This is a genomic window from Haloarchaeobius sp. FL176 (assembly GCF_024609245.1).
In the GTDB taxonomy this organism is placed as follows: Archaea; Halobacteriota; Halobacteria; order Halobacteriales; family Natrialbaceae; genus Haloarchaeobius.
In genome coordinates this window covers 163,072-219,016 of record NZ_JANJYH010000003.1, presented here as the reverse complement: position 1 = coordinate 219,016, position 55,945 = coordinate 163,072, and the positions used below count along the sequence as shown (strand labels likewise).

Below are 55,945 nucleotides of genomic sequence, written 5' to 3'. Positions count from 1 at the left end.
CGAGCGACGGCGGGGCGTCGACGCAGGACATCCAGTCGCCGATGGACGGCTACGACGACGGCGAGGTGCTCCAGTCGGGGGACAGCCGACAGGAGAAGAGCCTCGCGGACCGCTACTGCGGTAACTGCCAGCACTTCGAGTACGTCCGGACGAACCGCGGGATGCAGCCCTACTGCGGCGCGCACAGCGAGGTCATGGACGACATGGAGGCGTGCCAGCAGTGGGAACCGAACAACTAGCCGTCAACTGCCCTCTCGCCTGACGACTCTCGCACGTCCGAAAGCGTCGCCGCCATCCGGTCCCAGTGACTCCCCTTCCAGAACCGCTGGCCACAGTCCCGACAGCGCCAGACCGGTGCGACATCGTCGGGGACGTACTCGGGGCGGTCGGCCGAATCGTCGGCCTCCACCCGGGCGAGCCGACCGTTGCACCGGCCGCAGTGGACTGGTTCCGCGGCGGGAGTGAGGTCGACCCCTGCGGCAGCGAGTTCCCGGAGCTGTGGCTCTGTCTCGCGTTCCCGGAGCAGAATCGACCGTTCGGCCCGCGTGGCGAGGTATTCGTCACGGGTGACGAGGCTGCGGTGCTCCCCGGTCGCGAGCGCGAGCACGGCGTCGTCGGCCTCCACGTCCCGGTCCAGCGCGTAGAGCGTGTCGTGGCCGCAGAGCCGCAGGTACGTCGCGAGGTTGCCGAGCATCGCGTCGAGGAGGTACCGCATCAGTGCAGGAACTCACGGACGCCGTCGGCATCACGCGTGTTCAGTACGTCGGCGGCCTCGGCCCAGCCGCGCCGGGCGGTGTGGACGCCGAAGCGGACGTATCCGAACGACGGCGTGCGGTGGGCGTCGGTGTCGATGGCGATCGTCGCGCCGGCGTCGACGGCGGCCTTCACGGGGCCGCCGGAGAGGTCGAGCCGGTGCGGGTCGCTGTTGATCTCCAGTGCGACGCCCGCCCGCGCGGCGGCCTCGGCGAGCGCCTCGGCGTCGACGTCCAGGCCGGAGCGCTGGTTCAGCAGCCTGCCGGTCGGATGGCCGAGGATGTCGACGGCGGGATGCTCCATCGCGCGGACGAGTCGGTCGGTACCGTCGCCGTCGAGCGCGGCGTGCGGCGACGCGACGACCACGTCAAGCTCGGCGAGCACGTCGTCGTCGACGGAGAGGTCGCCGTCGGCGGTGATGTTCGCCTCGACGCCCGTGAACACCTCGACGTCGTAGTCGTCGGCGACGTCCCGAATCCGGTCCGCCTGCGCCAGCAGCTCCTCGTCGGGGACGCCGACGCCCCCGACGACGCCCGGACCGGTCGCGTGGTCGGTGACGGCGATGTAGTCGTGGCCGAAGGCGGCCGCCCCGTCGAGCATCGACCCGATGGACTCCGCGCCGTCTGACCAGTCGGTGTGGGTGTGGATATCTCCCTGGACGTCGTCCTCGGTCACGAGTTCGGGGAGTTCGTCGTCCGCGGCGGCAGCGATCTCCCCGCGGTCCTCCCGCATCTCGGGCGGAATCCTCGGGAGGCCGAGCGCGTCGTACATCGACGCCTCGTCGGTTCCGGCGACGCGGTCGCCGACCCGCTGGCCCGCGTCGGGGTCGGCAACCTCGCTCACGTCGAACGCGCCGTACTCGTTGAGCTTCAGGCCGCGGTCGATGGCGTAGTTGCGGAGGGCGACGTTGTGCGCCTTGCTGCCGGTGAAGTACTGGAGCGCGGAGCCGAACTCGTCGGGGACGACGACGCGGAGGTCGACGCGCATCCCGTCACTGCGCACGCTGGCCTTCTCGGTGCCGGCCTCGATGACGTCGTCGGTGCCGTCCCAGCCGAGGAAGGCGTCGATGGCGGCCGCACCGTCGTCGGTGCCGACGAGCACGTCGATGTCGCCGATGGTCGCGCGCCAGCGCCGCAGGGAACCCGCGACCTCGACGTGTGCGACCGGCGACGCGCCGGAGAGGTAGTCCACGAGGTCGTCCGCGAGCGGCCGGGCGTCCCCGAGCAGCGTCCGCTCGCCCGCCGACTTGGCGAACTCGATGTTCCCGAGGATGTTCTCCTCCGTCTTCGGCCCGAAGCCGTGCAGCTCGCGGATGCGCTCCGCGCGTGCGGCCGACTCGAGGTCTTCGAGGCTCCGGACGTCGAGCTCGTCGTACAGCGTCCCGACCGTCTTCGGCCCCACGCCCTCCACCCTGAGCAGGGCATCGAGGTCGACGGGATAGCGCTCTCGCAGCTCCTCTAGCTCGCCGATTTCGCCTGTCTCGGCATACTCCACCACCTTCGAGGAGATGGCGTCGCCGACGTGGTCGAGTTCGCTGATGGCGTCGGCACCCTCCGCGACGAGGTCGTCGAACGACCCCTGGTAGTCGCGGATGCTCTCTGCGGCGCGACGGTAGGCGTTCGGCTTGTACTCCACGTCGTCTGCTTCGAGCAGGTTCGCCATCTCCTCCAGTCGTGCGGCGACGTCGTCCTGTAGGCTCATGTTCGTGGTCCACCGCCCTCGTGGCCGAGGGCCTTCTTCAGGAAGTTCATCCAGCGTTTCTTGTCTGCGGCGTCCTTCGCGTCGGCTTCGGCCTCGATGTTCGTCGGGCCGAGGCTCTCCAACGCGTTCAGCGCGCGGTCCAGCCCGATGATGGCCTCGACAACCTCCTCGCCCTCCGTCCAGCTCATGTCGGCCCAGTCGTCCTCGAGGCGCTGCCGGCGCTGGAGCCGCTCGCGCCGCAGGTTCTTCTTCGCCTGCTGGACCCGCTCGCGCTCGCCCGCCGGGATGGTGTCCCGGCGCTTGATCTCGAAGACGAACGACTGCAGGTCGATGGGCTCGCCCTGCACGTCGATGCGCTCGGGGATGTCCGCGCCCACGGTCGCCCCCTCGCGGTCGACCCGGGCGAGCAGCTGCTTCTGTTCGTACGCTTTCACACACGGGAGTCGGGCCCGCGGGACCAAAAACTCCCACGCCGACGAGATCCGGGTACCGGTGCGCGGGGTCGTCTGTCCGCCCGGGTTTACAAATATTGCAACTCCTCGCCGGGGACATCGAGGAACCAGCCGTCGGCGCGCGGCTGGCGAGACTGCGCGAGCGCAACGAGCGGTCGAGCCGACACTCGTGGGGGATGAGCATCGTGGTTCGGGAGAGCGGAGCTCTCCCGTCCCCACTGGCAATTCCCGATTTCCGGGGACGCAGTCGGTTGGGGAGGTTCGAGGTGCGGTGCGGTCGCGGTGGGTGTCCCCGTGAGCGAGCCTGCCAGCGAACGGGGGCTCGTCGGACCGCAGGCCAGACGGTGGGACTTGCCGGGCGTTCGTGGTTCGGGCGATTCACGAGAGACAGACCGATACCCACGCTGCTTCCGCAGTTCGGCACACGAATCGAGATTCGAAACGGCACCCGAACTCGTTGACAGCTTGATATGGGTACGGTCGCATCTGCATGATAGGGGATACGAACTCCCCAGTCACGCCATGTCGACCACGAACCGAACCCGCAACCAGCCGAACCAGACCCGCCTCGACCTCTCACGGGCCGAGGAGTGGGTCGTCCACCACGTCGCGCTGTCCGCGCTGACGGACGACAGCGAGTCGCCCCACGTGCCACAGCCGTGGTGGGCACTCGAGACTGCGAAGAAACTCGAAGCTGGCGTGCGCTCGTTCACACAGTTCGAGGGCTGGCGACTTCGGGCCGAACTGCTCGCGTACGCCGCGCACCCGTCCCCCCCGGACGACGACGCGGCACACGCACGGACGGTTGGCGACCGTCTGCAACGCAGCTTCGCCCCGGCACCGCCCGCCATCGAGAACGACATGGCGGTCGATCAGGCACTTCGACCGGATCTACACTGATCCAATCCCGGAACGGTTCCAGAGACCGTTCGTCGGCCGGCGACGTCCACAGCATCGCCGGCTACGATTCACCCCCTTCCTGCGGCCCAACGTTCGACTGACAGCACCGCGTGTCACCCGCGCCGCCGAAGAATTATGTTCTGTGCTAGTCACCGTCACGTTATGGAGGTCGACTACGAGCGCGAGGTTGCGGAGTTCGAGTGGGACATCCCGGACGAGTACAACCTTCCCGACGTGGTCGCGGACCACGCCGACGAGCACGGGGACCGCGTTGCCGTGCGGTTCCGGGACGCGGACGGCGCGGAGGCAGTGCGGACGTACGCCAACATCTGGGACGATGCCCAGCGGTTCGCCAACGCGCTGTCGGACCTCGGCGTGGGCGAGGGCGACCGCGTCATGCACCTCTTTCCACGGCATCCCGACGCCTTCGCGGTACAGGTCGGTGCGCTCGCCGTCGGCGCACTCCTCGTGCCGTGTTCGGAGCTGCTGAAGCCCAAGGACATCGAGTTCCGCGCGAACGACTGCGAGGCGTCGGTGATGGTCGCCCATCACTCCCTCAGCGACATGGTCGAACCGGTCGCCGACGAGACGCCGCTCGAACACTTCGTCGCCCTCGACGGCGAGGTGGAGGGCTGGCACCGCTTCAGTGACCTGCTCGACGGGCAGGCCGCCGAGTACGACGGCCCGGAACTCGGCGCCGAGACGCCGTTGACCATCAACTACACCTCCGGGACGACCGGCCAGCCGAAGCCGGTTCAGCACCGCCACCGCTGGCTGTACTGCTTCAACCGCATCAACGGCCGCTACTGGTGGGGCATCGACGACGACACCGACCTCTCCGAGGAGTACCTCTGGGCGACGACGGGAACCGGCTGGGCGAAGTGGTTCTGGAGCCCGGTCGGCGTCGCGCTCACCGCGGGGGCGACGCAGTTCGTCTACGAGGGCGAGTTCGAGCCCGCGACGTTCCTCGACCTCCTCGCGGAGGAGGAGATCACGAAGCTCTGTGCCGTCCCGACGCAGTACCGGATGTTCGCCCAGGAGGACCTCGACGACTGGGAGCTCTCGCTCACCGACGCGCTCTCGGCGGGCGAACCGCTCAACCGCGAGCCCATCCAGGCGTTCGAGGACGCCTTCGGCATCACCCCGCGCGACGGCTACGGCCAGACGGAGACGGTCGCGGTCGCGTCGAACTACCCCGGCATCGACGTCAAGCCGGGGAGCATGGGCCGGCCCTGCCCCGGCATCGGGACGACCATCATCGACACGATGGACGAGACGGAGGTCGATGACGGCGAGATCGGCGAGATAGCCATCCCCGTTGACTCCCCCGCCATCTTCGACGGCTACTACGAGCGACCCGACTTCGACGCCGAGACCTTCTCGGGTGAGTACTACCGCACCGGCGACCTGGCCTCGCGCGACGAGGACGGCTACCTCTTCTTCGAGGGGCGCGCGGACGACATCATCATCTCCTCGGGTTACCGCATCGGCCCGTTCGAGGTCGAGGATGCCATCGTCGCGCACCCCGCCGTCGCCGAGGCCGCGGCCGTCGCCAGCCCCCACGAGGAGCGCGGGAACGTCGTCAAGGCCTACGTCGTCCTCGCCGACGGCGACGAGCCCTCGGACGAACTCGTCGGGGAGATACAGGAGTTCGTGAAGGAGGAGACGGCCCCGTACAAGTACCCCCGCCGGGTCGAGTTCGTCGACGAGCTGCCGAAGACGAGTTCGGGGAAGACCCGCCGTATCGAGCTCCGCGAGGAGGAGCACGACGACTGAGCCGCGTCCCCGAATCCCAACCCCTTTGCCGTCCGTGTTCGTACTGGCGACCAATGGCCAAGTGCGACGAGTGCGGCGACGAGACGAACATGCCGTACACCTGCAACCGGTGTGGCGGGAAGTTCTGTGGCACCCACCGGCTGCCCGAGAACCACGACTGCCCAGGGCTGCAGTGGGACGACCCGCAGGGCGTCTGGGCCGAGGAGACGACGGACACCTCCAGCAGCAGCGACGGCGGCGTGCTGAGCGGCCTCACTTCGGACCCGTTCCGGCGTGGCGGCCCGCTGGCGTACTTCCGCGGGAACATGACGTACGTGTTCCTCGGGCTGATGTGGATCACGTGGGGAATCCAGTACTTCATCCTGCCCACGTTCACGACGATCAGCCCGGAGCCGTTCGCGGAGCAACAGCAGCTCTGGTACGACATCTTCACGCTCCAGAGCGAGCACCCCGAGTACGTCTGGGCGTGGTTCACCTCCATCTTCTCGCACGCGGGTGGCCTCTATCACATCGCCGGCAACAGCATCGTGATATTCTTCTTCGGCCGGCTGGTCGAGGAGTACGTCGGCAGCCGCGACTACATCTTCCTGTTCCTCGCGAGCGGCGTCCTCGCCGGGCTCGGACAGATCGGCCTCGCGCTCGTGACGGGCGAACCGACGGCGCTGTACGGGGCCTCCGGCGCGGCCCTGGCCCTGATGGGCGTGCTGACGGTCATCCGACCGAACCTCACCGTGCTCATCTACTTCATCATCCCGACGCCCATCTGGGTGCTCACCGGGCTGTACGCCCTCGTCAGCGTCACTGGCGTCATCGGTGGCAGTGTCGCCCCCGGGGGGAACGTCGCCCACGGCGCACACCTGTTCGGTCTCATCCTTGGCCTGCTGTACGGCCAGTACGTGAAGGACAAGGTGAGCCTCCCGCGGGAGACCAGCCTCGGCGGCGGCCGTCGCGGCGGCGGTGGCGGCAGAGGCCCGTTCTGAGATGCGGACCGAGTTCGTTCCGGACCCCGGAGCCGCCAGAGACGAGATGGAAGCCCAGCAGCGAGATATCGCCGCGGCGGCGACCTTCACCGACGACTTCGAGTTCGACGGCGACGCGGTCGGCAGCGACACCGGCCCGCTCGTCGCCGGCGTCGACCAGGCGTTCCTCGACGACCGCGTGGTGAGCGCCATCGTCGTCACCCGCGGCGAGAGCGTCGTCGAGCGTGCCCACGCCGTCTCGCCGCTCTCGATTCCGTACATCCCCGGGCTGCTCTCGTTCCGCGAGGGCAACCCCATCCTCGCCGCGTTCGAGGAGCTGGAGACCGAGCCCGACTGCGTGCTGTTCGACGGCAGCGGCCACATCCACTTCCGGCAGGCCGGACTCGCCACGCACATCGGCGTCGTCCTCGACGTGCCGAGCGTCGGCGTCGCGAAGAACCTGCTCTGTGGCACGCCCGAATCGTCGACGGAGGGGCTCGCGGCTGGCGAGCGCGTCGGCATCGACGCCGACGGCGACGTGGACGCGCCCGCCGGCACCAGAATCGGGTACGCCGTACAGACGAAGCAGTACGACTCGTCGAACCGTCACGTCAACCCGCTTCTCGTCAGTCCCGGCCACCGCGTGAGCGCCGAGACCGCGGCGGACTGGACGCTCGCCACCGCGGCGGGCTACAAGCTCCCGGAACCGACCCGGCTGGCCGACGCGCACGCCGACGACGTGAAACGAACCATCGACACTTAGGTACCTCCCGGGTGAACGCCGGAGCATGACCGCAGACGAGGACGACGACTCGCCCGAGGGGGCGAGCACGACGACGGACGACGAGGTGTCGTCGGAACCGGAACCGACACTGGAGACCGTACTCATCACCGGCTGCTCCTCCGGTATCGGCCGTGCGACGGCGAAGGCGTTCCGCTCGGAGGGCTGGCTGGTGTACGCGACGGCGCGCGACCCGGACGACCTCGCGGACCTGGCCGACATCGGCTGCGAGACGGCCGAGCTCGACGTGACCGACCGCGGGCAGGTCGAGCGTGTCGTCGACCGGGTCGTCGACGAGGCCGGCCACATCGACTGCGTCGTCAACAACGCCGGCTACGCGCAGATGGGCCCCATCGAGGACGTGCCGACGGAGAAGGTCCACGAACAGTTCGACGTGAACGTCTACGGCCCCCACCGGCTCGTCCGCGCCGCCGCGCCGCACATGCGGGAGGCGGAGGACGGCACGTTCGTCAACGTCTCCAGCGTCTCGGGCAAGCTCTCCGTGGCCGGAACCGGTGTCTACTCCGCCTCGAAGTTCGCCGTCGAGGCGATGAGCGACGCGCTCCGGAGCGAGCTCCGCGATTTCGACGTCGAGGTCGTCGTCGTCGAACCCGGCCCCGTCGCCACGCAGTTCACCGACCGCGCCGACAGCGAGGTCGACGACCTCCCCCGTTCGGAGGCGTACGACGACCTCTACGAGCTCTTCGAGGACGCCAGCCTGGTCGCGGGCGACGGCCCGCTCTCCGTCTCGCCGAACCAGGTCGCAGGAGTCATCCTGAACGCCGCCAGCAGCACCGACCCCGCGACCAGATATCCCGTCGGCACCGTCGCGAAGTACGGCCTGCTCGCCCGGTACCTGCCGGACCGGATCCGCGACGTGGTCGTCGGACTCGTCCGGCGCTTCGCCACGTAGGGAGCGGACCGTGCCCATCGAGAACCGCGACGAACTGGCGACGACACCGGCCCGCGAGACGGCACTCGCCTGCGTCACGGCCGGCATCGAGGCAGCGCTACCGGAGCGCGTCGTCGCGGACGGCGTGGCGGTCACCGACACTGTTCTGACGGTCGACGACACGCGATACGACCTCGGCTCGTTCTCCGCGATACAGCTCGTCGGCGCGGGCAAGGGCGCGGGCCGGCTGGCCGCGGCGTTGGTCGACGCGCTCGACGGCCGCGTGGACGGCGGTGTCGTCATCACCGACGAGCCGGCCGATGCGGGGCCGGTCGAGGTGGTCGTCGGCGACCACCCCATCCCGACCGAGCGGAACGTCGCTGCCGCCCATCGGATTCGGGACTCCGTCGCCGATGCCCCCGAGGACGCACTCGTGCTCGTCGCACTCACCGGGGGAGCGAGCGCGCTCCTGACGCTGCCCGGCGGCGACCTCACCGTCGACGACATCGCCGGCGTGACGCGCGAACTGCTCGACGCCGGGGCCTCCATCGGCGAGCTCAACGCCCTCCGGAAGCACTGCTCGGCGGTGAAGGGCGGGTGGTTGGCCGACGCAGCGGCACCCGCTCGGCTCGTCACGCTCGCGGTCTCGGACGTCGTCGGCGACGACCCCTCCGTCATCGGCAGCGGGCCGACCGCACCCGACGCCACGACGTACGCCGACGCTGTCGCGACCCTCGACCGGTACGACGTGGCCGCGCCGTCCGTGCGGGCACACCTCCAGTGCGGTGTCGACGGGTCTGCACCGGAGACGCCGCGCGCCGACGACCGGGCGTTCGACCGCGCAGACTACCACGTGCTGGCGAACGCGGAGACGGCGCTTTCAGCGGCGGCGATGGTCGCCCGGAAACGAGGGTACGAACCGCTCGTGCTCTCGGCCAGCGTCGAAGGCGAGGCTCGCGAGGCTGGCCGGTTCCACGCGGCCGTCGCTCGCGAGGTGCGGGCGACCCGCCGGCCAGTCGACCCGCCGGCGGTGCTCCTCTCCGGCGGCGAGTGCACCGTCAGCGTCCGCGGCGATGGGGTAGGTGGGCCGAACCTGGAGTTCGGGCTCGCCGCGGCCCTTACCCTGCGGGGGACCGACGATGTGGCGGTCGCGGCCGTCGACACCGACGGTCGCGACGGTTCGACGGCCGCTGCGGGTTCACTCGTCGACGGTGAGACCGTCCCGAACCCGGAGCCGGCTCGGGACGCGCTCACAGTCAACGACAGCTGCGGCTACCTGGACGGACGGGACGCAGTGCTCAGGACGGCCCCGACGGGGACGAACGTCAACGACCTGCGGGTCGTGGTCTTGCAGTAGGGCTCGGCCAAAATTGTTGGCGAACAGACGGTACGCGACAGCGCGCGATGCTGTACCGTACGACCGCTGGACATCGCGCGTCGGCGTTCTATAGCATACCGGGGCTGGTCCCGGCTTCCTACTTCAATCCAGACACGCGGCGACGATTCTGAGCATCCGTTCCCCGCGCACCTCGTCGGCGAACAGCGGGACCCGGCGCACGTCGGTCCCGCGGAACAGCTCCTGTGCCTCCGCCAGCGCGGACTGCTGGACGTCCCAGCGGCGCTGGCAGAACTCGCAGTCGGCGAGGTCCGGCTTCACGAACTCGTCGGCGTCGACCGAATCGGTCACGTCGGCGAGGTCCTCCATGACCCGGTTGACGACGACGGTGCCGACGGGGATCTCGAAGTCGGCGAGCTGGGCGCGCAGCCGGCGTGACTCGAAGACGCTCATCTCCTCGGGCACCATGACGATGCGGAAGTCGGTCTGTGCGGGGTCGCGAAGCACGGCGTGCAGGCGCTCGATGCGGTCGGCGAGCTCGTCGAGGTCCGGCGACTGCTGGTCCGCGCCGTCGTCACCGCCGAACATGCCGGAGAGGCCGCCCATCAGGCCGCCGAGCCGTTCGCGGAGCTTCGCGATGCGGCCGACCATCGTGTCCATGACCTCGGGGAGTTCGAGCAGCCGGAGCGTGTGGCCGGTTGGTGCGGTGTCGACGACGACGCGGTCGAAGCGCGGGTCGTCGAGGTACTCGAGAAAGAGCTGCATGGCGGCCGCCTCGTCCGCACCGGGCATCGCGCCGCCGAACATCGAGCTCATCGGGTCCCCGCCCTCGCCGCCGAGCATCTCGCCGAGGCCCCCCATCGGGCCCTCCATACCGCCCTGCCCGCCCATTGGGCCGGCGTCCGCGCCGCCGGGCTCGTCGCCGAACGGGTCGGCGCCGGCCCCGTCACCGCCCCCGAACAGTGCCTCACCCTCCGCCATCGCCTGCTCGGGGTCGATCTCGGCGGCGAACAGCGGGATATCCTCCCGGATGCGCGTCGGCTCCGCCGGAATCTCCGTCTCGAACGTGTCCGACAGCGAGTGTGCCGGGTCCGTGGAGACGACGAGCGTGCGCGTGCCGTCGGCCGCGCTCGCGAGGCCCGTCGCGGCCGCCATCGTCGTCTTGCCGACGCCGCCCTTCCCGCCGTAGAGGACGTACTCGGGGGCGTCGACGCCGTCTAGCGCGTCTGTCGTCGCCTCGTCGAGGTCGTCGTCGACCGAGTCGACTTCGATGCCGTCAGCTGGATGTGTGGTGTCTTCGGCCTGGTCCGCGCTCGGGTCGTCGGCGTCCTCGACCTCGTCGACCGGGTCGACGCTGATGTCGCTCATGCGGCCGGGTATCGGCCGACGACTTGTGTACTAATCGGTCCCGCCATCGGTCGTCCTGTGGTGTCGTGGGAGGTAGTTTGGAATCTCTCCCATGGCGAACAGCCAGAGAGCCCCGGGAGTCGTTGGAATCACCGCAGCCGACAACAACCAGAAAGCCCCGGCGGGCCACGCTCCCGCGGCTCGTTGCGCTCCTCGCTCTGCTCCGGTGCTTACTTCGCCGGGGTTCGCGTGGTCCGCCGCCCCTTTCAGTCCCACCCGACCGCACCGCGACCGCCCTCGAACCTCCCCAGCCGACTGCGGTGCTCGTTCCTGCGCTCCTCGTCCCTCGCGCGGATGGCTCGACGCGCTCACTGCGCTCGCGCAGTCTCGCCAGTCCGCGCGCCAGCCGTCTGATCCGGATTCATCGCCAGAAACGGATGCACCTCGTGCGGCGCAGACCTCACCCGAACCGCTCGGCGAGTCGGTCAGCGGCCTCCTCGACCCGCGGCGTCACGAGCGCGAACCGGAACCAGTCGTCGAAGGCGTCGCCGAAGGCCTCGCCCGGCATCCCCGCGACGCCGGTGTCGTCGATGAGTTCCTTCGTGTTCTCGATGGTGCCGGGATAGCCGTCGAACCGGGCCATGACGTAGAACGCGCCGTCGGGCTCGGTGTACGCCGCGCCGGCTTCGTCGAGCGCGTCGGTGAACGTGTCGACGCGGTCGGCGAGCAGCTGTCGGTTGGCTTCGTGGTAGGCCGGGTCGGTGTGCCGGAGCGCGTGGAGCACCGCGTGCTGGCCCGGTCGCGTGGTGGCGACGTTGACGAGCATGTGGCGGGCCTTCGCGGCCTCGACGTGCTCCTCGGGGAAGACGGCGTAGCCGACGCGGAAGCCCGTGATGGCGAACGTCTTCGAGAACGAGTTCGTGACGATTCTATCCGGCGAATCGATGGACAGCGCGCTCGTGAACCGGCCCGAGCGGTCGTAGTGGTCGTACACCTCGTCGCTGACGAGGATGGCGTCGTGCTCCTCCGCGATGGCGACGAGTTCGCGGATCGTCTCCTCGGGGTACACCGCGCCGGTCGGGTTGTTCGGCGAGTTGACGACGATGCAGGCGGTGTCGTCGCTCGCGGCCTCGCGGACAGCCGCGGGGTCGAGCGTGCCGTCGTCGTCGGTCGGGACGAACCGCTGCGTGCCGCCGAGCATCGAGGTCTTCCCAGGGTAGTAGGGATAGACGGGGTCGGTCAGGATGACCTCGTCGCCGGCACCGCGTTCGAGCGCGCGGGCCATCGCCAGGTAGTTCGCCTCGCCGCCGCCGTTCGTGACGACGATCTGTGACTCGTCGACGCCCCGGCGCGCGGCGATCTCCTCGCGCAGGTCGCGCAGTCCCTCCGAGGGCGCGTACTGGAACTCCGACTGGTCGAAGTCGGCGTACTCGCGCAGGCCGTCCCGGAGCGACTGCGGGGGCTCCCAGTCGGGGTTCCCGCTGACCATGTCGACCACGTCACGGTCGGCGTGGACCGCGTACGACATGATCTCGAAGAAGAGCGGTTTCTCGTACTCCATGGTCGGGCAGTCGACGCCCGAGTGGCTATTTCTTTCGGGTCTGGACGGACGGTTCCGGTGTCGGCGGGGGGTCGGCGAGTGCACGTGCCAGGCGTTGTCGGTTCCATCAGACGTTCGGGCCGGTATCCCGGCGTTCGGCCCGCCCGGTCCCCCCGGCGGACCCGGCACGGCCCCGCCGTCGCAGTCGAGCGGAGACTGGCAACACTTGCCCGTCCAGCCGAACGTTCACTCGACACCGAGTCAGAATCGGCCGCCCGTTCCCGGAATCTTCTTTACCAGTGCCAAGGTGTCTCCGCATACGAATGGCAGTACTCTGGCTGGACGACATCCGCGCCGACGACCTGGAATCGGTCGGTGGCAAAGGGGCGTCCCTGGGCGAACTCACAGGCGCAGGGCTCCCCGTACCACCCGGGTTCGTCGTCACGGCTGAGACGTACCGGGACTTCATCGAGGCGGCTGGCATCGACGAGGAACTGTTCGAGGCGGTCGACGTCGACGTCGACGACAGCGAGGCGCTCGCCGAGGCGGAGGCGCGCGCGAGCGAACTCATCCTGGGGAGCGAGTTCCCCGACGAACTGCGCGAGGAGATCCTCGAGGCCTACAGCCACGTCGGCGACGGCGAGGCGTTCGTCGCGGTGCGCTCCTCGGCGACCGCGGAGGACCTCCCCGACGCGTCCTTCGCGGGCCAGCAGGAGACGTTCCTCAACGTCACCGAGGAGGACCTGCTCGAGCGAGTCCGCGAGTGCTGGGCGTCGCTGTTCACCCAGCGCGCCATCTACTACCGGACCCAGCAGGGCTTCGCCCACGACGACGTGAACATCGCGGTCGTCGTCCAGCAGATGGTCGACGCCGAGAAGTCCGGCGTGATGTTCACCAGCCACCCCTCGACGGGTGCGGCGACGATGATCATCGAGGCCGCGTGGGGACTCGGCGAGGCCGTCGTCTCCGGCAGCGTCTCCCCCGACAACTACCACCTCGACCGCGAGTCCGGCGACGTCGAGGAGGTGACCGTCGCCGACAAGAAGGTCAAGATGATCAAGGACCCCGAGACCGGGCAGACGGCCGAGGTCGACGTGCGGGAGGACCAGCGCGAGGCGCGGGTGCTCTCGGACGACGAACTCGCGGAGCTACGCGACCTCGGCATCACCGTCGAGGACCACTACGAGACGCCGCAGGACGTGGAGTGGGCAATCGTCGACGGCGACGTGTACATGCTCCAGTCCCGTCCCATCACCACCATTTCGGAGGGCGAGGTCGGCGAGGCCGACGACACGCGCGTCGACGCCGACATCGGCAGCGACACGCCGGGCGAGGCCAGTGCGACCGACGGCGGCGGGAGCGACGACGTGCTCGTCCGCGGCCTGGGTTCGAGCCCGGGCATCGCCTCCGGCCGGGCCCGCATCGTCAAGAAGCTCGACCAGCTCGACAAGGTCGGCGAGGGCGACATCATCGTCACCGAGATGACGACGCCGGACATGGTGCCCGCGATGCGCCGTGCCGCCGCCATCGTCACCGACGAGGGCGGGATGACGAGCCACGCCGCCATCGTCTCCCGCGAGCTCGGCGTCCCGGCCGTCGTCGGCGCGGGCGATGCCACGACGACGCTCGAGGACGGTCAGATGATAACCCTCGACGGCGACAAGGGGACCATCCGCGAGGGCAAGACCCAGACCGACGAGGAGCGCGAACCCGTCGAGGAGGTACGCCCGCAGGCCCCGGTGAAGCCGATGACCGCGACCGAGGTGAAGGTCAACGTCTCCATCCCCGAGGCCGCCGAGCGCGCCGCCGCGACGGGTGCCGACGGCGTCGGCCTGCTCCGTATGGAGCACATGATCCTCTCGACGAACAAGACGCCCGAGCGCTACATCGAGGACCACGGCGAGGAGGCGTACATCGACGAGATAATCGACGGCGTCCAGCGCGTCGCCGAGGAGTTCTACCCGCGACCGGTCCGTGTGCGCACGCTCGACGCGCCGACCGACGAGTTCCGCCAGCTCGACGGCGGTGAGGACGAGCCAGAGGAGCACAACCCGATGCTCGGCTACCGCGGCGTCCGCCGCAGCCTCGACCGGCCGGAGCTGTTCAAGCACGAACTGGAGGCGTTCCGTCGCCTGTTCTCGATGGGCTACGACAACGTCGAGATCATGATCCCGCTCGTGAACGACGCCGAGGACGTCATCCAGGTCCGCCAGCTGATGGAGGAGGCGGGTATCGACCCGACGAAGCGCCGCTGGGGCGTGATGGTCGAGACGCCGGCGGCCGCGCTCTCCGTCGGCGAGATGGCCGAGGCGGGCATCGACTTCGCGTCCTTCGGCACGAACGACCTGACGCAGTACACCCTCGCGGTGGACCGGAACAACGAGAACGTCGCCGACCGGTTCGACGAGCTCCACCCGGCCATCCTCGAACTCATCAGCCAGACCATCGAAACCTGCCGCGAGCACGACGTGAACACGAGCATCTGCGGGCAGGCCGGCTCCAAGCCACAGATGGTCCAGCACCTCGTCAACACCGGCATCTCCAGCATCTCGGCGAACATCGACGCCGTCCGTGACGTGCAACACGAGGTCAAGCGCACCGAGCAGAAGCTCATCCTCGACTCGGTCCGCTAGAGCGACGGCCCGAACAGCGCGAGCAGGACGACCGCGGCGGTCGCCACGCTCGCGCCGACCACCACCGACCGGGGCGCATCCGCCCCGTCGCCGGTCAGTTCCGCCACGGCGATTCTGAACACCTTGCCGCCGTCGAGCGGCCAGATGGGAAGCGCGTTGAACAGCGCGAGGTTCGCGTTCAGGAAGCCGACCCAGAACAGCGTGTTGACGACGACGCCGAGGCTCGCCACGTCGGCGGCCGTCGGCGGCGCGGCGGTCGTGTAGAGCCAGCCGAAGTAGACGAGGTAGGCGTCGACGATGGTGCCGAGGCCGACGACGACGAACCCGAGCAGCACGAGCAGGGTGACGGCGACGTTGTTGGCGACACCGGCGGCGAACAGCCGGAGCCTGGCGCGAGCTGGGGCGTCCTCGACCGCCGCCGTCGGCTTGACGTACGCCGCGAGGGGGAGCACCCCGAACAGGAGGGCGACGCCCATCTCGTCGATAGGGAGGTCGTCGACGCGGAGCGATATCGCGTGGCCGCCCTCGTGGACGAGCGTGGCGACGAGCAGGCCGAGGACGACGTAGCCCGCCGCCGCGAGCGGCATGAACTCGTTGACGCCTGGGATGGCGACCATGTTGTTCGGGTCGTTCGCGGCGGTGGACTCCGCGTCGGTCGTCAGCGCGACGACGGCGACCCAGCCGACAGCGCCGACCGCGCCGAGGCCGCAGGCGACGAGCACGCCGACGCCGAGGTCGTGCCAGCGCCGCCACGGGCCGCGTTCGGCGACCCGGTCGACGAGTGGTTCGCCGCGCGTCGTGAACGCGTACAGCGTGAGGAACCCGACTTTCAGTGACCGCGGCAGTCGCTGGTTGCAGGCTGCCTCGACGGCCTCGAAGCGGCGCAGGACGCTGTCGAAGGGACCCATCGTTTCTGTCCGGTCTTTCCCTGTGCTGTCATTGAATCTATCGGACGACCGACGCGGCCCCAGAAACCACCCGGGAACGCAACCCCTAAATTCCACAACCCGAAGGTATGGGCATGCGCGGCCAGCCACAGGACTTCGACCGGGTCCTCTCCTCGATGTGTACGGAACCACACCCGGTCGCACGCGAGGCCGCAGAACGCTTCCTCGCGACGAACCCCGGGGACCCCGCGACGTACCAGACCGTCGCCGAACTGGAGGACGAGGCCATCGCCGGACTCGGCGAGGTCGTCGGCCTCGACGACCCCGCGGGCTACATCGCGAGCGGCGGAACCGAGGCAAACATCCAGGCGGTGCGCATCGCCAGGAATCGCGCGGTGTCGAGCACTCCGAACGTCGTCGTCCCGGAGAGCGCGCACTTCTCCTTCCAGAAGGCCGCGGACGTGCTCTCGGTGGAGCTCCGGGTCGCCCCGCTCACGGACGACTGGACCGCCGACGTGGGTGCGATGCGTCGGTTCTGCGACGAGGACACCGCACTCGTCGTCGGCGTGGCCGGGACGACGGAGTACGGCCGGGTCGACCCCATCCCCGAACTCGCCGACCTCGCGAACGACGTCGGCGCGCTGTGTCACGTCGACGCGGCCTGGGGCGGGTTCGTCCTCCCGTTCACCGACCACGAGTGGCACTTCGCACACGCCGACATCGACACGATGACCATCGATCCACACAAGATGGGCGCGGCGGCCATTCCGGCGGGCGGGCTGGTCGCCCGCGACGCCGAGCTGTTCGACGCGCTCGCCGTCGACACGCCGTATCTCGAGTCCGCGAAGCAGGCGACGCTCACGGGGACTCGCTCCGGCGCGGGCGTCGCAAGCGCGGCGGCGGTGATGGACGAGCTCTGGCCCGACGGCTACCGCGAGCAGTACGAGCGTGCACAGGCCAACGCCGAGTGGGTCGCCGACGCCCTCGCGGAGCGCGGGTTCGACGTGGTCGAGCCCGACCTCCCGCTGGTCGTCGTTCCGATGTCGGAGGGACTGTTCGAGTCGCTCCGCGAGGCGGACTGGCGGGTCTCCCGCACCGCGGACGGCAAGCTCCGCATCGTCTGCATGCCCCACGTCACCCGCGACGTGCTCGAGACGTTCGTCGCGGACGTCGACCGGCTGCGGCCCAGTGTGAACATTAACACTTAGGTCCGCGGCCCCTCGAAGCGCACGTAGTGTCCCCTGTCCCGTCCCCGTCGCTCGCCCTCCTCGACGTGCTCGCGTCGGTCGAGCCGGTCTCCGGGCTCGTGTTCTCGTCGCTCCTCCCAGACTTCGCCGGGCTCGCGGACGCGGTCCGCAACGCGTCGGGACTCATCGGGCTCGCCATCATCGGCCTCTACTCCTTCCTCATCGCCTTCATCCTCCCGCTGCCGAGCGAAGTCGTCCTCGCGCCGGTCCGCGCGGGGACGCTCGCGCTCGGGCTCCCGAGCTACCTCGAGTACGCCATCGTCATCGTCGTCAGTGGCGTCGGGAAGGCCGCCGGGAGCGTGTTCGCGTTCCACATCGGCCAGGAGGCCAAGGAGGCCGGCCCGATCGTGCGGTTCCTGCGTCGCTCGCGGTTCGACATCATCGAGTGGTCCGAGAAGAAGTCCGTCGAGCTCGCCCGCAAGTACGGCTACGTCGGGCTGGCGATGGCGCTGTCGGTGCCCTTCTTCCCGGACACCATCTCCATCTACGCCTTCGCGGTGCTCGAACGCGACTACAAGAAGTTCGCGCTGGCGACGTTCGCGGGCAGCGTCGGCCGTCTGCTCGTGACGATGGGCGCGTTCGGCGTCGCGTTCGTCTTCCTCTAGAGCGCGAGGCCGACGGCCCACCCGACGGAAACCGCCACGAGACAGGCCGCGAGCGTCCCGAACGCGTTGAGCGCCGCCGCGAGCCAGCGCCCGCGTTCGAGCCGGTCGACGGTCGCGACGCCGAACGACGAGAACGTCGTGAACGCGCCGCAGGAACCGGTCCCGACGAGCAGCGCCACGTCGCCGCCCGGGCTCGCCGCGGTGAGCACGGCGAGGACGAAGCTCCCGACGACGTTCACCACGAACGTACCGCGCGGCACCGCCGCCTCGCGTCGGGTGAGGGTGCTCGACACGAGCTGGCGGCCGACCGCGCCGACCGCGCCGCCGAGACCGACGAGTAGCGGTGCCGGGAGGGTCACGTCGACGCCCTCCGTGCATCGACCCGACTCGCCGCCAGTCCGCCGACGGCGACGCCCGCGAACCCGAACGCGTACGTCGCCAGGACGGAAGCGACAGCGACGGTCGGCACGCTGGTCGCGGCCCCGACGACGAACGTGCTGTACGTGGTAAACGAGGAGAGGAACCCGGTCCCGACGGCGAGGCGGACCCGACGCGGGACCCGGTCGCGGTCGAGCGAGACGAGGAAGCCGAGCAGTACACAGCCGACGACGTTTGCCACGAAGGTACCGGCGAGTCCCGTCGGGAGACCGGCAAGCGCGACGTCGACCCCCCACCGGGCGTTTGCTCCGGCGAACCCACCAGTCGCTACGAGGGCGAGTGTGCGTGCACGAGCCCCGTCGGTCATCGAGACGGAGTGTCGAGGCACGGCCTAAAAGTCCGCCGACTTCCGGCGAGCGCGGTCGCTCGGGGTGACTGTCGAACAACGACCCCCCGTTCAACACACCCGCGGCTCGGTCAGAAGACGTACTCGTCTTCGTGGCCCATCATCCCGTCGTCCTCGTAGCCGCCGCCACCACCGGGCTCGTCGTCGTCGATCGGCCCACTGGTCTTGTAGGCCTTGATCCCGGTCGAGATGAGATCCTCGATGGCCTCCTCGCGGTTCACGAACTCCCCGCGCTCTACCATCTGGGTAATCTGCATCTCGAGGTGTTCGGGGATGTTGATTTCGACCTTTGGCATCAGTGGTAGGGGCTTCGGTGATGTGGTATTTAAGCCTGACGGGGACGCCGAGTCCGGTGCACGACCGGTCGTTTCGAGGGCGGCGACGGGACAGCCCTCTGGCGGTTTCGTCGCCGTGGTGGCGCCCCGGCTCGTCGCCGAGCTCGTTCCGTCACCCCTACGGTTTCGCGCAACCGAGAGCGGTGTATGAGCATCACCGATGTCACGGACCTCTACGAGGAGTTCGGCGAGGACCGGCTCCCGCCGGGTCAGCGCGAGACCTCGAAGTTTCCCGTGCTCTCGAAGGGGAACACCCCGAAGTTCGACCCCGACAGCTGGGAGTTCCGCGTCTCCGGCGCGGTGGACAACGAGCTGACCTTCGACTACGACGAGTTCCGCGCGCTGCCGAGCGTGACACAGCGCCAGGACTTCCACTGCGTCACCGGCTGGTCGAAGTTCGACTGCGAGTTCGAGGGCGTCACCTTCCCCGAGCTGGCCGAGCGCGCGGGGGTCCACGACGACGCCACCCACGTCATGTTCTCGGCGCTCGACGACTACACGACGAACCTTCCGCTTTCCGAGTGCATGCGCGACGAGGTGCTCTTCACCTGGCAGTTCGACGGCGAGGACCTTCCGCCGGACCACGGTGGCCCGCTCCGGGTCGTCACCCCCCACAAGTACGCCTACAAGGGCGCGAAGTGGGTCTGTGGCGTCGAGTTCCTCACCGATGCCGAGCGCGGGTACTGGGAGCGTCGGGGGTACTCGAACACCGCGAATCCGTGGAACGAGGAGCGGTACAGCTAGTGTAGGGTACTTGCTGAACCTGCGAACTGATGTGGTGCAGAGAAGACTTTTACCGATACGGCAACCGACCTACGGTGTGTTCACTGATGAGTTCCAACCGTACCGCTGGGGAGGGGTGACAGTGGTCAAGGTGAACCGATGACCATCGGTCGACGCCGTGTCCTGGCGGCACTCGCAGTTGGCTCGGTATCGTCGACGAGCGGCTGTCAGCACGTCTCCAACCTGTGGCGTTCAGACGGTGGTGCGTTGCGAATAGAAAACGAGCACACTGACAGCCACGCCGTAGAAATAAGCGTATCCGGTGAGTCGAGAGATACGTTCGAGCTAGAACTTGGTGAGACCGTGAGGAGAAAGAAGTACTTCACGGAGCCCGGAACCCACACCGTTACGGTGGATACCGATATTCGTGAGTCAACAACTGTGGACGTGACCGTCAACCAGAGAGATGACGGCTCGATGGGGGGTCAATCCTTATATGTCAAAATATTTGAAGATGGGTCTGTTGGTGTCGGTGCTGGTTCAGATGCAGCATAATCCCGGTAGCGACCTCGAGTAAACCAGGGTGGCTTCGGTCACACGCTTCCGATAATGAACACCCTTTATACGACAGACCCCTGAGATGGGGGCAATGGAACGAGCGGGCAGCCAGCCGGGCGTCGCCGGCGCGATGCACGAGGACGGCACTCTCGTCAGCCGGAGTCGCCCCATCGCGGACGTCTCCTTCCGGGCCTTTCTCGCAGCACGCGACCCCCCGCGCCTCCAGTGGGCCAGCCACGAAGGGCTGGAGCTGGCCGGTGCGGGGGTCGCTGCCAGACTCACGGCGAGTGGGACCGACCGGTTCGAATCGGTCCGGAGCGCCGCCGAGGGGCTGTTCGCCGACGCCGACTGCAGCAACTCCGACGCGCCACGGCCGCGGCTCGTGGGTGGTTTCGCCTTCCTCGACGACCACGAGCCGGCGCCGCCGTGGACCGGGTTCCCCGCCGCGGAGTTCGTCCTCCCCGAGGTACAACTGACGCGGACCGACGGCGGGACGTGGCTGACGGTGAACCGCTACGAAGCCGGTACGGACCCCGACGCGGTCGAGGCCGAACTCGACCGCGAGGTCGACGCAGTCGCCGACCTCCCGAAGATGCGCCCGGCGGGGAGCCGGCCGGGCGTGACCGAGGTGCACCGCCCGACACCGAAGGCCGACTGGACCGCGCAGGTTGCCGACGCGGTCGGCCGCATCGAGGCCGGCGACCTGCAGAAGGTCGTCCTCGCCTGCGCCCTGGAGGTCGACCTCGCGGGCGAGGTGGACCTGCCGGACGTGCTCGAACGGCTGCGACGGACCTACCCGAACTGCTATCGCTTCCTCTTCCAGCCGACGGAGGAGGCTGGTTTCCTGGGCGCACCGCCGGAGCGGCTGGTCAAGCGCGAGGGCCACCACGTCGAGACTGAGGCGCTCGCCGGCTCTGTCGGCCGCGGGGGCACGCCGGAGGCCGACGCCGACCTCGCCGCGGAGCTCGTCGAATCGGAGAAGATACAGCACGAGCAGCGCCTCGTCGTCGACGCTATCTGCGACCAGCTCGCGCCGCTCGGGGCGGTCTCGGAGGGCGAACAGACGGTACGGAAACTCGCGAACATCCAGCACCTCCGGACGCCAATCACGGTCGACCTCGACCGCGAGACGCACGTACTCGACATCGTGGGTGCGCTGCACCCGACCCCCGCCGTGGGTGGGCTTCCGCCCGACGTGGCGGCAGAGACCATCCGCGACGTGGAGACGTTCGAGCGCGGGTGGTACGCCGCGCCCATCGGCTGGTTCGACGCCGACGGCGACGGCGAGTTCCTCGTCGGCATCCGCTCCGGGCTGGCCGGCGGTCGCAGCGCCACGCTGTTCGCCGGCAACGGTATCGTCGCGGACTCCGACCCACAGGAGGAGTGGGACGAGGTCCAGCTGAAGTATCGACCGCTGCTCGACGAGCTCGAGTGACAGTCCCGTGGCTCGCGACTACCCCAACCGGAACGTCCTCTGGGCGGAGACGCTCGTCGACGAGCTCGCCGCGGGCGGGCTCACCGCGGCGTGCATCGCCCCCGGGAGCCGCTCGACCGCCCTCACCGTCGCCTTCGACGCCCACGACGACGTGGCGACGTTCTCGCACCTCGACGAGCGCTCGGCCGCATTCTTCGCGCTCGGCCGTGGCCGCCGGACCGGCGAGCCGACCGCGCTCGTCTGTACCTCCGGCACGGCGGCGGCGAACTTCCACCCAGCCATCATCGAGGCGAATCAGGCGCGCGTACCGCTGCTCGCGCTGACCGCGGACCGCCCGCCGGAGCTGCGCGATTCCGGGGCGAACCAGACCATCGACCAGGAGAAGCTCTACGGGAGCGCGGTGCGCTGGTACCGCGACCTGCCAGAGCCGGAGCCGACGCCACGGAAGCTCAGGCGGCTGCGGACCGACGCGGCACGCGCGCTCGCCGAGGCGACCGGGAGCGACGCCGGGCCGGTCCACCTGAACTGCCCGTTCCGCAAGCCGCTGGAACCGACGCCTGTCGAGGGCGACGTCCCGGCAGACTGGCACGAGGGCGACGAGCGCGCGGCGGTTGGCAGGGCATCCGGCGACCCCTACGTCAGTCGACGGCAGGGCCGTCCGTCGCTCGCCGACCCGGACCTGCAGGAGCTCGCGACCGCGGTCGGGGACGCCGATTCGGGACTGGTTCTTGCCGGCCCAGCGGACCCGACGACGCTCGCGGACGACGACTGGTCCGACGCCGTCGCAGACCTCGCGGCCGTGACGAACTTCCCGCTTCTCGCGGATCCGCTCTCCGGCGTCCGCTTCGGCGGGCACGTCGAGCACCGCGACGACGCGGCCGTCATCGGCGGCTACGACGGCTACGTCCACGCGCTCGACCTCGACCCCGACATCGTCCTCCGGTTCGGTGCGTCGGTGACCTCGAAGCCGCTCCGGAAGGCGCTCGCGGGGACCGACGCGCGGCAGGTGCTCGTCGACCCGATGGGCGAGTGGCGCGACGCCGAGTTCGTCTGCTCGGACCTCGTCGTCGCCGACCCGACGGCGACGGCGCGCTCGCTGGCGGCGGCAGTGGACGAGCGCGCCGACGCCGCAGGTGACCCCGACGTGGCGGCGGCGCTCGTCGACGCCGAAGCGCGGTACTGGCGGCTCGTCGAGGAGTTCCTCGCCGACGAGACGCCGGAGGGAGCCATCGTCCACCGCGTGCTCGCCGAGGCCCCGGACCCGGCGACGGTCTTCGTCTCGAACTCGATGGCGGTGCGGGACGCCGACCGCTTCGGCGAACCGCGGGCGGCCGACCACACCGTCCTCGCGAACCGGGGCGCGAGCGGTATCGACGGGGTGCTCTCGACGGCGTTCGGCGCCGGGAGCGCGACCGACGAGCCGCTGGTCGTCCTGACCGGCGACCTCGCGTACTACCACGACATGAACGGGCTGCTCGCGCTGGCGCGCTGTGGGGTCGACGCCACCGTCGTCTGCGTGAACAACGACGGTGGCGGCATCTTCCACCTGCTACCCATCGAGTCGTTCGACCCGCCCTTCACCGAGCAGTTCGTCACGCCCCACGGACTGGACTTCGAACCAACCGGCGAGCTGTACGACCTCTCCTTCCAGCGGGTCCCGGCCGACGAGTTCGAAGACGCGTATCGGGAGTCGCTCGCGATGGACGGCACACAGGTCATCGAGGTGCCGTTCGACGCCGACGCGAGTCACCGGGCTCGCGAGCGGTTCGCCGACTCGGTCGCCGACCGGCTCTGACTTAGCCGACGACGTGCCTGAAGGCCATCGCGTACCAGAAGGGGACGACGCACGCACCGACGAGGAACAGGCTCATCGGTGCGAGCAGGCTCACGCCGACGAACGCGAGGATCAAGGGGATACCGATGCTCAGCGCGCCGAAGCCCACCGCGGCGACGCGCGGGATGGTCAACAGGTAGCCAAGCAGCAACAGCGTGCAGCCCCCGATGATCACGTTGACGAACAGGTTCAGCTGTGGCGAGACCGTGACGTACGCGAGGAACGGGTACATCAGGAACGTCAGTCCGGCGAGCACCATCGACTGCTGCGAGAGGCTGACCCGCACCGGCTCCTGTTCGAGCTTCTCCTCGTCCCAGTTGTGGACGGAGAAGCCGTCCCACTCGTCGTCTTCCTGGTCGGCGGCGACGTGTTCGCCCTGCCCCCGGGTGGTCCGCCGGGCCGCGCCGTCGAACGCCGACCCCGCCGCGGTCGCGCCGCCGTCGGTCGAGGCGGAGGTGGTCTCCCCGCCGCCGCCCGCGTTCGCCCCGCCGCTGCCGCCCGCGCTCGTCCCGCGGCCCGCCGTGCTCGTTCCACCGCCAGGGTCGTCCGTGTCGCCGACGTAGTAGCTCCGGTTCGTGCCGTTGCCCTCGCTGGCGGCCTCGCGGTCCGAGCCGGGGTACTCCTGCCGCCGGTTCCGGTTCCCGTACGTGTTGCCGGCCCAGCTCCGCCGCTCGTCGCCGGTCGCCCGTTCGCGACCCTGCTCCTCGTCGGTCCCGTCGTCGTCTCCCGCCTGTCCCCAGCCGTCCGCGTCGCCGAACATCCGCTGGTACGTGCCGTGGCCCAGTCGGTCGTAGCGGGCGCGCTCGTCCGGGTCCGAGAGGACCTCCTCGGCTTCGGCGACTCGCTGGAACGCCTCGGCTGCGTCCGCGCTGTCGTTCAGGTCGGGATGCGTCTCCTTGACCCGCTCGCGGTACGCCGCCGTTATCTCGTCCTGCGTGGCGTCGGTGCCGACGTCGAGGACGTCGTAGAACGTCTCCGTCATGCGGTCGGGGGGCTCGAAGTTGGTCGATGTTGGGGTGGGACACCCAAAACGGTTCCTGCTGTCGATAGGTTTCGAGTCGGAAGGCGGCCGACGGCCGAACCCTGGCGCAGCAGTGGGACCCGCTGGAACCGCGACAGCAAGAGGGTCCCACTCGACTGTGACCGCGACCGCACCGCGCCAGCTCTCCTCCTCTTCCTCCTCCTCGACACCAACGCGCCTAGCGGGGCGGGCTGTCTTGGCCGTGTGGTCGGTTGGGGCATCGTGGAACCAATCAGGGCCTGGCTGTTGCAGTCCCCGGCGAGCGCAACCATCGGCTCGGCAGACCGAGCTGGCGAACACGGAAGCGAATCTATTTCCGGGGGCCGACCCCACCCCCGTGCATGGTTTCGGAACTGTTCGACCCGGCGCGGTGGGAGGCGATCGACCGCGACTATCGCGACATCACCTACCACCGGGCGACGGAGTCCGGCACGGTCCGCATCGCGTTCGACCGCCCGGACGTCCGCAACGCCTTCCGCCCGGGGACGGTGGACGAGCTGTACGACGCGCTGGACCACGCGAAGCGCCAGACGGACGTTGGCTGTGTGCTTCTGACGGGGAACGGGCCGTCGTCGAAGGACGGCGGCTGGGCGTTCTGTTCCGGCGGCGACCAGACCGTGCGCGGCGGCGAGGGCTACGAGTACCGCGACGAGGACGCCGACCGCGAGAGCGCGGCGAAAGGCGGCCGACTGCACATCCTCGAGGTGCAGCGGCTCATCCGACACATCCCCAAACCCGTGCTCTGCGTGGTGCCGGGGTGGGCGGTCGGCGGCGGGCACTCGCTGCACGTGGTCTGTGACATGACCATCGCGAGCGAGGAGCACGGGAAGTTCAAGCAGACGGACCCGGACGTGGCGAGCTTCGACGGCGGCTTCGGCTCCGCTTACCTCGCCAAGCAGGTGGGCCAGAAGAAAGCCCGCGAGATCTTCTTCCTCGGGAAGACCTACTCCGCGCAGGAGGCCGCCGACATGGGGATGGTGAACGAGGTGGTACCCCACGAGGAGCTGGAGGAGGTCGCGCTCAGGTGGGCCGAGGAGATGAACTCGAAGTCCCCGACGGCGATGCGGATGCTCAAGTACGCGTTCAACATGACCGACGACGGGCTGGTCGGCCAGCAGACGTTCGCGGGCGAGGCGACCCGGCTCGCGTACATGACCGACGAGGCCCAGGAGGGCCGCGACGCGTTCGTCGACAAGCGGGACCCCGACTTCTCGGAGTACGACTGGCACTACTGAACGTCGAACCCCCTCGAACGCCCGTCCAGTCGTCGGGTTCCGCGCCCGCGAGGCAGAACTCGTCGCGACCGAGGAAGAACATCGCCGGTTCGATGCGCGCTGCAACCGCCGCTGGCCACGTCAGGTAGCTCTGCCGGAGAAGAGTCCGTCGTTGATTCAGCCCAGCAGCACCGGCAGCCCGATGGTGACGATGACGCCGACGAGCATGACGACCGCGCCGAAGGCGACCTGGCTCGTCTCGAACTCCTGCATCGGCGACGTGACGCGCCCCGCGTGCTCCTCGTCGGAGTGGTCGCTGCCGTGTCCGTGGTCGTCGTGTGCGTCGTCGACGCTGTCGGTGTCCTCGCTCATGGCTGGGGATTGTGGGAGGCACTACCTGAAACTATCGAACCTCCCGAACCGCTCACGGCGCTGGCGGACACCACGAACCCGACCGATGTCGCCGTCGAAACGGTCAAACCCGGGAGGCACGAACGCCGAGGTAGGAAATGGGACTCACGAAGCGCATCATCCCCTGCATCGACGTGGATCTGGACGAGGACGGCAACGCGGCGGTGTACACGGGCGTCAACTTCGAGGACCTCGCGTACACGGGCGACCCGGTCGAGATGGCCCGCCGATACAACGAGTCCGGCGCGGACGAGTTCGTCTTCCTCGACATCACCGCGTCGGCGGAGGGCCGCGAGACGATGCTCGACACGGTGAGCGCGGTCGCGGACGAGGTCTTCATCCCGCTGACCGTCGGCGGTGGCATCCGCACGACCGACGACATCAAGGAGACGCTGCGGGCGGGTGCCGACAAGGTGTCCATCAACTCCGGCGCGCTGGCGAACCCGGACCTGGTGAACGCCGGGGCGCGCTCGTTCGGCAACCAGTGCATCGTCATCAGCGTGGACGCCCGCCGGCGCTACGACGAGCAGGGCGAGCACTACGCGCAGGTCGACGGGGAGTCGTGCTGGTTCGAGTGCACCGTCAAGGGCGGCCGCGAGGGCACCGGGCGCGACGTGGTTGAGTGGGCACAGGAGGCCGCCGAGCGCGGGGCTGGCGAACTGTTCGTCAACTCCATCGACGCCGACGGGACGAAGGACGGCTACGACATCCCACTGACGAGTGCCGTCTGTGACACCGTCGACACGCCCGTCATCGCCTCCTCGGGCTGTGGCGGCCCGGAGGACATGCACGAGGTGTTCACCGACGCCGGTGCGGACGCCGCCCTCGCCGCCTCCATCTTCCACTTCGACGAGTACTCCATCGCCGAGGTGAAGGAGTACCTCGACGAGCAGGGCGTCCCGATGCGGCTGTAGGGTTTCCGGCCGTCCCGCACGCATAACCGAGGCGAACGCTCCGCGAATCAGTAGGTTTTTCTACACGTGTCGGATGTCTCCGCTCGAACATGACGTGGGAGTGCGGCGACTGCGGGGAGACGACAGACGAGCCACCCTGTGACGCCTGTGGGTCGGAGTCCGGGAACTGGGACCGGTTCGTTTGGGTCTGTACCGGCTGCGGGAAACAGCAGTCCCGCCACAACCCGCCCTGCTCGCGCTGTGGGACGATGCAGTTCGAGAAGCGCCCGCCGGACTACCTCGCACTCGACAACGACGAACTCGCCGGGCCGAGCTATCTCGAACTCGCCAAGCCCGCACTCCCGGTTCTGGGCATCCTCGCCCTCGTCGGCGTGCTCGTCTTCGGCGGCGTCGTCTCGGTGCCGAGTCCCCTGATGAACGCGATGAGCGGACAGGGACCACACGTCTCGACCGTGCCCGGGCAGGCCGACACCGCGAACGGGATGGACCTCGAATCCGTCGAGTCGATGGTCCACGAGCGAGTCAACGACCGTCGCGAGGCCGACGGTCTCGAACCGCTCTCGATACGTTCGGGGCTGGACGACCTCGCGACGTTCGAGAACCGCAACCGGGTCGTCGACAACTACGACGGCGGGACGGTCCACGGGTCGAGCGAGGACATCTCCATCGGCTGTCAACGGCGGGTGACGCTCCTCATCTCGTCGTCCTCGAACACTGGCACCCTCACGCCCGACATCGACGACTTCGAGAGCGAGGACGAACTCGCCCGGGCCCTCGTCGAGAAGGTCGCCCGCGAATCCGGTGCCTGGATGGCCGTCGAGGAGGCGCGATACGGCTACGGCGTCGACGTTCACGTCGCCCCCGACGGGACGATATGGGCTATCCACGCCGTCTGTTGACTGGCCACACGGTCGTCGATTCAGCCACCGGCAACTACTTTCCTGCGCGACCGAAGCTAGCGATAGATGGCGTGGGAGTGCGACGACTGTGGGACGGTATCGACCTCGCCGCCCTGCGACGAGTGCGGGAGCGAGAGCGGCGAGTACACCGGCTTCGTCTGGGTGTGCTCCGACTGCGGCCGCCAGTCCGCCAAGAACAACCCGCCCTGTCCGCGCTGCGGCGGGATGGACCTCGAACAGCGCCGCCCCGACTACAGCGACATCGACGACGAGATATCGGTGCCGGGCTACGCCCAGCTCGCGAAGCCGCTGGTTCCCCTCTTCCTCGTCGTCGCGATAGTCGTGGCGCTGTTCGCGACGGGTGTCGTCCCGCTTCCGGAGGACCTCGACGTGGCGCTGAACGGCCCGCGCGTCGTCGATACTCCCGGCTCGGCCGACGAGGCCGGCGGGCTGAACCTCTCCGGCGTCGAGTCGGGGATTCTGGACCGCGTCGACGGGTATCGCGCCGAACGCGGCGAGGACGCCCTCGCCCGCGACGATACGCTCGCGGACATGGCGACGTTCGCCACCCAGCGGCAAGTCGCGGGGGAGTACGACGGTGGGTCCGTGCGTGGCGGACTGCGGGACTTCTCGCCGGACTGCCAGCCCGCGATCCTCTTGCTCGGCTCGACTGACGGCGGTGGTACGACCATCGACGACTTCGAGAACGAGTCGGCCGCCGCGCGGGCGCTGTTCGACGCGCTCGTCGCCGAGGCCGACAGCTCGGCGGCCATCGAGGACGCCACTGACGCCCACGGAGTCGACGTGCACGTCGCTCCTGACGGGCGGATATACGCCGCCTACGCGGTCTGTTGAGGCGCGGCGAGAACAGAGCCGAGAATCAGGCTGCCTGCTCGAACGCGTTGCGGAACGCGTCGGTCTTCTCCTGTACGCGCTGGGCGCCGTGCTTGAGCGCGTCGATGGGGTCGACGCCGTCCTCTGTCTTGACCGTGAGGATGGGCTCTGTCTGTCCACCGGACTGCTCGGGGTTCACGTCGTAGGTCGCGGCGGCGACGCCCTCCATCTCCAGCAGCGCGCCCTTGAGGACGTTCATGAACGTGTGGTCCTCGCCTGCGATCTCGACGCGGAGTTCCTGCTCGAGGTTCTCCGTGACGGTGAGTTCCATGTGCCTTCGTGGTCGTCCGGCGCGTTTACAGGTTTCGGAACCGAGCGCATCGGAGTCGGTTTCGGGAGGGCGTCGAGATAGGGACGGTGAGCTAGATTCGAGCGTGAACGGCTGAGAAGCGCTGTCGGCTGTGGGACTTTTCAGAACCGCAACCAACCAGAACGCTCCGAGGTGCTCGGCTCTCAGGACCACGCGAGACTCACTACGTTCGCCTCGCTGGCCTCCGTTCGCCTCGTTCACGGAGACGCAACTGCGCTCCTCGTGCCTGGCGCCTGAGCGCGATGTGCGCAGACTCGCGAGAGCTTCGCTCGCGCGTCTCGCCAGCCGCGGGCCAGTCGGCTAGTTAACGTTCGAGAAACCGAGGGCAGCCATCTCCACCAATCGAGAAACGTACCGTAGTCACCACGTCCCGTGGAACGTGTCGAACTCCAGGGCGTCCAGCGGTTCCTCGCCGATGGCGATGCGGTACTCCTGGGGCGTGAGCATCGGCTTGTGGAACTGCGGGCCGTCGTCGGTCGTGATGCGCGGACAGCCCGTGTTGACGAAGGCGTCCATGTCGAAGTTCCGGAGCCGGTCCGGAGTGACCTCGTCCATGGTGATGAGGTAGGCGTTGTCGTTGTTGTCGACGATCTCCTCGGCCTGGTCCCAGCGACCCTGGCCGATCTTCGTACAGAAGATGACGCCGAACTTCTCGGCGTCCATCGCCTTGTGGACGGAGGCGTAGCGCTGCTTCATGAATTTCTCCGTGTCGGCGATGGTGAGCACGTTGTTGACGGGGTCCGCGATGACGACCTTCTTGTCGGGGTGCTCCATCGCCAGCCCGAGGGGGTGGAACTTGCCACCGCCCACGTAGAGGATCTGGTCGGCGTCGATGTCCGCGGAGGCGTAGTTGCACCCGAGAACCTGGCCCTCGTGGGTGAGCCGGTCGTCGCCCTTTCGGGTGTGGACGGTGTAGCCGGCGTCCTCGAGGTGCTCGCGCATCTCCTCGAAGCGGTTCATGTGCTGGGCGGTGGTCACGAGGCCGACGTCGTCTCCCTCGAGCTCCTCGTCGATGGCGCGGTCGACGCTCGGGAGGACCTCGACGTTGGAGAAGAGGGGGACGTAGATGATCTTGTCCGACTCCTTCATCGGTGAGTGACCGAAGTGGACGAACACGTCGGTCCGGCGCATCAGGTAGGTGTCGAGGTCGCACGCGCCGTAACAGGGCTGCCCGGAGATGAGGACGGTCACGTCCTCCGGGAGGATCTCGCGGAGGTCGTCGGCGACCCTCGGGCCGCGTCGTTTCAGCCCCTCAGGGAACTGGAGGCCGACCTTGTCTGCGTCGCGCTCCTCGACCGCGTCGACGATGCGGTCGAGTTCGTAGTCCCACTCGCGGTCGTGCTTGAGGGACATCCCGGTGTTCCGGAGGTCGCCCTCGGAGTACGATTCCTGGCTCATTGGAGCGGATTAACCGTCACGGACGGTTAACTTCGACGGTTCTGGACGGCCGAGAAAACGGGCGGGAACGGGTCAGACGGCGTCGAAGAGCCTGAACGCGGCCTCGAAGTCGGTGGGGTCGAACGAACCCTGAAGCCGGCGGGTCTCGTCTCTGAGCTGCCTGAGCCGACCGGGGTCCGTCCCCGCAGTACGCCGTGCTGCGGCGACGAACGCGTCGAGTTGCTCGAAGTAGGCCGCACGCGTCGCGAGGTGCGTTACCGTCGCGCGGAAGTCGTGCGGGGCGACCGGCGCCTCGAGATGGGCGTCGTGTGGGCCCGCCGGCGGCTGCTCCCGGCCGAGTGAGACGAGCGCACAGCCCGGTGCACGCTCGGTGAGCGTCCGAAGCAGCCGTCGCTGGGACCAGTTCTCGACTGGCCCGGCGACGGCCGCGACCGACGCCTGTTTCGCGGTCGCCAGTACCTCGTCGAGGACGCCCGTCGCGACTACGTCGTGCTGGCTGCTCTCGAGGGCCGACCGGTACCGCTCACGGGTCAGCTCCTCCTCGGCGACGACGAGTACCATCGGGGTCCGGTGTGACATCGTAGCTTTCACTCGGTCCCACAAACACATCAACCACTCATTCCGTTCAACGGTCGTTCAAACCGTTCAACGTCCCTTCAAGCGGATTGAAACGCAGAATCCTGCGAGAACGTCGGCGCTCCGGCAGTTTGAAACACGTCCGCTCCCAAGCGACGGGCATGAGCATCGAGACAAGTGGTGAGAGCACCGAGGCGTCGGATTCTGTCGAGCAGCGAGCTCGCGAGCTCGGTCGCGCGCTGCGTGACCTCCCGGAGTACGAGCGGTTCGACGAGGCACAGGCGGCCGTGGAGGGCAGCGAAGAAGCCCAGGCGAAGATCGAGGAGTTCGAGCAGGTGCGTCAGGAGTTCATGCTCGCGCGCCAGACCGGACAGGCGTCCCAGGAGGACCTCGAAGAGCTTCAGGAGACGCAGGATGAGCTCCACGACATCCCCGTCATGGCGGAGTACCTCGAGGCGCAGAACGAGCTGGACGCACGTCTGGAGCGCGTCAACAGCACCATCTCGTCCGAGCTCGGCCTCGACTTCGCCGAGGAGGCGAGTGGCTGCTGTAACGACTGAACCGGCGTTCTTTACCCGGCGTCGTAGTCTTCGCTCACGCGAGACTGCGACGGCCCCCAACAGCAACGTTACGCGAAGAGACACGCTTTTGGTCGCAGCGCGACCCGGTTTCGGTATGTTCGTCCTCGTCAACCTGAAGGCGTACCCGTGTGACCCCGTCGAAGTCGCGACCGCGGCGGCGAACGCGGCCGACGACAGTGGTGTCCGTATCGCCGTCGCACCGCAGGCGGCCCACCTCGAGGCGGTCGCGGAGACCGGCGTCGAGACCTGGGGCCAGCACGTCGACCCCGTCGACCCCGGGAGCCAGACCGGCCACACGCTCGCCGGGACTGTCGCGGACGCAGGTGCGACGGGCACTCTGGTCAATCACTCCGAGTACCGGGTGAAGCTCGCCGACCTCGACGGCTCCGTCCGCGCGGCCGAGCGCGCCGGGCTGGAGACCGTCGTCTGCGCGAACAACCCGGCTCAGGTCGGCGCGGCCGCGGCGCTGGGTCCCGACGCCGTCGCGGTGGAGCCGCCGGAGCTCATCGGCACCGGGACGCCCGTCAGCCAGGCTGACCCGGACATCGTCGAGGACGCCGTCGCGGCCGCGGCGGCGGTCGACTCCGACGTCGACGTGTTCTGTGGTGCCGGCATCTCGACTGGGGCGGACCTCGCGGCGGCGTCCGACCTCGGTGCAACTGGCGTCCTGCTCGCCTCGGGTGTCGCGAAGGCCGACGACCCACGGGCCGCGCTCGACGACCTCGTCGCGCCGCTCTGAACGCGGACCCGCATTTTCGTTCAACACCATCCGAATGGAAATAATTAAGTCGGCGAACTCCGGAATAAAACCCGATGGGTGCGAGAGAACGAGTGACGGAGCTCGCGTCGGTGAACGTCGGTCTGGCGGTTCGAGCGGTCGCCGAGGTGGGTCGCATCGGGCGCAGGCACGAACCGGCACTGTCGTCGGGGACCTGCCGTAACTGCGGGAACGACGGGGCCCGTGAGCGGGCCATCGTCCCCGGCGGCGACGACGAGCGGAACGCAATCCCCCTCTGTGAGGGCTGTGGAGCCGACCGGACCACCGGTGGCTCCCGAGCCGACTGCGATGGCCTTCCGGTGGACCGTGCGGTCGTACTCGAGCGCGACGACGGTCGCTGCCGGGGCTGTGGTGTCCGGGAAGCGCTCGTCGTCGGTGACGGGTTGCACCGCCACGCCGTCGTCTCCACCGCAGCGAGCGGCCACCGACACGTCCACAACGTGGTCGCCCTCTGTCCCATCTGTCACGAACGCGTCCATGACAGTGGGTAAGGATTTAGTAGCGGACCGGCGAGGTTCGGGCATGGCCGAAGAGCAGGTGTTCGTCTCCCACGCACCGTCGGACCTCGACCTCGTGCAAGAGCTGTTCTCGACGGTCCAGAACCTGTACATCGACGTCCACGTCGCACTCGAGCAGATCGAGCCCGGGCGGAACCGGCAGGACCTCGAGGGCAGACTCACCAACAGCGACCTGCTCGTCGTCGTCCTGACCGAGGAGAGCGCGACGAACAGCTGGGTGAACCAGGAGATCGGCTACGCGGTCGCGAAGGGGATTCCTATCCTCCCCCTGGCCGCCGACGGCGTCGAGCTCGAGGGCTATCTCCAGCGCCACGAGGCGGTCGCTCTCGACCCCGACGAGATGGAGGTGACGGTGTGCAACCTTCTCGCCCGTCTGCGCTCGGAGCTCGCCCCGCTGGGTACGCTCTCGACGCCGAACTGGTTCGTCCGCTTCCCGTGCAACTTCGAGAACTGCGGGACCCCGGTCACGCTCGACGTCGAGGAGACTCAGAAGAAGCTCTGGCAGATGTACGAGCACAACCAGGCACTGGTGGCGGGCTGCGAGGACTGCGACGCACAGTACTTCTTCAACCCGGCGACCCTCGGCTACGTGCGTCGAGAGGACCCGGTCTAGAACTCGTCCTGCAGTCGGTCGTAGGCCGCCTGCACGCGCTTGAACTCCGCACGCGAGCCGTCGGCTCGGTCGGGGTGGACCGTCTTGACCTTCGCGATGTAGGCGTCCCTGAGGTCGTCGGCGTCCTCGAAGCCGGCCGCACCGAGCACCTCGTAGGCCTCGGCGCGGCGCATCCGCACGTCCTTGATGATTCCGTCGTCGCGGGCCTGCTCCGTACAGTCGGGACAGAACTTCTCGGTGCGGTCGTCGACCGTCACGACGCGGTAGAGTTCGATGGAGTACCAGTCGTTGCACTGCTGGCAGAGGTTGCGCTGGCGGCTCGCCTTCGAGGGCTCCTTGGATTCGAGTTCGGCCGCCGTCTCGGCCTCGGACTCCTCCTGCCGCCGGGTGTCCGTCTCGTCGTCGTTCGACGGGGCGTGTTCGGCACAGGAGTCACAGCAGAGGACGCTCGTCCCGTCGGAGAGAATGACCTCCTCGAGTTCGGAGACGAGGTACTCCTCGGTGCAGCCGTCGCACTCGCGTCGCCGCTGGTCGATGTCCGACCCGTTGTCGGTGATCGTCTCCGCGTACTCCCGGCATTCGGGGCAGCAGACCGCTCGCGACCCACCCGGCATCGTGACCGCACGGAGGTTGTCGAGGGAGAACTCGCGGTCACAGCCTTCACAGGCGTGTCGTTCGACCACAGCCATCGAATGAGTCAAACGGATTCATCCTATATTAGTGTTCAGCCTTCGTGGAAGGAAACGAGCCGACGACGTGTCGCCGATGCGGCTCCGATATCGCTCGTCGTAGGGAGAACTGACAGGCCGAGTTGGTGTGCTGGACCGAGTGCCGGGCGGCGACAAGCGCCAGAGGGAGCCGGCGGAGCTACTGCAGTAACTATTTCTTCCGGGCCGGAGAAGTCGGTAGTATGACAGCCGCCGATTCACCCGACGTTGGGGGCTCCGAGTTCGACTGGCTGAGCCTCGACGACGACGAGGAGATCGTCTGGTCGGGCAACCCCCACCCGATGAGTATCGTCCCCGCGCTCGTCTTCGGCATCCCGCTCGTCATCCTGCTGGTCGGTATCTTCGTCATCGTCGCCGCGTACCTCTGGCGCGAGAACACCGACTACGTCGTCACGACCGATGGCGTGTACACGAAGTCGGGCGTGTTCTCCCGGGACGTCCAGCGCGTCGACTTCGACAAGGTCCAGAACATTTCGTTCAGTCAGGGCGTCGTCGGGAACTACTTCGGCTACGGGAAGGTCGACATCTCGACCGCGGGCGGCTCCGGCGTCGAGATGCAGTTCCAGTCCGTCGCCGACCCGAAGTCGGTTCAGGAGCGCATCAACCGGCTCATCAAGGAGAACCGCCGGGGGAGCGACCGCCGCGGCGAGGACGCGCCTGCGAAGGGCGAGGTGCTCGACGAGATACTCGCCGAGCTGCGAACGATGCGTGAGACGTTCGAGCGCATCGAGGCCCAAGAGGCGGACGCGGCCGGGGAGGCGCACCACGGCGGCCAGCCTCAGGAGGACGCGCCTCGGCGGACCAGCAGCGAACAGGCGAGCGACGAGCGCACGGACCCGCACGGACAATGAGCCGCGACTGGCTCACGCTCCAGGACGGCGAGGAGGTGCTCTGGGCGGCCTCACCACGCGTCCAGAGCGTCATCCCGGCGGTGTTCGTCGGCCTGGTCGTCGCCGCCGTTCCGGTCGGGCTCCAGCTGACCGCTGGTGACGGGTTCCCCGTTCCGGTGTGGCCGTTCGCCCTGCTCGGCATCGTTCCACCGGTGCTCGCGTACGCCTGGATCCGCAACGTCGAGTTCGTCGTGACGAGTCGGCGGTGCTATCGCAAGCAGGGGGTGCTCTCGCGGGACGTCCTCGCGGTCGGCTTCGAGAGCGTCCAGAACAGCTCCTACGAGCAGGGGTTCTTCGGTACGCTGTTAGGTCACGGCACCGTCTCGGTCGATACGGCCGGCGGTCTGGGGACCGAACTCGCGTTCTGGAACGTCGACGACCCGCGCTCGGTGCAGAACCTCGTCCTCGACCAGCGGGAGGCCTTCGACGACGGGGACGACGAGCTTCCGGGCACCATCGAGCAGTGGCAGGCGGTGCTCGCGGAGGTGCGACGGCTCAGACGAGCAGCAGAAGGGTACGAACAGACGTCTCGCTGACCGGGAGGTCGAAACGGAACGACCCCACGGCCGATACCGCTCTGCGGGCTGCCCGAGGGACGACGAACGTTCCCACCCCGAAGGGGGGAACCGGCGGATCGACGGTCCGCCGTGTTACCTGTCCCGACGGCCGAAACGGTCGTGATCTACGAGACGTAACGGTCCTCGGGCAAGCGTCCTACGGACGGTCGATACCTGTGTATGACTCCGATACCGTCAGCAGATGGATGAGTTCGGGCCGTCGGTAGCAGGCCCCTGCCAGCCCGAACGGCTCGTTCAGACTACAGGACGGTGCCGTGTTTCTTGTCCGGGAGGTCCTTCTCGACGGTCTCGTAGAACCGGAACCGGTTCTCCAGCTCGGTGCGGAGCGACGACGGCGGGACGACGTCGTCGATGACGACCTCGCTCGCCATCCGGCGCACGTCGATGTCCTCGCGGTACTCCTCGCGGAGTTCCTGCTCGCGCTGGGCGCGCTCCTCGGGGTCGTCGATCTCGTTGAGCTTCCGCGCGTAGACGGCGTTGATGGCCGCTTCGGGGCCCATGATGGCGATCTCGCCGGACGGCAGCGCGATGGTCGACTCGGGGTCGTAGGCGGGGCCGGACATGGCGTAGATGCCCGCGCCGTACGCCTTCCGGACCACGACGCACTGCTTCGGCACCGTCGCCGAGGAGGTGGCGTAGATCATCTTCTTGCCCTTCTCCAGGATGGCGTCCTTCTCGACCCCCGAGCCCGCCATGAAGCCGGGCGTGTCCGCGAGGTACAGCAGCGGGATGTTGAACGCGTCCGACTTCCAGATGAACTCCGCGGCCTTCTCGGCGGCGTCGGGGAAGATGGCTCCGGCGCGCTGGGCGGGCTGGTTGGCGACGATGCCGACCGGCCGACCGTCGATGCGCGCGTAGGCCGTGATTATCTCCTTGCCGTAGTCGGGTTTGAGCTCGAAGTAGCTGCCCTCGTCGACGATGCGCTGGATGACCCGCTCCATGTCGTAGCCCTTGTTCGGCTCCTGCGGGATGACCGAGTCGATTCCCTCGGGCGAACGAGCGGGGTCCTTCGGCTCCGCGCGCGGCGGGTCCTCGTCGCTGTTGTCGGGCAGGTAGGTGACGAGCTGGGAGACGAGCTCGCGGGCGTGCTCCTCGCTCTCGGCGACGAGGTCGGCGCTGCCGGACTCCTCGGCGTGCATCCGCGCGCCGCCGAGCTCCTGCATCGAGATGTCCTCGCCGGTGACCATCTGGACCATCCGCGGGGAGGCGATGGCCATCGCGGACATCCCCTCGACCATCACGGTGAAGTCGGCGAAGACGGGCGTGTACGCCGCGCCGGCGATACACGGGCCGTACAGCACGCAGACCTGCGGGACCCGCCCGGAGAGCATCGAGTGGTTGTAGTAGTACTTCCCGATGCCCTCGCGGTTGGCGAAGAAGCCGGTCTGCTGGTCGATGCGCCCCCCCGAGGAGTCCATCAGGTAGAGGACTGGACGGCCGGTCTTCAGCGCGCGCTGTTGCATCCGGAGGAACTTCTCGACGCCCTTGGCGGCCATCGAGCCGCGCTTGACCGTGTAGTCGTTGGCCATGAAGTGGACGTCGCGGCCGTCGAACGCCGCCCCACCGGTGATGAGCCCGTCCGCGGGGAGCTTGTCGTCGGCGTCGAACTCCGCGAACTTGCCGTCCTCGAAGAGGAACCCGTCGCCGTCGTCGCTATCGAACCAGAGGTCGAGGCGGTCGCGGACGAACAGTTTGTCCTCCTCGTGGAGCGTGTCCTTGTACTTCGCGGGGCCGCCCTCCATGATCTCCTCGATCTGTTCGAGTAGCAGTTCCTCGCGCTCGGTCGGGCCGAGGTCCGCGTACTCCTCCGGAACGTCGGACTCGTCCGTCTCGCTCTCGGGAGCGTCGTGGGTCGCAGCCGGTTCGTCGCTCCGACCGACGTACACCTCGACGTCGTCCCCGACGTGTTCGGCGAGTGCGGCCGCGATCGCCGACGCCTCCTCGGCCGACGCGCCCTCGCTGATGCGCACCTTCATGTCATGGCGTGCGCGGGGTCTCGTGAGAAAGGTTTCCCTTTGGGTTGCCGCGAGGATTGCCGAGGTGGGGCCAAGGCGATGGGGAGAGACCGCCGGCGGGGGAGGACGACCGGGGTGCGCGGCTGCCGGCTCGGCGATTACGCCGTGATGCCGTCGCTGTTGCGGACCGACCTGTACAGCCGTCGGAGGACGTTCACGGTGCCGACGACGAGTCCGGTGATGGCGACGAACATCGTCATCGTGAGTCCGATCCCGAAGACGACGCCGGCCAGCTCCTTGCCGTTTGGCCACAGGAAGGGGACCGTCAACGTCCCCGAGAGCAGGAATAGCTGGAGCGCCAGCCACCGACTCGTCCACTTGTACCGATTGACAAGCTGGAAGAACGTCTCCGTCTCCAGTGTGAGGTCGATGCTCTCCTTCGTGTCCGTGCCGGCTTTCCCGTGGAAGCTCTGGGACATCGTTCACTCACGAATGGCCGGTTCCAGCGAAAAAGGAGTGGTGTCTATTCTGGCTTCGTGAAGCTCGAAGAGCCTGATATCGAGGAATTAGCCGTTCCCAGGGCCTTGCCACCTGGCAACACGCCGTGGGCGCCCGCAGAATCCGCCGTATCACACCGACGTTCCCGCCGGTCTGTTCGACCGGTGCATCGCTCGCCTGTGCAGTCGCGTTCTCACACAGTGAAGCTGCCGCCGAACGCACACGTTTTTTGCGTCTGTGTCGCCTCCGTTCCGGCGTGTCTAACGAGTGGGACGCGGAGACCCTGTTCGACGTGTTCGAGCGCGCCGACGCCCGGCGCATCCTCGCGCTCACCTCCGTCGAGGAGCTGTCCGCACAGGCGCTCGCCGACCGCTGTGACACCTCCGAGGCGACCATCTACCGGCGGCTCGACGTGCTGCAGGACCACGACCTCGTCGTCGAACACGAACGCGTCGACGAGGACGGCAACCACTTCAAGACGTACGCGACGAACCTCGACGAGGTGTGTTTTCAACTTCGTGACGGCGGCTTCACCATCGACGTGACCTACCGTCGCGACCTCGTGGACGACGACCTGTGACGAACCGCGGGAAGAAGGTGTGCTACGTGGCGTCGGTGTCGGGCGCTCAGTCCAGCGCCGACTCCAGCCGGTCGACGTACGCCTCGCTCCCGACGTGGACGGGGACGCGCTGGTGCAGTTCGGTGGGTTCGACCGACAGGAGCGACTGGCTCCCGTCGGAGGACGCGCCGCCGGCTGTCTCGATGACGTAGCCGATGGGGATGCCCTCGAACTGCAGGCGGAGCTTCCCGTTCGGTGCGGATTCGAGCGCCGGGTACGCGAAGATGCCGCCGTAGGTGACGACCTGGTTCACGTCGGCGATCATCGCGCCGCCGTAGCGCAGCTTCAGCTCGTCCTCGACCTCGTCGACGTAGCCCGCGAAGTCGTCGGGCCAGTCGGGGACGCGGCCGCCGAAGCCGTAGACGACGGGGTCGTCGGGGATGGTCACGTCACGCTCGATGACGCCACGCTCGTCGCCCGAGATCTCGTACTCGTGGACGGTGTCGTCGCGGGCGACGAGCATCGTCGTGACCGGACCGTACAGCACGTAACCGGCGGCGACGAGGTCCTCGCCGCGGGCCGGCAGCTCGGCGTCGTACACGCCGAAGATGGTGCCCATCGCGTTGTTCGACTTGAGGTTCGAGGAGCCGTCGAGCGGGTCGACCGCGACCGCGACGCCCTCGCCGCAGTCGACGACTTCGGGACGCTCCTCGCTGGCGTACTGGCCGACACCGTCGATGCGCGACAGGCGGTCCTCGAGCAGGCCGTCGGCCCACACGTCGGCCTCGACCTGCTCGTCGCCGCTCGGGTTCTCCTCGTCGACGGTGCCACGCCGGCCGACGAGACCCGTGCGGATCTCGGGTGCGGTCTCGGCGATGACGTCGACGACCGCGTCGACGGTCGCGTCGTGGGCGCTCTCCTGCATCATCGGTCCAGCGCTTCCTCGGCGGAGGCACCCTCGTAGATGACGGCCTCGAGGGCGTCGAGGATCTCGCGCGGGTTCTCTCGCTGCCAGACGTTCCGGCCGACTGCGAGCCCCTTGCCGCCGGCTTCCATGCAGCCCTCGACCTGCTTGAGGAACGCGTAGTCGTCGGTCTTGGAGCCGCCGGACATGACGACCTTGACCTTCCCCGCGGCGTCGACCGCCCACTCCATGTTCTCCGGCGAGCCGGGGTACTTGACCTTCGCCACGTCGGCACCGAGTTCGAGGGCCTGCCGCGCCGCGTACGCGATGGTCTCCGGGTCGCGGTCGTTCTTCAGGCCCTGGCCACGCGGGTAGGACCACATGATCATCGGAACGTCGTGCTTCCGGGCGTTCTCCTGGGCCTTCCGGAACTCCTCGGCCATCTCGATCTCGTTGTTCGAACCACCGTAGAGGGTGAAGCCGAGCGCGTCGGCGCCGACCTCCTCGACGGCGTAGTCCACCGAGCAGTTCACCGCGGAGTCGGGCTCGCCCATCCAGAGGTTCGACGTGCCGTTGAGCTTCATGAGGAGGTTCACGTCGTCCTCGTAGGAGGGGTAGTACGCCTCGGCGACGCCCTTCTGGACGGCCATCGCGGTGACGGCGTCGTGTGTGCCGACGTCGAACACCGTCGATGGGTCGATGGTCTCTGGGACCGGCTCGAAGTCCACGGGGCCGTGCTCCAGCCCGTGGTCCATCGCGAGAATCAGTACCTTTCCGTCGCGGACGATGGGTGAGTCGTCGATGGGTCGCATTCGGTTCCAAGTTCCACGAACCGCCTATTAAAGCGTGGTGTTCGGAACGGGGTATCGGACGAACGAACGAGCGTGCTGTAGAGAACCGCTACCGGCCGCTCTGTGGCGCTGGCGGGGGGATAAAGAACACACTACAGCGGTAGTAAATTTTCGGGTGTATTCGTTACTCCCGCTGGAACGCCTCGCGCGCCGAGAACCGCCACGTTCTCGCCTGCATCACGTTCACGTCGAGCGCCTCCGCGAGCGCCGCCGCGTCGACCCACGCGAGCTGGCGGACCGAGGTGATACCGCCCTCGGCGAGCTGGTCGGCCACCCAGCCGTCGACGACCGTCTCGACCGGCGTCGGGCGCTCCCGGTCGGCCCAGATGTCGACGGGCTCGCGCTCGACCGGGTCGTACTCCCGTACGCCGAGTTCCTCCCAGTCGCTCGTCGAGGCCGCGACCCAGTCCCGCTCGTCGTCCTGAAGCCCGCCCATCGACTCCGCCCGCTCGTCGAGGCCGTCGCCCAGTGTCGACGACCACGAGAGCGAGTGTTCCCGGCGCAGAGCCGTCGCCACGCCCTGCTCGATGCCCGCCTCGACCAGGTCCGTGTACGTCACCCGTTTCTCGGTCACGTCGCTCGCCGTGACGCCTGCGTCGGTCAGCTGGGCAGCCGCAACCGGTGTGACCCCATCCAGGCCAGCCAGCATCTCCGCGTCGGCTACCAGCTCCTCGCCACCGTCGTTCGTGCCCATCCGTCACTGTTGTTCTCGCCAGCACCGGCCTTGAATGTTGGTGTGCCGGCCGCGATTCGTGGAACCGAACGTGAGTGTTCGCTCGCGTGTCGTTTCGGACCTGCACGGTTCGTCCGTCGAGACGTTCTGGCAGGTCGCAGTTCGAGTCGGCCCCACGACGGATGAGGAACCGGGAATCGCGGAACGTCTTTACGGCATCACGCGATAGAGGCAGTCATATGACACGGGTGATTCACACCGGCGACACCCACCTCGGATACCGGCAGTACCACTCCCCCGAGCGCCAGCGGGACTTCTTCCGGGCGTTCGAGCGGGTGGTCACGGACGCCGTCGAGGACGACGTGGACGCCGTGGTCCACGCGGGCGACCTGTTCCACGACCGACGCCCCGGACTCAGGGACCTCCAGGGCACGGTCGCGGCGCTCCGGGACCTCGCCGACGCCGGGATTCCGTTCCTCGCCGTGGTCGGCAACCACGAGGGGAAACGGGACGGACAGTGGCTGGACCTGTTCGAGGACCTCGGGCTCGCCACCCGTCTCGACGACGAACCGCACGTCGTCGGCGACACGGCGTTCTACGGGCTGGACTTCGTCCCGCGGTCACGTCGGGACGACCTGGACTACGAGTTCGCCGCGCACGACACCGACTACGCGATGCTGGTGAGCCACGGGCTGTTCGAACCCTTCGCGCACGCCGACTGGGACACGGAGCGACTCCTCGCGGAGTCGTCGGTCGACTTCGACGCGCTGCTGCTGGGAGACAACCACGCGCCGGGCGTCGAGGAGGTCGACGACACCTGGGTCACCTACTGCGGGTCGACCGAGCGAGCGAGCGCGAGCGAGCGGGACGACCGGGGGTACAACATCGTCGCCACGGAGGTCGGGACCGTGGCGATCAGCCGGCGTGGTATCCCCGACACGCGGGCGTTCCGGTTCGTCGACGTCGAACTGCAGGCGGGCGAGGGCGTCGAGCGGGTCCGGGAGGCGGTGCGCGAGCACGACTGCGAGGACGCCGTCGTCGTCGTCACGGTCACGGGCGACGGGGAGCCGGTCTCCCCGGCCCCCGTCGAGGAGCTGGCCATCGACCGCGGCGCGCTGGTCGCCCGGGTGAACGACCGTCGGGAGTTCGACGAGGAGCAGGAGGTCGACGTGACGTTCGCGGACCCCGACGAGGCCGTCCGCGAGCGCGTCCGCGACCTCGGGCTGAGCCAGGCCGCCCGCGACGTGGACGAGACGGTCCGTGCCTCGAAGGTCGCCGACTCGAACGTCCGCGACTCGGTGAAGGAGCGGGTTGAATCGCTCGTCGACGAGGACGACCTCGACGCCTTCGAGGGCGCGGAGCCAGCGGCCGGGGACGCTTCCGACGACGCTGGGGGCGACCCTGTCGAGGACGACGACAACGACACCACTGACGACCCGGCCCCGGCCGAGTCAACGGACCAGAGCAGCCAGGATGAACCACCGGAGTCGGAGCAGGCGTCGACCGACGGTGGCGACACGGTGCGCGCCGGGCCCGACGAGGCCCCCGAGACGGACGCCACGCTCGACGAACCGGCGGACGAACAGGCCGCTGGAAACGACTCGCAGGCGTCCATGGAGGAGTTCCTGTGAGGGTCGACCGCGTCCGCCTCTCGAACTTCAAGTGCTACGGCGACGCCGACCTGCGGCTCGACCGCGGCGTCACCGTCGTCCACGGCGTCAACGGCAGCGGGAAGTCGAGCCTGCTGGAGGCGTGCTTCTTCGCGCTGTACGGCTCAGCCGCGATTCCGGGAACCCGGGAGGACGTCATCCGAACCGGCGAGGAGGACTGTGCGGTCGAGCTGTGGTTCCGCCACGACGGCGTCGACTACCACCTCGAGCGGAGCCTGAAGGACTACGGCGACCGCGTCTCCCATGACTGCCTGCTCGAGGGCGGCGACGCCTCCTGGGAGGGCCCGAGTTCGGTCGATGCGGCCATCACGAACCTGCTCCGGATGGACGCCGACGCGTTCGTCAACTGCGCGTACGTCCGGCAGGGCGAGGTGAACAAGCTCATCCACGCGAGCCCGAGCACCCGCCAGGACATCATCGACGACCTGCTACAGCTCGGCAAGCTGGAGGAGTACCGGGAGCGCGCGAGCGAGGCCCGACTGGGTGTGAACGACGTCCTCGACAACGCCCGTGGGCGCAAGGAGAGCCTCGACGAGCAGGTCGCAGCGAAGGAGGCGAAAGGCCTGCACGACCAGCTCAACGAGCTCCAGAGCGAGCTGAACGAGACCAGCGCTGAGATCGAGCGACTGGAGGGCAACGTGGCGGAGGCCGAATCCACCCGCGACGAGGCCCAAGCCGTGCTCGACGACCACGAGGCAAAGCGCGAGGAGCTGGCGTCGGTCGAATCCGACGTGAGCGAACTGCAGGACGCCATCGCGGCGACCGAGCGCGAGCGGGAGGAGCTGAAGGCCCGTATCGCCGACCGGTCCGAGGACCTCGACGACCTGCGCGCGGAGCGCGACGAACTCCTCGACCAGGTCGACCTGCCCGACGCGAGCGACCTGCCCGACGACGCAGGACTCGCGCCGGACGACACGCCCGCACTCGTCGACCACCGGCTCGACGAACTCGAGAGCGAAGCCGAGGTGCTCCAGGAGCGAATCAACGAGCTCTCGGTCGAGATCAGCACGAAATCCGACGAGGCCGACCGGCTGGCCGAGCGCGCCGACGAGCTGGAGAACGAGGCCAAGCAGACGCGCGAGGAGGCGGCAGAACTCGAAACCGAGGCCGACGAGGCCGACGCCGACCTCGACGACCTGCGCGAGAAGCTCGACGGCTTCGACGACGACATCGAGGCCCACCGCGAGGCGTTCGACGGCGCACCCGTCGACTTCGGCGATGCGGAGTCGCACCTCGTCGAGTGCCGCGACGAGCGCGAGGAACTGCGGGACGAGGCCAGCGACCTGCGAACCGGGGTCCAGACGCTCCGGAACCGCATCGAGGAGGCCGAGGCGCTGCTCGACGAGGGCAAATGTCCGGAGTGCGGCCAGCCGGTCGACGGCTCGCCGCACGTCGACACGCTGGCGGACGACCGCGAGGAGCTGGCGTCGAAGGAAGCCGAACTAGAGGCGCTCGAGGCGGACGTCGAGACGCTCGACGAGCGAATCGACCGTGCCGAGAGCCTCCGCGACGCCGAGCGCGAGGTCGAGAGCCTGCGCGAGAACCGCGACAACCTGGCGCAGCTCCGCGAGCAGAAGGCCGAGAACGTCGCGGAGAAGCGCGAGCGTGCGGGGGACCTGCGCGACGAGGTCGACGAGCTCGAGTCCGAGGCCGAGGAGAAGCGCGAGGCGGCTGATTCGACCCGCGAGGCGGCCGACGACCTGCGGAGCGACCTCGGCGAGGCAAACGGCGAGCGCGCCGACGTGAAGGCCACCATCGAGACGCTGGAACGGCTCTCGGAGCTGTTCGATGAGGCCGACTCGGTCGACGCCGAGGTCGAGCGACTGCGCGACGAGCGCGCGAGCAAGGCCGAACTCAACGAGGAGCGCCGGGAGCGCCTCGCCGAGAAGCGCGAGCGGAAACGGGAGCTCGAGTCGGAGGTCGACGAGGAGCGCGTCGAGAACGCTCGCAACGAGAAACAGCGCGCCGAGGAGTACCTCGAGCAGGCGACCGAGGCGCTCGAAACGCTCGAATCGGAGGAGGCGGACCTCCGGGACCGCATCGGCGGCGTCCGTAACGAGATCGAGGAGCTGGAGTCCCTCCGGACGAAGCGCGACGCTCTCGGGGAACGCGTCGACGCACTGGAGTCGCTGTACGACGAGGCCCAGGACCTCCAGGAGATGTACAGCGACCTGCGCGCGGAGCTTCGTCGCCGGAACGTCGAGACCCTCGAGCGGATGCTCAACGAGACGTTCGACCTGGTGTACCAGAACGACTCGTACTCACACATCGAGCTCTCGGGCGACTACGAGCTGACGGTGTACCAGAAGGACGGCGAGACACTCGACCCGGAGCAGCTCTCCGGCGGCGAGCGTGCGCTGTTCAACCTGAGCCTGCGCTGTGCCATCTACCGGCTGCTCTCCGAGGGAGTGGAGGGCGCGGCACCGATGCCGCCGCTCATCCTCGACGAGCCCACCGTCTTCCTCGACTCGGGTCACGTGTCGCAGCTGCTCACGCTCGTCGAGACGATGCGCACCGAGTACGGCGTCGAGCAGATTCTCCTGGTGAGCCACGACGAGGAACTCGTCGGCGCAGCGGACTCGCTGGTCCACGTCGAGAAGGACCCGACGACCAACCGGTCGACGGTCACCCGCGGGAAGCGGCCGATTCCCGGGCTGGACTGACGCTACTCCGCTCTGAGTAGCTCGACACCCTCTTCGGCCAGCGCCGTCGCCGCGTAGCCACGCTCACCGGCGATGCGGGCCTCCTCGACAAGGCCTGCCGCGCGGAACTCCGTCAGCAGGCCGAGCAGGTCGCTCTCGCAGAGGTCGTAGTCGGCGAGGAGGTCACGCACGGCAACGGCGTCGCGGTCGACGAGCTCGACGAGGAGGCCGAGCGACCGGTCGTCGTGGGTGGCACTGAGGATTCGGCGGACCGCCGGCGGGACGGCACCGGCGGCGACCGCGAGCCCGGACTCGTCGTCGACCGTGGTGAGGCGCTCGTTCGGGCGGAACTCCTCGGCGCCGGTTTCGGGGTCGCGGACCAGTGTCGACTCGCCGGACTCCTTGACCACCAGAAACGTGCGGCCGTCCTCGTCGCGGACCGTTCGCATGCGCCGGGCTTCGGGCGCGAGGGGTTAGTCGTTGTCGTCGCGGCCGCCCGGGCCGTCGACGGTGGCCGTCCAGTCCACCTCGGTCTCTTCGGTGTCGTCGTCGGGAGCGTCCTCGTCGTCGTCGCCCGAATCCGTCGCGGTCTCACCGCCGTCGCCGGTCGGCATGTCCCACGTCCGGAGGCGGTACGCGCCGTAGGTGAAACAGACCAGCCCCGCGGCGAGCAGTCGTCCACCGAGGTACCAGTCGTTCCGGAAGATGACGTACAGCCCACCGAGACTCCCGGCGAGCAGCGCGCCGTTGAACGCGAGGACGAGCACCCAGAACTTCCGCTGGAGCTCCGCCGGTGCGTCGACATCGGCGGGCGACGACGGTGAGGGTGCCTCCGGAATCCGCACGGAGGGGGTGAGCTCCGCCTCGTAGTCGCGGAGGTCGGCCTCCGGGTCAGGCTCCCCGGGGCCCTTCTCCTCGTTCCCCTCCAGCATGTCGTCGAGCACGCCTCGCTGTTGGGGCGGCGGCAGGAAAAGGGTTGCTCGTTCGTGCGGTCCGTTGCAGGTGGCTCAGGCGTGCTCTCGGAGGGAGAACGTCTCTCCGGCCTCTAGCCACGCAAGCGGGTTCTCGGCGTCGTAGAATACCGTCCCTTCGTCGGTCTCGTATGTCTCGATAGACTCGACGCCGTCAGTCTCGTCTCTATCGGCCGTGCGTCCGTCGGATTGCGTTGCGTGGTCGGACAAGCCGGTCACCTCAGACGCTGGTAGACAGTACCAAGGTATATGTCTTGTTGCCGCGGGGAAATCAGACTCGACCGACAGGACCGGATGGTAACGGTCCCCTATCCAGGGTGTGCGTGCCGATTGCGGGGTGTGAACCACGGCTGTTTTTACCGCTGACCCCGAACCGCCTCCAATGACCGACGCAGGGGACTCCGAACAGCTGACACTCGGGGGCGCGTTCGGTGACGGCGGGTCCACCGACAGCGAGGACGACGGACTCAGCGAGTCCGACCTCGTCGCCGAAGCCGAGGCCGTCACCACGCCCGGGCTCGAGAACGCCGACTTCGTCGAAGCCGACGAGGCCCTGTTCCCCGACCCCGACGGCACCGTCTCGCTCTCCGTCATGCAGGTGGACTACACCGTCGAGGGGTCGGGCGAGCACGAACAGCCCGTGATGCACGTCTTCGGCCGGAGCGCCGAGGGGACCGCCAAGCACGTCATGGTGTTCGGTTTCCAGCCGTACTTCTACGCGCCGACCGACTCGCTCGACGAGTCCGAACTCGAGGACGAGGACGTCATCGTCGACTGGGAGGAAGAAGACGACGACGGCGAGCCCTACGAGAGCATCCGCGGCGAGCGCCTGACGAAGATCTTCGGCCGCACGCCGCGCGACGTCGGGAACATCCGCGACCGCTTCGACCACTACGAGGCCGACGTGCTGTTCCCGAACCGGTTCCTCATCGACAAGGGCATCAACAGCGGGATGACGGTGCCGAACCGCCGCGGCGAGAGCGGCACGATTCGGGTGCCACACGAGGAGGTCGAGGCGACCGAGCTGACGGCCGAACCGCGGATCAACACGTTCGACATCGAGGTCAACGACCGCAACGGCTTCCCCGAGGACGGCGACGAGCCCATCATCTGCCTCACCTCGCACGACTCCTACGACGACGAGTACGTCGTCTGGCTCGCCATCGCCGACGAGTACGACGGCGAGGCCCCGGACGCGCTGCCGGAGTACGACCCCATCGAGGGCGAGCTGGACCTCCGGGTCGAGGTCTTCGACGGCGAGGACGAGCGCGAGGCCGAGCGGAAGATGCTCGAGGCGTTCCTCGACTACATCGACGAGACGGACCCCGACGTGATGACCGGCTGGAACTTCGAGGACTTCGACGCGCCGTACTTCCTCGACCGGCTGGAGGTACTCGACTCGACGATGCACGACCAAGACATCGACCCGAACCGGCTCTCCCGGGTGAACGAGGTCTGGCGCTCGGGCTGGGGCGGCCCGAACGTGAAGGGTCGCGTCGTGTTCGACCTGCTGTACGCCTACAAGAGCCGACAGTTCACCGAGCTCGACTCCTACCGGCTCGACGCCGTCGGCGAGACCGAACTCGACGCCGGCAAGGAGCGCTACACCGGCGACATCGGCGACCTCTGGGAGAACGACCCCGGCCGGCTGCTGGAGTACAACCTCCGCGACGTGGAGCTCTGCGTCGAGATCGACGCGAAGCAGGACATCGTCTCGTTCTACGACGAGGTGCGCACGTTCGTCGGCTGCAAGCTGGAGGACGCCCCCACCGCTGGTGACGCGGTCGACATGTACGTCCTGCAGAAGGTCCACGGCGACTTCGTGCTCCCCTCGAAGGGTAAGCAGGAGTCCGAGGACTACGAGGGCGGCGCAGTGTTCGACCCCATCACGGGTGTCGAGGAGATGGTGACGGTGCTCGACCTGAAGTCGCTCTACCCGATGTGCATGGTGACGATTAACGCCAGCCCGGAGACGAAGGTCGACCCAGACGAGTTCGACGGGGAGACCTACCACGCCCCCAACGGCACCCACTTCCGGAAGGACGAGGACGGGATGATCCGGGCGATGGTCGACGAACTGCTGGAAGAGCGCGAGGCGAAGAAGGAGCTGCGGAACCAGCACGACCCCGGCAGCCAGGACTACGAGCGCTACGACCAGCAGCAGGCCGCTGTCAAGGTCATCATGAACTGTTTCTCGTCAGATACTGACGTTCTCACACCGCATGGTGTCCGGAACATCAGGGACCTCGATGTGGGTGACGAGGTGTACTCGCTCGACCCGGATACGATGGAGATGGAGGTTAAACCGGTCGTCGAAACGCACGAGTACCCCGACTACCGGGGAGAGATGGTCGACATCCAGACGAGCAAGATAGATTTCAGCGTCACACCGAACCACCGGATGCTCGTCCGCAAGGACGACAGGAACGGTGCAGCCTGGGACGATTTCCGGTTCGTCGAGGCTGGCGACCTCAATGACGCTTCCCACTACGAACTTCCCCACGGGTGGGATGGTCCCGATGGGTCTCGACTCGACCGGGTGGACATCACGGAGTTCCTCGACGGTGAGTTCGAAGTCTGGGCGAACAACGACGTGCATGGCCACACGCTGGCTGCAGAAATCGGCTTCTACCCGGACAAGATGGAGAAGAAGGGCGAGGACGGAACCGGGTACGTCTTCGACGCCGAGACGTTCGAAGAGCACCGCGCGTACCTCGACGAGCACTGCTCGAGTTTCTACGTCCACGCGGAACGTGGCCGAAAGTGGATTCCGCGGTTCTACGACGGGGACGATTTCCTCGAACTGCTCGCCTGGTACATCACCGAGGGGTCGGTCTACACGTCCGAGGACAAGCAGTTCGGCGAGAACTTCCGTGGGAGCGCGACATCCATACATATCGCACAGGATGCCATTGCTGACGGTGGGGATGGGGACGACCACACGGCTATCGGGGCGTTGCTCGACCGGATGGAGTTCGACGCGTACGTGGACGACCGCGGGTACCAGTTCACCTCGAAGCTGTTCGGTACCTGGCTGGAGACCACGTGCGGTGGAAACAGCTTCGAAAAACGGATTCCTGGGTTCGTTTTCGACCTGAGCCGGGACCAGAAGGAGCGATTCCTGAACACGCTCATCGCAGGGGATGGCGACCGTCAGGTCAACAGCTGGCGCTACACGACTTCGAGCGAACAGCTCCGCGACGACGTACTGCGTCTCTGTACGCACCTTGGACTGACCGCGAGCTACAATCACGACAGCGGCTCGTGGCGGATTTACTGCACCGAAAACGGAAAGAACAGTTTCCGGCTGCATCGCTCCGGAAGCACGGCCACAGCTGAAGATGGGGCATACTGTGTCACCGTCGAGGACAACCACACGGTGCTCGCGGGGCGCAATGGGATGTTCCAGTTCGTCGGCCAGTCGGTCTACGGTGTGCTCGGCTGGGACCGATTCCGTCTCTACGACAAGGAGATGGGAGCTGCCGTAACCGCAACCGGCAGAGAGGTCATCAAGTTCACCGAGGAGTCCGCGAACGAACTCGGGCACGAGGTGGCGTACGGAGATACTGACAGTGTGATGATGAGTCTCGGCGGTGATGTAGACTCCGATGAGGCGATCCAGCTATCGGAAGATATCGAGGAGCACATCAACCAATCCTACGATGAGTTCGCCCGAGATGCGTTGAACGCAGAGTTCCACCGCTTCCAGATCGAGTTCGAGAAGCTCTACCGGCGGTTCTTCCAGGCGGGCAAGAAGAAGCGCTACGCCGGCCACATCATCTGGAAGGAGGGCAAGCACGTCGACGACATCGACATCACCGGCTTCGAGTACAAGCGCTCGGACATCGCGCCCATCACGAAGGAGGTCCAGCACGAGGTCATCGACAAGGTGGTCCGCGGGGCGGAGGAGTCCGAGATCACCGAGTACATCCACGACATCATCGAGCGGTTCCTGGCTGGCGAGTACAGCTACGACGAGATCGCCATCCCGGGCGGTATCGGGAAGCGCATCGACAACTACGACACGGACACGGCTCACGTCCGCGGCGCGAAGTACGCGAACCTGCTGTTCGGGACGAACTTCGACCGCGGCTCGAAGCCCAAACGGCTCTACCTGCAGAAGGTCCACCCGGACTACTTCAAGGAGCTCGAGGACGCCGGCGAGTTCGACCCGCAGCGGGACCACCGCTACGGCGAGTTCAAGCGCGAACAGGACGTCATCTGCTTCGACTACGCCGACCAGATTCCGGAGGAGTTCGAGGTCGACTACGACAAGATGCTCGACAAGACGCTGAAGGGGCCCATCGCCCGGGTCATCGAGGCGCTGGGCATCTCCTGGGAGGAGGTCAAGACCGGACAGGAGCAGACTGGGCTGGGCAGCTTCATGTAGGCCCTGAATCGGAGTGTCAAGCCCCCACACCGCTGCCATACCCGATTCTATAATCGTGAACAAATTTTTTCGATATGCGAATCAGAGACACGGGAATACGCAAGGATTATGGGGCCGACACCCTATCGCTAGAACACTAAGAGGTAGCCAGCATGGCAAAACTCGAACTCAACAATCTCCACGCGAGCGTTGCAGAAGACGATGGCGAGAAGATTCTCGACGGTGTCGACCTCGAGGTCGAATCCGGCGAGATCCACGCCCTGATGGGACCGAACGGCTCCGGGAAGTCCACGACGGCGAAGATCGTCGCCGGGCACCCGGCCTACGAAGTGACAGAGGGTCAGGTACTACTCCACCTCGAACAGGGCGACTTCGGCGAGGACTTCGACATCCCCGAAGACAAGCGAACATGGGACCTGCTCGACCTCGAACCCAACGAGCGCGCCGCGCTCGGCATCTTCCTCGGCTTCCAGTACCCCGCCGAGATCGAGGGCGTCACGATGACGAACTTCCTCCGCACCGCTCTCAACGCGAAGCTCGAGGAGCGCGAGGAGCTCTTCGAGGACGACGAGGAGGAAGAGGCAGCAGAGGAGGAGGACGAGGGCTACGACACCTCCCCGATGGAGGGTGCAGCGGACGAGGGTGACGTCGGCGTCGCCGAGTTCCAGAAGCTCCTCCAGCAGAAGATGGAGCAGCTGGACATGGACGAGAAGTTCGCCCAGCGATACCTCAACGCCGGCTTCTCCGGCGGCGAGAAGAAGCAGAACGAGGTGCTCCAGGCGGCAATCCTCGAGCCGAGCATCGCGGTGCTCGACGAGATCGACTCCGGGCTGGACATCGACCGCCTGCAGGACGTCTCCCACGGCATCAACGCGCTCCGCGACGAGCAGGGCACGGGTGTCCTGCAGATCACCCACTACCAGCGCATCCTCGACTACGTCGAACCCGACCACGTCCACGTCATGATCGACGGCCGCATCGCGAAGTCCGGCGGCCCCGAGCTCGCAGAGCAGCTCGAGGACGAGGGCTACGACTGGGTCCGCGACGAGGTCTACGGCACCGCGTAAACCACCCCGACACCACTACATCACAACCATGAGTTCCGATCAAGACCACCTCAAAGAGACCGACACTGAAGCCCGGTTCGAGTTCAAGAAGGAGGAGAATTCCGCCTTCCAGACCGAGAAGGGTCTGACCGAGGAGACCATCCGTCTCATCTCGGAGGACAAGGACGAGCCCGAGTGGATGTACGAGCGCCGGCTGCGGGCGCTGAAGCAGTTCCAGCAGATGCCGATGCCGACCGACTGGCCGGGCCAGCCCGACCTGAGCGAGGTCGACATCGACGAGATCGTCCCGTACATCCGGCCGGACATCGAGACACGCGGCGGCGCGGAGAACTGGGAAGACCTCCCGGACGAGATCCAGGACACGTTCGACAAGCTGGGCATCCCGGAAGCCGAGAAGAACGCGCTCTCCGGCGTCGGTGCGCAGTACGAGTCCGAGATCGTCTACCAGAACATGCAGGAGCAGTGGGAGGAGAAGGGCGTCATCTTCTGTGACATGGACAAGGCGGTCCAGGAGCACGAAGAGATCGTCAAGGAGTACTTCATGACGAAGTGCGTCCCCCCGAGCGACAACAAGTTCGCGGCGCTCCACGGAGCCATCTGGTCCGGCGGCTCGTTCGTCTACATTCCCGAGGACACGACCGTCAACATGCCCGTCCAGGCGTACTTCCGGATGAACTCCGAGGGGATGGGCCAGTTCGAGCACACGCTCATCATCGCCGAGGAGAACTCCGAAGTGCACTACATCGAGGGCTGTTCCGCCCCGAAGTACTCCGCGTTCAACCTGCACTCCGGCGGCGTCGAGGTGTTCGTCGGCGAGAACGCCCACGTCCAGTACTCGACCGTGCAGAACTGGTCGAAGAACACGTACAACCTGAACACGAAGCGTGCCATCGTCGAGGAGGAGGGCACGATGGAGTGGGTCTCCGGCAGCATGGGCTCGAAGGCGACCATGCTCTACCCGGCGACCATCCTGAAGGGCCGCGGCGCGACTGACAACCACATCACCATCGCGTTCGCCGGCGAGGGCCAGAACATCGACACCGGCGCGAAGGTGTACCACAACGCGCCCGACACGAAGTCGACAATCGAGTCCAAGTCCATCTCGAAGGACGGCGGCCGTACGAACTACCGCGGCCTCGTTCACATCGCCGACGGCGCGGAGAACTCCTCCACGTCCGTCGAGTGTGACGCGCTCATGTTCGACAACGAGTCCACCTCGGACACGATGCCGTACATGGAGATCCAGGAGTCGAAGGTCGACGTCGCCCACGAGGCGACCGTCGGCAAGATCGGCGACGAGGACGTCTTCTACCTCCAGTCCCGCGGACTGGACGACGACGACGCCAAGCAGATGATCGTCGCCGGCTTCATCGAGCCAATCACGGAGGAGCTGCCCATCGAGTACGCGGTCGAACTCAACCGCCTCATCGAGCTCGAGATGGAGGGGAGCCTCGGATAATCATGAGCACACAGGTACACGCCAACCTCACACGAGACCAGGTGGAGCAGATCTCCGAGCAGCTCGGCGAGCCGGAGTGGCTCCTCGAGACCCGGCTCGAGGCCCTCGACGCGCTCGACGACCTCGAGATGCCGGACGTCATCCGGACGCCGGGGCGAGACTGGACGAACCTCGACGCGCTCGACTTCGAGAGCTTCGTCGACCCGCTCAACGCGGCCCAGGACAAGGAGCGCGTGAGCGCCGAGGGCATCGAGGTCCTCGAGTGGAGCGACGCCGTCGCCGAGCACGGCGACCTCCTCGAAGAACGGTTCGGGAGCGTCGTCGACCCCGAGGAGAACTACCTCACCGCGCTCTCGACCGCTCTCTTTACCGACGGCACCGTCGTCTACGTGCCCGAGGGCGTCGACGCCGAGGACGTGAAGATCCGGACGACGATGAACAGCCAGTCGCTGTTCAACTACACGCTCGTCGTCACCGAGGAGTCGTCCTCGGTCACCATCCTCGAACGCCAGTCGACGGGTGACGCGGTCGAGGGCGAGCGCTACTACAGCGGTATCGTCGAGGTCGCGGCCGGCGAGAACTCCCACGTTCAGTACGGGAGCCTCCAGAACCTCGACGACGAGACGTACAACTACACGCTCAAGCGCGGCACCGCCGACACGTACGCCGACGTGAACTGGATCGAGGCCAACATGGGCTCGCGCCTGACCAAGAGCGAGGTCGAGACGACGCTCGACGGCGACGGCGCCGAGAGCCACATCGTCGGCGCGTTCTTCGGCCACGACGACCAGCACTTCGACATCAACAGTCGGGTCTGGCACCGCGCCGAGCACACCACCGCCGACCTCGTCACCCGCGGCGTGCTCGACGACCGCGCCCGTTCGGTGTACGAGGGCGTGCAGGACGTCGGCCGCGACGCCTGGAACACCAGCAGCTACCAGCGCGAGAACACGCTGATGCTCTCCGACGAGTCCGAGGCCGACGCCTCCCCGAAGCTCATCATCAACAACCACGACACCGAGGCCAGCCACTCCGCCACGGTCGGGCAGGTCGACAAACAGGACCTGTTCTACATGACCAGCCGCGGTGTCGACCCGCGCAGCGCCCGCAACATGCTCGTCGAGGGCTTCTTCGTCCCCGTCCTCGAGGAGGTCGCCGTCGACGAACTCAGCGACGACATCGAGGAGCTCGTCGCCGAACGCCTGCGGAACTAGAGCTGCGGACTCCATTCGGCGGTTTTCGTTCTCTTTGCGGTGTTTCACCCGAGTTACCAGTCGATGCGAAGAGGGCGGCGATGCGACAGTTGAGCCACTCAGGAAGCTCTTCCATCAGTATCTGCCGTCACTATCGAAACAGCGGCCGCGAACACCAGTCCAACGAGGGCTGCAACGGTGAGCATCTGCCGAACTGGCAGCCCGGGGACGGGGTCGGTAACGAGGACGATTGCGGGGTAGCCCACGAGTACTCCGAACCCGAACCCGGCGACGGCATCGACGACCGTCCGCAGCCACCGTCCGAGATGGTCGTAGCCGGCAACGACGGCAACGAGGACCACCGAGCCGCTGACGACGCCGACGGGCACCCCCATCAGCCCGGTGAACTCGATGTCGACAGTCTCGATGACGGCGAGTGCAGCGAGCAGCGAAACGGTCACTCCCGTCCCAGCACCAGCGACGTGCCGCCGTTGTGGCATATCTCATCACCATCGGCGTCCAGTGTATGTTTTGTGATCGGTCGTACGGTCGCGCAGTCGCGCCAGCCGCGCGCCAGTCGGTTGGTCCCGTATCGTCGTGCGGCCGAACCCCGCCCGCACAGTCAGCAAGAGTTAGGTAGCCCCGTCCCTGCCATTGGGACATGAGCCTGGGGCAGCGCGTCGCGACCGACCACCAGCTCGCCCGTCTCCTGCAGATCGGGGCGGTGCTGGAGGAGGTGGTCGAATCCCGCGCGTACCATCATCTCGACTCCTTCGAGGACGAGGAGGGCGTCGACGACGACGTTCGCCACCTCCTCGAGCACGCCGCCGAGGAGTCAGCAGAGCACCGCAGCCGACTCGAGGCACTCATCGAGGAGCTCGATGCCGAGACGGTCCCCTACGAGGAGATCAACAAGCTGGTCGAGGCGCAGTACGCCCAGACCAAACCGGAGGACTTCGACGGCCTGCTGTACGACCAGCTCTGCAACGAGGAGACCGCGTACAAGTTCTACGACGACCTCATCGAGGCCATCGAGGCGAGCGAGAGCGAGTTCAGCATCGACCGCGAGCAGGTACTCGACACGCTCCGTCAGATCCGCGAGGAGGAGGCCGAGGGCGTCGAGGACGTGACCGAGATCATGGAGCGACGAGCGTGAGAACCCACCGATGAACACCGCAGACCAGTACCTCAAGGCGATCTACCTGGTGCAACGGATGGAAGACGGGCCGGCAGCGACGGGCGCGCTGGCGGACATGCTCGACGTCTCGCCGGCCAGCGTCAACGAGATGGTCGGCAAGCTCCAGGACCGGGG

Annotated in this window: 57 protein-coding genes (2 of these 57 running past the window's edge); 33 read left to right on the top strand and 24 right to left on the bottom strand. The window is 67.7% G+C overall.

Going from position 1 to position 55,945, the window contains the following annotated elements:
* Window positions 1–239: the end of a hypothetical protein gene (locus NO978_RS07245; protein WP_257298881.1), read on the top strand. Its footprint begins 724 nt before the window's first position; the window shows 239 of its 963 coding nt (coding positions 725–963); its start codon lies beyond the left edge, outside the window; it ends in the stop codon at window positions 237–239.
* Here the strand turns inward: NO978_RS07245 and NO978_RS07240 are convergent.
* The 3 genes from NO978_RS07240 to NO978_RS07230 are packed head-to-tail and all read right to left on the bottom strand — an operon-like array spanning window position 236 to window position 2,888.
* On the bottom strand, window positions 236–715 hold the full coding sequence (locus tag NO978_RS07240; RefSeq protein ID WP_257298880.1) for a Mut7-C RNAse domain-containing protein: 480 nt from the start codon (window positions 713–715) through the stop codon (window positions 236–238). The two genes, NO978_RS07245 and NO978_RS07240, sit on opposite strands and share 4 nt — an antisense overlap.
* Window positions 715–2,454 carry a DNA polymerase/3'-5' exonuclease PolX gene (gene polX / locus NO978_RS07235; protein ID WP_257298879.1) on the bottom strand — a complete coding sequence of 580 codons (1,740 nt, stop codon included), beginning with the start codon at window positions 2,452–2,454 and terminating at the stop codon, window positions 715–717. The genes NO978_RS07240 and polX overlap by 1 nt, the downstream gene beginning before the upstream one ends.
* Window positions 2,451–2,888 (bottom strand): DUF5788 family protein, encoded by a 438-nt coding sequence (locus NO978_RS07230; RefSeq protein ID WP_257298878.1) that lies wholly within the window; start codon window positions 2,886–2,888, stop codon window positions 2,451–2,453. Before NO978_RS07230 ends, polX begins: the two co-directional genes overlap by 4 nt.
* A 540-nt stretch (window positions 2,889–3,428) precedes the next feature.
* On the opposite strand from NO978_RS07230, the gene NO978_RS07225 reads away from it, so the two are divergent.
* The 6 genes from NO978_RS07225 (at window position 3,429) to NO978_RS07200 (ending at window position 9,571) form a co-directional block, all read left to right on the top strand.
* Window positions 3,429–3,806, top strand: a complete 378-nt coding sequence (locus NO978_RS07225) for a hypothetical protein (protein ID WP_257298877.1) — start codon at window positions 3,429–3,431, stop codon at window positions 3,804–3,806.
* A gap of 162 nt (window positions 3,807–3,968) precedes the next feature.
* Window positions 3,969–5,582 carry an acyl-CoA synthetase gene (locus NO978_RS07220; RefSeq protein ID WP_257298876.1) on the top strand — a complete coding sequence of 538 codons (1,614 nt, stop codon included), beginning with the start codon at window positions 3,969–3,971 and terminating at the stop codon, window positions 5,580–5,582.
* Window positions 5,583–5,635: 53 nt separating this feature from the next.
* Entirely contained in the window at window positions 5,636–6,562 is a 927-nt protein-coding gene (locus NO978_RS07215) for a rhomboid family intramembrane serine protease (RefSeq protein WP_257298875.1), read from the top strand.
* A 1-nt stretch (window position 6,563) separates the two neighbouring features.
* Window positions 6,564–7,304 carry an endonuclease V gene (locus tag NO978_RS07210; protein ID WP_257298874.1) on the top strand — a complete coding sequence of 247 codons (741 nt, stop codon included), beginning with the start codon at window positions 6,564–6,566 and terminating at the stop codon, window positions 7,302–7,304.
* A 25-nt stretch (window positions 7,305–7,329) separates the two neighbouring features.
* Complete coding sequence (locus tag NO978_RS07205) at window positions 7,330–8,235, top strand: SDR family oxidoreductase (RefSeq protein ID WP_257298873.1); 906 nt, start codon at window positions 7,330–7,332, stop codon at window positions 8,233–8,235.
* Window positions 8,236–8,245: 10 nt separating this feature from the next.
* On the top strand, window positions 8,246–9,571 hold the full coding sequence (locus NO978_RS07200) for a glycerate kinase (protein ID WP_369684116.1): 1,326 nt from the start codon (window positions 8,246–8,248) through the stop codon (window positions 9,569–9,571).
* 123 nt (window positions 9,572–9,694) lie between these two features.
* Here NO978_RS07200 and NO978_RS07195 read toward each other — a convergent pair whose 3' ends face one another.
* Entirely contained in the window at window positions 9,695–10,918 is a 1,224-nt protein-coding gene (locus tag NO978_RS07195; RefSeq protein ID WP_257298872.1) for an arsenical pump-driving ATPase GET3, read from the bottom strand.
* A 439-nt stretch (window positions 10,919–11,357) separates the two neighbouring features.
* Entirely contained in the window at window positions 11,358–12,458 is a 1,101-nt protein-coding gene (locus NO978_RS07190; protein WP_257298871.1) for a pyridoxal phosphate-dependent aminotransferase, read from the bottom strand.
* 302 nt (window positions 12,459–12,760) lie between these two features.
* Between NO978_RS07190 and ppsA the strand changes: the two genes are divergently transcribed.
* Window positions 12,761–15,070, top strand: a complete 2,310-nt coding sequence (ppsA, locus tag NO978_RS07185) for a phosphoenolpyruvate synthase (RefSeq protein WP_257298870.1) — start codon at window positions 12,761–12,763, stop codon at window positions 15,068–15,070.
* Here ppsA and NO978_RS07180 read toward each other — a convergent pair.
* Window positions 15,067–15,978 carry a site-2 protease family protein gene (locus NO978_RS07180; RefSeq protein ID WP_257298869.1) on the bottom strand — a complete coding sequence of 304 codons (912 nt, stop codon included), beginning with the start codon at window positions 15,976–15,978 and terminating at the stop codon, window positions 15,067–15,069. The two genes, ppsA and NO978_RS07180, sit on opposite strands and share 4 nt — an antisense overlap.
* A 113-nt stretch (window positions 15,979–16,091) precedes the next feature.
* Between NO978_RS07180 and mfnA the strand changes: the two genes are divergently transcribed.
* Window positions 16,092–17,165, top strand: coding sequence for a tyrosine decarboxylase MfnA (mfnA, locus tag NO978_RS07175; RefSeq protein ID WP_369684114.1), 1,074 nt, complete (start codon window positions 16,092–16,094; stop codon window positions 17,163–17,165).
* Between the two features lie 98 nt (window positions 17,166–17,263).
* Window positions 17,264–17,809: a VTT domain-containing protein gene (locus tag NO978_RS07170; protein WP_257299141.1), complete on the top strand. Its 546-nt coding sequence runs from the start codon at window positions 17,264–17,266 to the stop codon at window positions 17,807–17,809.
* Here NO978_RS07170 and crcB read toward each other — a convergent pair.
* The 3 genes from crcB to NO978_RS07155 all read right to left on the bottom strand — a co-directional run bounded on the left by crcB (window position 17,806) and on the right by NO978_RS07155 (window position 18,889).
* Complete coding sequence (gene crcB / locus NO978_RS07165; protein WP_257298867.1) at window positions 17,806–18,168, bottom strand: fluoride efflux transporter CrcB; 363 nt, start codon at window positions 18,166–18,168, stop codon at window positions 17,806–17,808. The genes NO978_RS07170 and crcB overlap by 4 nt on opposite strands.
* Window positions 18,165–18,554: a CrcB family protein gene (locus NO978_RS07160; protein WP_257298866.1), complete on the bottom strand. Its 390-nt coding sequence runs from the start codon at window positions 18,552–18,554 to the stop codon at window positions 18,165–18,167. The genes crcB and NO978_RS07160 overlap by 4 nt, the downstream gene beginning before the upstream one ends.
* Before the next feature lie 110 nt (window positions 18,555–18,664).
* Entirely contained in the window at window positions 18,665–18,889 is a 225-nt protein-coding gene (locus NO978_RS07155) for a ribbon-helix-helix domain-containing protein (RefSeq protein ID WP_089731410.1), read from the bottom strand.
* Between the two features lie 186 nt (window positions 18,890–19,075).
* On the opposite strand from NO978_RS07155, the gene NO978_RS07150 reads away from it, so the two are divergent.
* The 4 genes from NO978_RS07150 to menD all read left to right on the top strand — a co-directional run bounded on the left by NO978_RS07150 (window position 19,076) and on the right by menD (window position 23,439).
* Complete coding sequence (locus tag NO978_RS07150; protein WP_257298864.1) at window positions 19,076–19,672, top strand: sulfite oxidase-like oxidoreductase; 597 nt, start codon at window positions 19,076–19,078, stop codon at window positions 19,670–19,672.
* A 138-nt stretch (window positions 19,673–19,810) separates the two neighbouring features.
* Window positions 19,811–20,206, top strand: a complete 396-nt coding sequence (locus tag NO978_RS07145; protein WP_257298862.1) for a hypothetical protein — start codon at window positions 19,811–19,813, stop codon at window positions 20,204–20,206.
* Window positions 20,207–20,300: 94 nt separating this feature from the next.
* Window positions 20,301–21,644: an isochorismate synthase MenF gene (locus tag NO978_RS07140; protein WP_257298861.1), complete on the top strand. Its 1,344-nt coding sequence runs from the start codon at window positions 20,301–20,303 to the stop codon at window positions 21,642–21,644.
* 7 nt (window positions 21,645–21,651) lie between these two features.
* Window positions 21,652–23,439: a 2-succinyl-5-enolpyruvyl-6-hydroxy-3-cyclohexene-1-carboxylic-acid synthase gene (gene menD / locus NO978_RS07135; RefSeq protein WP_257298859.1), complete on the top strand. Its 1,788-nt coding sequence runs from the start codon at window positions 21,652–21,654 to the stop codon at window positions 23,437–23,439.
* Window position 23,440: 1 nt separating this feature from the next.
* On the opposite strand, the gene NO978_RS07130 is transcribed toward menD, so the two are convergent.
* Window positions 23,441–24,460 carry a DnaJ domain-containing protein gene (locus NO978_RS07130; protein WP_257298858.1) on the bottom strand — a complete coding sequence of 340 codons (1,020 nt, stop codon included), beginning with the start codon at window positions 24,458–24,460 and terminating at the stop codon, window positions 23,441–23,443.
* A gap of 380 nt (window positions 24,461–24,840) precedes the next feature.
* Here NO978_RS07130 and NO978_RS07125 point away from each other — a divergent pair, with 380 nt between their 5' ends.
* Window positions 24,841–25,734: a 1,4-dihydroxy-2-naphthoyl-CoA synthase gene (locus NO978_RS07125; RefSeq protein WP_257298857.1), complete on the top strand. Its 894-nt coding sequence runs from the start codon at window positions 24,841–24,843 to the stop codon at window positions 25,732–25,734.
* Window positions 25,735–25,890: 156 nt separating this feature from the next.
* Here NO978_RS07125 and NO978_RS07120 read toward each other — a convergent pair whose 3' ends face one another.
* Window positions 25,891–26,085, bottom strand: a complete 195-nt coding sequence (locus NO978_RS07120; protein ID WP_257298856.1) for a hypothetical protein — start codon at window positions 26,083–26,085, stop codon at window positions 25,891–25,893.
* Between the two features lie 137 nt (window positions 26,086–26,222).
* On the opposite strand from NO978_RS07120, the gene hisF reads away from it, so the two are divergent.
* From hisF to NO978_RS07105, 3 genes are all read left to right on the top strand, one after another.
* Window positions 26,223–27,038, top strand: a complete 816-nt coding sequence (gene hisF, locus NO978_RS07115; RefSeq protein WP_257298855.1) for an imidazole glycerol phosphate synthase subunit HisF — start codon at window positions 26,223–26,225, stop codon at window positions 27,036–27,038.
* Window positions 27,039–27,127: 89 nt separating this feature from the next.
* Window positions 27,128–27,937 (top strand): hypothetical protein, encoded by an 810-nt coding sequence (locus NO978_RS07110; protein WP_257298854.1) that lies wholly within the window; start codon window positions 27,128–27,130, stop codon window positions 27,935–27,937.
* Window positions 27,938–28,003: 66 nt separating this feature from the next.
* Entirely contained in the window at window positions 28,004–28,792 is a 789-nt protein-coding gene (locus NO978_RS07105) for a hypothetical protein (protein WP_257298853.1), read from the top strand.
* A 25-nt stretch (window positions 28,793–28,817) separates the two neighbouring features.
* Here NO978_RS07105 and NO978_RS07100 read toward each other — a convergent pair whose 3' ends face one another.
* The 3 genes from NO978_RS07100 to NO978_RS07090 form a co-directional block, all read right to left on the bottom strand.
* Window positions 28,818–29,102, bottom strand: coding sequence for a DNA-directed RNA polymerase subunit L (locus NO978_RS07100; protein ID WP_257298852.1), 285 nt, complete (start codon window positions 29,100–29,102; stop codon window positions 28,818–28,820).
* A gap of 399 nt (window positions 29,103–29,501) precedes the next feature.
* On the bottom strand, window positions 29,502–30,539 hold the full coding sequence (dph2, locus tag NO978_RS07095; RefSeq protein ID WP_257298851.1) for a diphthamide biosynthesis enzyme Dph2: 1,038 nt from the start codon (window positions 30,537–30,539) through the stop codon (window positions 29,502–29,504).
* 72 nt (window positions 30,540–30,611) lie between these two features.
* Window positions 30,612–31,118, bottom strand: a complete 507-nt coding sequence (locus NO978_RS07090; RefSeq protein WP_257298850.1) for a hypothetical protein — start codon at window positions 31,116–31,118, stop codon at window positions 30,612–30,614.
* Window positions 31,119–31,276: 158 nt separating this feature from the next.
* Here NO978_RS07090 and NO978_RS07085 point away from each other — a divergent pair, with 158 nt between their 5' ends.
* The 4 genes from NO978_RS07085 (at window position 31,277) to NO978_RS07070 (ending at window position 33,605) form a co-directional block, all read left to right on the top strand.
* The gene (locus NO978_RS07085) at window positions 31,277–31,675 is read left to right on the top strand and encodes a YlbF family regulator (protein WP_257298849.1); all 399 of its coding nucleotides are present in this window, start codon (window positions 31,277–31,279) and stop codon (window positions 31,673–31,675) included.
* Window positions 31,676–31,790: 115 nt separating this feature from the next.
* Entirely contained in the window at window positions 31,791–32,435 is a 645-nt protein-coding gene (tpiA, locus tag NO978_RS07080; protein ID WP_257298848.1) for a triose-phosphate isomerase, read from the top strand.
* 74 nt (window positions 32,436–32,509) lie between these two features.
* Window positions 32,510–32,965, top strand: a complete 456-nt coding sequence (locus tag NO978_RS07075; RefSeq protein ID WP_257298847.1) for an HNH endonuclease — start codon at window positions 32,510–32,512, stop codon at window positions 32,963–32,965.
* Between the two features lie 31 nt (window positions 32,966–32,996).
* Complete coding sequence (locus NO978_RS07070; protein WP_257298846.1) at window positions 32,997–33,605, top strand: toll/interleukin-1 receptor domain-containing protein; 609 nt, start codon at window positions 32,997–32,999, stop codon at window positions 33,603–33,605.
* On the opposite strand, the gene NO978_RS07065 is transcribed toward NO978_RS07070, so the two are convergent.
* Window positions 33,602–34,294, bottom strand: a complete 693-nt coding sequence (locus tag NO978_RS07065; RefSeq protein ID WP_257298845.1) for a J domain-containing protein — start codon at window positions 34,292–34,294, stop codon at window positions 33,602–33,604. The genes NO978_RS07070 and NO978_RS07065 overlap by 4 nt on opposite strands.
* Before the next feature lie 221 nt (window positions 34,295–34,515).
* Between NO978_RS07065 and NO978_RS07060 the strand changes: the two genes are divergently transcribed.
* Both NO978_RS07060 and NO978_RS07055 read left to right on the top strand, forming a co-directional pair.
* On the top strand, window positions 34,516–35,184 hold the full coding sequence (locus NO978_RS07060; RefSeq protein WP_257298844.1) for a PH domain-containing protein: 669 nt from the start codon (window positions 34,516–34,518) through the stop codon (window positions 35,182–35,184).
* Entirely contained in the window at window positions 35,181–35,759 is a 579-nt protein-coding gene (locus tag NO978_RS07055) for a PH domain-containing protein (protein WP_257298843.1), read from the top strand. The genes NO978_RS07060 and NO978_RS07055 overlap by 4 nt, the downstream gene beginning before the upstream one ends.
* A gap of 281 nt (window positions 35,760–36,040) precedes the next feature.
* On the opposite strand, the gene NO978_RS07050 is transcribed toward NO978_RS07055, so the two are convergent.
* A complete protein-coding gene (locus tag NO978_RS07050; RefSeq protein WP_257298842.1) occupies window positions 36,041–37,777 on the bottom strand; it encodes an acyl-CoA carboxylase subunit beta in 1,737 nt (578 codons plus the stop codon).
* Between the two features lie 137 nt (window positions 37,778–37,914).
* On the bottom strand, window positions 37,915–38,235 hold the full coding sequence (locus NO978_RS07045; protein WP_257298841.1) for a hypothetical protein: 321 nt from the start codon (window positions 38,233–38,235) through the stop codon (window positions 37,915–37,917).
* 275 nt (window positions 38,236–38,510) lie between these two features.
* Between NO978_RS07045 and NO978_RS07040 the strand changes: the two genes are divergently transcribed.
* Window positions 38,511–38,834 (top strand): helix-turn-helix domain-containing protein, encoded by a 324-nt coding sequence (locus NO978_RS07040; protein ID WP_257298840.1) that lies wholly within the window; start codon window positions 38,511–38,513, stop codon window positions 38,832–38,834.
* Window positions 38,835–38,880: 46 nt separating this feature from the next.
* Here NO978_RS07040 and NO978_RS07035 read toward each other — a convergent pair whose 3' ends face one another.
* The 3 genes from NO978_RS07035 to NO978_RS07025 all read right to left on the bottom strand — a co-directional run bounded on the left by NO978_RS07035 (window position 38,881) and on the right by NO978_RS07025 (window position 41,262).
* Window positions 38,881–39,741, bottom strand: coding sequence for a class 1 fructose-bisphosphatase (locus tag NO978_RS07035; protein ID WP_369684113.1), 861 nt, complete (start codon window positions 39,739–39,741; stop codon window positions 38,881–38,883).
* Window positions 39,738–40,529 (bottom strand): class I fructose-bisphosphate aldolase, encoded by a 792-nt coding sequence (locus NO978_RS07030; RefSeq protein ID WP_257298839.1) that lies wholly within the window; start codon window positions 40,527–40,529, stop codon window positions 39,738–39,740. Before NO978_RS07030 ends, NO978_RS07035 begins: the two co-directional genes overlap by 4 nt.
* A 163-nt stretch (window positions 40,530–40,692) precedes the next feature.
* Window positions 40,693–41,262, bottom strand: a complete 570-nt coding sequence (locus tag NO978_RS07025; RefSeq protein ID WP_257298838.1) for a hypothetical protein — start codon at window positions 41,260–41,262, stop codon at window positions 40,693–40,695.
* A gap of 218 nt (window positions 41,263–41,480) precedes the next feature.
* On the opposite strand from NO978_RS07025, the gene mre11 reads away from it, so the two are divergent.
* Both mre11 and rad50 read left to right on the top strand, forming a co-directional pair.
* Entirely contained in the window at window positions 41,481–42,872 is a 1,392-nt protein-coding gene (gene mre11 / locus NO978_RS07020) for a DNA double-strand break repair protein Mre11 (protein WP_257298837.1), read from the top strand.
* Window positions 42,869–45,574: a DNA double-strand break repair ATPase Rad50 gene (gene rad50 / locus NO978_RS07015; protein ID WP_257298836.1), complete on the top strand. Its 2,706-nt coding sequence runs from the start codon at window positions 42,869–42,871 to the stop codon at window positions 45,572–45,574. Before mre11 ends, rad50 begins: the two co-directional genes overlap by 4 nt.
* 2 nt (window positions 45,575–45,576) lie before the next feature.
* Here the strand turns inward: rad50 and NO978_RS07010 are convergent, their stop codons facing one another.
* The 3 genes from NO978_RS07010 to NO978_RS07000 all read right to left on the bottom strand — a co-directional run bounded on the left by NO978_RS07010 (window position 45,577) and on the right by NO978_RS07000 (window position 46,743).
* Window positions 45,577–46,002: a hypothetical protein gene (locus NO978_RS07010; RefSeq protein WP_257298835.1), complete on the bottom strand. Its 426-nt coding sequence runs from the start codon at window positions 46,000–46,002 to the stop codon at window positions 45,577–45,579.
* A gap of 24 nt (window positions 46,003–46,026) precedes the next feature.
* The gene (locus NO978_RS07005) at window positions 46,027–46,497 is read right to left on the bottom strand and encodes a hypothetical protein (RefSeq protein ID WP_257298834.1); all 471 of its coding nucleotides are present in this window, start codon (window positions 46,495–46,497) and stop codon (window positions 46,027–46,029) included.
* 63 nt (window positions 46,498–46,560) lie between these two features.
* Window positions 46,561–46,743, bottom strand: a complete 183-nt coding sequence (locus NO978_RS07000; RefSeq protein WP_257298833.1) for a hypothetical protein — start codon at window positions 46,741–46,743, stop codon at window positions 46,561–46,563.
* A gap of 163 nt (window positions 46,744–46,906) precedes the next feature.
* Here NO978_RS07000 and NO978_RS06995 point away from each other — a divergent pair, with 163 nt between their 5' ends.
* From NO978_RS06995 to sufD, 4 genes are all read left to right on the top strand, one after another.
* Entirely contained in the window at window positions 46,907–50,914 is a 4,008-nt protein-coding gene (locus NO978_RS06995) for a DNA polymerase domain-containing protein (RefSeq protein ID WP_257298832.1), read from the top strand.
* Between the two features lie 152 nt (window positions 50,915–51,066).
* Entirely contained in the window at window positions 51,067–51,981 is a 915-nt protein-coding gene (locus NO978_RS06990) for an ABC transporter ATP-binding protein (RefSeq protein ID WP_257298831.1), read from the top strand.
* 28 nt (window positions 51,982–52,009) lie between these two features.
* Window positions 52,010–53,440, top strand: a complete 1,431-nt coding sequence (gene sufB / locus NO978_RS06985; RefSeq protein WP_257298830.1) for a Fe-S cluster assembly protein SufB — start codon at window positions 52,010–52,012, stop codon at window positions 53,438–53,440.
* Between the two features lie 2 nt (window positions 53,441–53,442).
* The gene (sufD, locus tag NO978_RS06980; RefSeq protein ID WP_257298829.1) at window positions 53,443–54,654 is read left to right on the top strand and encodes a Fe-S cluster assembly protein SufD; all 1,212 of its coding nucleotides are present in this window, start codon (window positions 53,443–53,445) and stop codon (window positions 54,652–54,654) included.
* Between the two features lie 98 nt (window positions 54,655–54,752).
* Here the strand turns inward: sufD and NO978_RS06975 are convergent, their stop codons facing one another.
* A complete protein-coding gene (locus NO978_RS06975) occupies window positions 54,753–55,133 on the bottom strand; it encodes a hypothetical protein (protein WP_257298828.1) in 381 nt (126 codons plus the stop codon).
* 161 nt (window positions 55,134–55,294) lie between these two features.
* Between NO978_RS06975 and NO978_RS06970 the strand changes: the two genes are divergently transcribed.
* Both NO978_RS06970 and NO978_RS06965 read left to right on the top strand, forming a co-directional pair.
* Complete coding sequence (locus NO978_RS06970; RefSeq protein WP_257298827.1) at window positions 55,295–55,789, top strand: ferritin-like domain-containing protein; 495 nt, start codon at window positions 55,295–55,297, stop codon at window positions 55,787–55,789.
* 10 nt (window positions 55,790–55,799) lie between these two features.
* A protein-coding gene (locus NO978_RS06965) for a metal-dependent transcriptional regulator (protein ID WP_257298826.1) crosses the window boundary here: on the top strand, window positions 55,800–55,945 show its 5' portion. Its footprint extends 289 nt past the window's final position; the window shows 146 of its 435 coding nt (coding positions 1–146); it begins with the start codon at window positions 55,800–55,802; its stop codon lies off the right edge, out of view.

Coding starts and splice junctions, on each gene's coding strand:
- NO978_RS07240 (WP_257298880.1), bottom strand. CDS start 715: ATGCGGTACCTCCTCGACGCGATGCTCGGCAACCTCGCGACGTACCTG.
- polX (WP_257298879.1), bottom strand. CDS start 2,454: ATGAGCCTACAGGACGACGTCGCCGCACGACTGGAGGAGATGGCGAAC.
- NO978_RS07225 (WP_257298877.1), top strand. CDS start 3,429: ATGTCGACCACGAACCGAACCCGCAACCAGCCGAACCAGACCCGCCTC.
- NO978_RS07220 (WP_257298876.1), top strand. CDS start 3,969: ATGGAGGTCGACTACGAGCGCGAGGTTGCGGAGTTCGAGTGGGACATC.
- NO978_RS07215 (WP_257298875.1), top strand. CDS start 5,636: ATGGCCAAGTGCGACGAGTGCGGCGACGAGACGAACATGCCGTACACC.
- NO978_RS07210 (WP_257298874.1), top strand. CDS start 6,564: ATGCGGACCGAGTTCGTTCCGGACCCCGGAGCCGCCAGAGACGAGATG.
- NO978_RS07205 (WP_257298873.1), top strand. CDS start 7,330: ATGACCGCAGACGAGGACGACGACTCGCCCGAGGGGGCGAGCACGACG.
- NO978_RS07195 (WP_257298872.1), bottom strand. CDS start 10,918: ATGAGCGACATCAGCGTCGACCCGGTCGACGAGGTCGAGGACGCCGAC.
- NO978_RS07190 (WP_257298871.1), bottom strand. CDS start 12,458: ATGGAGTACGAGAAACCGCTCTTCTTCGAGATCATGTCGTACGCGGTC.
- ppsA (WP_257298870.1), top strand. CDS start 12,761: ATGGCAGTACTCTGGCTGGACGACATCCGCGCCGACGACCTGGAATCG.
- NO978_RS07180 (WP_257298869.1), bottom strand. CDS start 15,978: ATGGGTCCCTTCGACAGCGTCCTGCGCCGCTTCGAGGCCGTCGAGGCA.
- mfnA (WP_369684114.1), top strand. CDS start 16,092: ATGCGCGGCCAGCCACAGGACTTCGACCGGGTCCTCTCCTCGATGTGT.
- NO978_RS07160 (WP_257298866.1), bottom strand. CDS start 18,554: ATGACCGACGGGGCTCGTGCACGCACACTCGCCCTCGTAGCGACTGGT.
- NO978_RS07155 (WP_089731410.1), bottom strand. CDS start 18,889: ATGCCAAAGGTCGAAATCAACATCCCCGAACACCTCGAGATGCAGATT.
- NO978_RS07150 (WP_257298864.1), top strand. CDS start 19,076: ATGAGCATCACCGATGTCACGGACCTCTACGAGGAGTTCGGCGAGGAC.
- NO978_RS07145 (WP_257298862.1), top strand. CDS start 19,811: ATGACCATCGGTCGACGCCGTGTCCTGGCGGCACTCGCAGTTGGCTCG.
- NO978_RS07140 (WP_257298861.1), top strand. CDS start 20,301: ATGGAACGAGCGGGCAGCCAGCCGGGCGTCGCCGGCGCGATGCACGAG.
- NO978_RS07130 (WP_257298858.1), bottom strand. CDS start 24,460: ATGACGGAGACGTTCTACGACGTCCTCGACGTCGGCACCGACGCCACG.
- NO978_RS07125 (WP_257298857.1), top strand. CDS start 24,841: ATGGTTTCGGAACTGTTCGACCCGGCGCGGTGGGAGGCGATCGACCGC.
- NO978_RS07120 (WP_257298856.1), bottom strand. CDS start 26,085: ATGAGCGAGGACACCGACAGCGTCGACGACGCACACGACGACCACGGA.
- hisF (WP_257298855.1), top strand. CDS start 26,223: ATGGGACTCACGAAGCGCATCATCCCCTGCATCGACGTGGATCTGGAC.
- NO978_RS07110 (WP_257298854.1), top strand. CDS start 27,128: ATGACGTGGGAGTGCGGCGACTGCGGGGAGACGACAGACGAGCCACCC.
- NO978_RS07105 (WP_257298853.1), top strand. CDS start 28,004: ATGGCGTGGGAGTGCGACGACTGTGGGACGGTATCGACCTCGCCGCCC.
- NO978_RS07100 (WP_257298852.1), bottom strand. CDS start 29,102: ATGGAACTCACCGTCACGGAGAACCTCGAGCAGGAACTCCGCGTCGAG.
- dph2 (WP_257298851.1), bottom strand. CDS start 30,539: ATGAGCCAGGAATCGTACTCCGAGGGCGACCTCCGGAACACCGGGATG.
- NO978_RS07090 (WP_257298850.1), bottom strand. CDS start 31,118: ATGTCACACCGGACCCCGATGGTACTCGTCGTCGCCGAGGAGGAGCTG.
- NO978_RS07085 (WP_257298849.1), top strand. CDS start 31,277: ATGAGCATCGAGACAAGTGGTGAGAGCACCGAGGCGTCGGATTCTGTC.
- tpiA (WP_257298848.1), top strand. CDS start 31,791: ATGTTCGTCCTCGTCAACCTGAAGGCGTACCCGTGTGACCCCGTCGAA.
- NO978_RS07075 (WP_257298847.1), top strand. CDS start 32,510: ATGGGTGCGAGAGAACGAGTGACGGAGCTCGCGTCGGTGAACGTCGGT.
- NO978_RS07070 (WP_257298846.1), top strand. CDS start 32,997: ATGGCCGAAGAGCAGGTGTTCGTCTCCCACGCACCGTCGGACCTCGAC.
- NO978_RS07065 (WP_257298845.1), bottom strand. CDS start 34,294: ATGGCTGTGGTCGAACGACACGCCTGTGAAGGCTGTGACCGCGAGTTC.
- NO978_RS07060 (WP_257298844.1), top strand. CDS start 34,516: ATGACAGCCGCCGATTCACCCGACGTTGGGGGCTCCGAGTTCGACTGG.
- NO978_RS07055 (WP_257298843.1), top strand. CDS start 35,181: ATGAGCCGCGACTGGCTCACGCTCCAGGACGGCGAGGAGGTGCTCTGG.
- NO978_RS07050 (WP_257298842.1), bottom strand. CDS start 37,777: ATGAAGGTGCGCATCAGCGAGGGCGCGTCGGCCGAGGAGGCGTCGGCG.
- NO978_RS07045 (WP_257298841.1), bottom strand. CDS start 38,235: ATGTCCCAGAGCTTCCACGGGAAAGCCGGCACGGACACGAAGGAGAGC.
- NO978_RS07035 (WP_369684113.1), bottom strand. CDS start 39,741: ATGATGCAGGAGAGCGCCCACGACGCGACCGTCGACGCGGTCGTCGAC.
- NO978_RS07030 (WP_257298839.1), bottom strand. CDS start 40,529: ATGCGACCCATCGACGACTCACCCATCGTCCGCGACGGAAAGGTACTG.
- NO978_RS07025 (WP_257298838.1), bottom strand. CDS start 41,262: ATGGGCACGAACGACGGTGGCGAGGAGCTGGTAGCCGACGCGGAGATG.
- mre11 (WP_257298837.1), top strand. CDS start 41,481: ATGACACGGGTGATTCACACCGGCGACACCCACCTCGGATACCGGCAG.
- NO978_RS07010 (WP_257298835.1), bottom strand. CDS start 46,002: ATGCGAACGGTCCGCGACGAGGACGGCCGCACGTTTCTGGTGGTCAAG.
- NO978_RS06995 (WP_257298832.1), top strand. CDS start 46,907: ATGACCGACGCAGGGGACTCCGAACAGCTGACACTCGGGGGCGCGTTC.
- NO978_RS06990 (WP_257298831.1), top strand. CDS start 51,067: ATGGCAAAACTCGAACTCAACAATCTCCACGCGAGCGTTGCAGAAGAC.
- sufB (WP_257298830.1), top strand. CDS start 52,010: ATGAGTTCCGATCAAGACCACCTCAAAGAGACCGACACTGAAGCCCGG.
- sufD (WP_257298829.1), top strand. CDS start 53,443: ATGAGCACACAGGTACACGCCAACCTCACACGAGACCAGGTGGAGCAG.
- NO978_RS06975 (WP_257298828.1), bottom strand. CDS start 55,133: ATGCCACAACGGCGGCACGTCGCTGGTGCTGGGACGGGAGTGACCGTT.
- NO978_RS06970 (WP_257298827.1), top strand. CDS start 55,295: ATGAGCCTGGGGCAGCGCGTCGCGACCGACCACCAGCTCGCCCGTCTC.